37 protein-coding genes, 1 rRNA gene and 2 pseudogenes (1 of these 40 only partly in view) are annotated in these 42,002 nt (G+C 72.0%); 30 read left to right on the top strand and 10 right to left on the bottom strand.

What is annotated here, in order from left to right; translation table 11 throughout:
- Positions 1 to 136: 136 nt before the first annotated feature.
- The 3 genes from rrf to J7E88_RS31525 all read left to right on the top strand — a co-directional run bounded on the left by rrf (position 137) and on the right by J7E88_RS31525 (position 2,513).
- Positions 137 to 253, top strand: a 5S ribosomal RNA gene (gene rrf / locus J7E88_RS31535).
- Between the two features lie 218 nt (positions 254 to 471).
- Positions 472 to 1,314: a hypothetical protein gene (locus tag J7E88_RS31530; protein WP_215186854.1), complete on the top strand. Its 843-nt coding sequence runs from the start codon at positions 472 to 474 to the stop codon at positions 1,312 to 1,314.
- Between the two features lie 386 nt (positions 1,315 to 1,700).
- Positions 1,701 to 2,513: a tetratricopeptide repeat protein gene (locus J7E88_RS31525; protein WP_308307676.1), complete on the top strand. Its 813-nt coding sequence runs from the start codon at positions 1,701 to 1,703 to the stop codon at positions 2,511 to 2,513.
- 96 nt (positions 2,514 to 2,609) lie between these two features.
- Here the strand turns inward: J7E88_RS31525 and J7E88_RS31520 are convergent, their stop codons facing one another.
- Positions 2,610 to 3,893, bottom strand: a complete 1,284-nt coding sequence (locus tag J7E88_RS31520) for a DUF1015 family protein (protein WP_215186853.1) — start codon at positions 3,891 to 3,893, stop codon at positions 2,610 to 2,612.
- Between the two features lie 71 nt (positions 3,894 to 3,964).
- On the opposite strand from J7E88_RS31520, the gene J7E88_RS31515 reads away from it, so the two are divergent.
- The 4 genes from J7E88_RS31515 to J7E88_RS31500 all read left to right on the top strand — a co-directional run bounded on the left by J7E88_RS31515 (position 3,965) and on the right by J7E88_RS31500 (position 8,054).
- Positions 3,965 to 4,993: an HAD hydrolase-like protein gene (locus J7E88_RS31515; RefSeq protein WP_215186852.1), complete on the top strand. Its 1,029-nt coding sequence runs from the start codon at positions 3,965 to 3,967 to the stop codon at positions 4,991 to 4,993.
- A gap of 117 nt (positions 4,994 to 5,110) precedes the next feature.
- Positions 5,111 to 6,160, top strand: a complete 1,050-nt coding sequence (locus J7E88_RS31510) for an iron chelate uptake ABC transporter family permease subunit (protein ID WP_251023503.1) — start codon at positions 5,111 to 5,113, stop codon at positions 6,158 to 6,160.
- The gene (locus J7E88_RS31505) at positions 6,157 to 7,197 is read left to right on the top strand and encodes an iron chelate uptake ABC transporter family permease subunit (protein WP_215186851.1); all 1,041 of its coding nucleotides are present in this window, start codon (positions 6,157 to 6,159) and stop codon (positions 7,195 to 7,197) included. Before J7E88_RS31510 ends, J7E88_RS31505 begins: the two co-directional genes overlap by 4 nt.
- A 56-nt stretch (positions 7,198 to 7,253) precedes the next feature.
- Positions 7,254 to 8,054: an ABC transporter ATP-binding protein gene (locus J7E88_RS31500; protein ID WP_215186850.1), complete on the top strand. Its 801-nt coding sequence runs from the start codon at positions 7,254 to 7,256 to the stop codon at positions 8,052 to 8,054.
- 175 nt (positions 8,055 to 8,229) lie between these two features.
- On the opposite strand, the gene J7E88_RS31495 is transcribed toward J7E88_RS31500, so the two are convergent.
- Complete coding sequence (locus J7E88_RS31495) at positions 8,230 to 8,577, bottom strand: SCP2 sterol-binding domain-containing protein (protein ID WP_215186849.1); 348 nt, start codon at positions 8,575 to 8,577, stop codon at positions 8,230 to 8,232.
- Between the two features lie 42 nt (positions 8,578 to 8,619).
- Between J7E88_RS31495 and J7E88_RS31490 the strand changes: the two genes are divergently transcribed.
- From J7E88_RS31490 to J7E88_RS31470, 5 genes are all read left to right on the top strand, one after another.
- Positions 8,620 to 8,907 carry a hypothetical protein gene (locus J7E88_RS31490; RefSeq protein ID WP_215186848.1) on the top strand — a complete coding sequence of 96 codons (288 nt, stop codon included), beginning with the start codon at positions 8,620 to 8,622 and terminating at the stop codon, positions 8,905 to 8,907.
- A 7-nt stretch (positions 8,908 to 8,914) separates the two neighbouring features.
- Positions 8,915 to 9,730 carry a TlyA family RNA methyltransferase gene (locus J7E88_RS31485; protein ID WP_215186847.1) on the top strand — a complete coding sequence of 272 codons (816 nt, stop codon included), beginning with the start codon at positions 8,915 to 8,917 and terminating at the stop codon, positions 9,728 to 9,730.
- Entirely contained in the window at positions 9,727 to 10,659 is a 933-nt protein-coding gene (locus tag J7E88_RS31480) for an NAD kinase (RefSeq protein WP_215186846.1), read from the top strand. Before J7E88_RS31485 ends, J7E88_RS31480 begins: the two co-directional genes overlap by 4 nt.
- Positions 10,660 to 10,754: 95 nt before the next feature.
- The gene (recN, locus tag J7E88_RS31475; RefSeq protein WP_215186867.1) at positions 10,755 to 12,473 is read left to right on the top strand and encodes a DNA repair protein RecN; all 1,719 of its coding nucleotides are present in this window, start codon (positions 10,755 to 10,757) and stop codon (positions 12,471 to 12,473) included.
- 200 nt (positions 12,474 to 12,673) lie between these two features.
- Positions 12,674 to 13,750 (top strand): glycosyltransferase family 4 protein, encoded by a 1,077-nt coding sequence (locus tag J7E88_RS31470; protein ID WP_215186845.1) that lies wholly within the window; start codon positions 12,674 to 12,676, stop codon positions 13,748 to 13,750.
- An 824-nt stretch (positions 13,751 to 14,574) separates the two neighbouring features.
- Here J7E88_RS31470 and J7E88_RS31465 read toward each other — a convergent pair.
- A complete protein-coding gene (locus tag J7E88_RS31465) occupies positions 14,575 to 16,197 on the bottom strand; it encodes a PucR family transcriptional regulator (RefSeq protein ID WP_215186844.1) in 1,623 nt (540 codons plus the stop codon).
- Positions 16,198 to 16,241: 44 nt separating this feature from the next.
- Positions 16,242 to 18,044, bottom strand: coding sequence for a glycoside hydrolase family 15 protein (locus J7E88_RS31460; RefSeq protein ID WP_215186866.1), 1,803 nt, complete (start codon positions 18,042 to 18,044; stop codon positions 16,242 to 16,244).
- A 482-nt stretch (positions 18,045 to 18,526) separates the two neighbouring features.
- Here J7E88_RS31460 and J7E88_RS31455 point away from each other — a divergent pair, with 482 nt between their 5' ends.
- The 13 genes from J7E88_RS31455 (at position 18,527) to J7E88_RS31395 (ending at position 33,810) form a co-directional block, all read left to right on the top strand.
- Positions 18,527 to 20,188 (top strand): CTP synthase, encoded by a 1,662-nt coding sequence (locus tag J7E88_RS31455; RefSeq protein ID WP_215186843.1) that lies wholly within the window; start codon positions 18,527 to 18,529, stop codon positions 20,186 to 20,188.
- A gap of 87 nt (positions 20,189 to 20,275) precedes the next feature.
- On the top strand, positions 20,276 to 20,902 hold the full coding sequence (locus J7E88_RS31450; protein WP_215186842.1) for an NUDIX hydrolase: 627 nt from the start codon (positions 20,276 to 20,278) through the stop codon (positions 20,900 to 20,902).
- A 264-nt stretch (positions 20,903 to 21,166) separates the two neighbouring features.
- Complete coding sequence (locus J7E88_RS31445) at positions 21,167 to 23,206, top strand: tetratricopeptide repeat protein (protein ID WP_215186841.1); 2,040 nt, start codon at positions 21,167 to 21,169, stop codon at positions 23,204 to 23,206.
- A gap of 143 nt (positions 23,207 to 23,349) precedes the next feature.
- Positions 23,350 to 24,465, top strand: a complete 1,116-nt coding sequence (gene ald, locus J7E88_RS31440) for an alanine dehydrogenase (protein ID WP_215186840.1) — start codon at positions 23,350 to 23,352, stop codon at positions 24,463 to 24,465.
- A 405-nt stretch (positions 24,466 to 24,870) separates the two neighbouring features.
- A complete protein-coding gene (locus J7E88_RS31435) occupies positions 24,871 to 26,016 on the top strand; it encodes a ParA family protein (RefSeq protein WP_374196347.1) in 1,146 nt (381 codons plus the stop codon).
- The gene (locus J7E88_RS31430) at positions 26,001 to 26,549 is read left to right on the top strand and encodes a hypothetical protein (protein WP_308307675.1); all 549 of its coding nucleotides are present in this window, start codon (positions 26,001 to 26,003) and stop codon (positions 26,547 to 26,549) included. The genes J7E88_RS31435 and J7E88_RS31430 overlap by 16 nt, the downstream gene beginning before the upstream one ends.
- 728 nt (positions 26,550 to 27,277) lie before the next feature.
- Positions 27,278 to 28,516, top strand: coding sequence for a segregation/condensation protein A (locus J7E88_RS31425; RefSeq protein ID WP_308307678.1), 1,239 nt, complete (start codon positions 27,278 to 27,280; stop codon positions 28,514 to 28,516).
- Positions 28,517 to 28,548: 32 nt separating this feature from the next.
- The gene (scpB, locus tag J7E88_RS31420) at positions 28,549 to 29,118 is read left to right on the top strand and encodes an SMC-Scp complex subunit ScpB (protein ID WP_251023496.1); all 570 of its coding nucleotides are present in this window, start codon (positions 28,549 to 28,551) and stop codon (positions 29,116 to 29,118) included.
- On the top strand, positions 29,118 to 30,230 hold the full coding sequence (locus J7E88_RS31415) for a pseudouridine synthase (RefSeq protein WP_215186838.1): 1,113 nt from the start codon (positions 29,118 to 29,120) through the stop codon (positions 30,228 to 30,230). Before scpB ends, J7E88_RS31415 begins: the two co-directional genes overlap by 1 nt.
- 124 nt (positions 30,231 to 30,354) lie before the next feature.
- On the top strand, positions 30,355 to 31,017 hold the full coding sequence (pnuC, locus tag J7E88_RS31410; protein ID WP_215186837.1) for a nicotinamide riboside transporter PnuC: 663 nt from the start codon (positions 30,355 to 30,357) through the stop codon (positions 31,015 to 31,017).
- A complete protein-coding gene (locus tag J7E88_RS31405; RefSeq protein ID WP_215186836.1) occupies positions 31,014 to 32,084 on the top strand; it encodes an AAA family ATPase in 1,071 nt (356 codons plus the stop codon). The genes pnuC and J7E88_RS31405 overlap by 4 nt, the downstream gene beginning before the upstream one ends.
- Positions 32,084 to 32,803, top strand: a complete 720-nt coding sequence (locus J7E88_RS31400) for an NUDIX domain-containing protein (protein WP_215186835.1) — start codon at positions 32,084 to 32,086, stop codon at positions 32,801 to 32,803. Before J7E88_RS31405 ends, J7E88_RS31400 begins: the two co-directional genes overlap by 1 nt.
- Entirely contained in the window at positions 32,800 to 33,810 is a 1,011-nt protein-coding gene (locus J7E88_RS31395) for an ADP-ribosylglycohydrolase family protein (protein WP_215186834.1), read from the top strand. The genes J7E88_RS31400 and J7E88_RS31395 overlap by 4 nt, the downstream gene beginning before the upstream one ends.
- A gap of 98 nt (positions 33,811 to 33,908) precedes the next feature.
- Here J7E88_RS31395 and J7E88_RS31390 read toward each other — a convergent pair whose 3' ends face one another.
- The 3 genes from J7E88_RS31390 to J7E88_RS31380 form a co-directional block, all read right to left on the bottom strand.
- Positions 33,909 to 34,589: a DNA polymerase beta superfamily protein gene (locus tag J7E88_RS31390; RefSeq protein WP_215186833.1), complete on the bottom strand. Its 681-nt coding sequence runs from the start codon at positions 34,587 to 34,589 to the stop codon at positions 33,909 to 33,911.
- 30 nt (positions 34,590 to 34,619) lie between these two features.
- Positions 34,620 to 35,045, bottom strand: coding sequence for a Rieske (2Fe-2S) protein (locus J7E88_RS31385; RefSeq protein WP_215186832.1), 426 nt, complete (start codon positions 35,043 to 35,045; stop codon positions 34,620 to 34,622).
- A 136-nt stretch (positions 35,046 to 35,181) separates the two neighbouring features.
- Positions 35,182 to 35,514: a DUF952 domain-containing protein gene (locus J7E88_RS31380; RefSeq protein WP_215186831.1), complete on the bottom strand. Its 333-nt coding sequence runs from the start codon at positions 35,512 to 35,514 to the stop codon at positions 35,182 to 35,184.
- Between the two features lie 145 nt (positions 35,515 to 35,659).
- Between J7E88_RS31380 and J7E88_RS31375 the strand changes: the two genes are divergently transcribed.
- The 4 genes from J7E88_RS31375 (at position 35,660) to der (ending at position 39,797) form a co-directional block, all read left to right on the top strand.
- A complete protein-coding gene (locus J7E88_RS31375) occupies positions 35,660 to 36,745 on the top strand; it encodes a prephenate dehydrogenase (RefSeq protein ID WP_215186830.1) in 1,086 nt (361 codons plus the stop codon).
- 217 nt (positions 36,746 to 36,962) lie between these two features.
- Positions 36,963 to 37,646: a (d)CMP kinase gene (gene cmk, locus J7E88_RS31370; RefSeq protein WP_215186829.1), complete on the top strand. Its 684-nt coding sequence runs from the start codon at positions 36,963 to 36,965 to the stop codon at positions 37,644 to 37,646.
- Positions 37,647 to 37,699: 53 nt separating this feature from the next.
- Positions 37,700 to 38,287 (top strand): 1-acyl-sn-glycerol-3-phosphate acyltransferase, encoded by a 588-nt coding sequence (locus tag J7E88_RS31365; RefSeq protein ID WP_251023493.1) that lies wholly within the window; start codon positions 37,700 to 37,702, stop codon positions 38,285 to 38,287.
- A gap of 61 nt (positions 38,288 to 38,348) precedes the next feature.
- Positions 38,349 to 39,797 carry a ribosome biogenesis GTPase Der gene (gene der, locus J7E88_RS31360; protein ID WP_215186827.1) on the top strand — a complete coding sequence of 483 codons (1,449 nt, stop codon included), beginning with the start codon at positions 38,349 to 38,351 and terminating at the stop codon, positions 39,795 to 39,797.
- Positions 39,798 to 39,862: 65 nt separating this feature from the next.
- Here der and J7E88_RS31355 read toward each other — a convergent pair whose 3' ends face one another.
- From J7E88_RS31355 to J7E88_RS36510, 3 genes and pseudogenes are all read right to left on the bottom strand, one after another.
- Positions 39,863 to 40,171, bottom strand: coding sequence for a hypothetical protein (locus J7E88_RS31355; protein WP_251023472.1), 309 nt, complete (start codon positions 40,169 to 40,171; stop codon positions 39,863 to 39,865).
- 266 nt (positions 40,172 to 40,437) lie between these two features.
- Positions 40,438 to 41,217: a hypothetical protein gene (locus J7E88_RS31350; RefSeq protein ID WP_215186825.1), complete on the bottom strand. Its 780-nt coding sequence runs from the start codon at positions 41,215 to 41,217 to the stop codon at positions 40,438 to 40,440.
- A gap of 220 nt (positions 41,218 to 41,437) precedes the next feature.
- Positions 41,438 to 41,722 (bottom strand): annotated as a pseudogene (locus J7E88_RS36510) (ABC transporter); the annotation flags it as partial.
- Between the two features lie 12 nt (positions 41,723 to 41,734).
- On the opposite strand from J7E88_RS36510, the pseudogene J7E88_RS31345 reads away from it, so the two are divergent.
- Positions 41,735 to 42,002, top strand: a pseudogene (locus tag J7E88_RS31345) (ABC transporter substrate-binding protein) (its annotated part continues 757 nt past the right edge of the window); the annotation flags it as partial.

Genomic DNA, 42,002 nt, shown 5'->3' with positions numbered 1-42,002 from the left:
TACTAATAGGCCGAGGGCTTGACCTCATTTGCTCGCGTCCACTGTGTGGTTCCCGGGTTGCGAACAGTCGCACCGGTTGAACCAAGTTTCACTTATTAATTGAAGAGTGTGCTTGTTCGCTAGAACCCGATAGGGTTTCGGTGGTCATAGCGTTAGGGAAACGCCCGGTTACATTCCGAACCCGGAAGCTAAGCCTTTCAGCGCCGATGGTACTGCAGGGGGGACCCTGTGGGAGAGTAGGACGCCGCCGAACAATCTTTGGAGGACCCTTGGTCCAGCGTTCACGCTGGACCAAGGGTCCTTTTTGTTTTGCTGATATGCCGAAGCGCGGTCGATGGCCGACTGCGCGAGAATGACTGTGGTACCCGAAGACAGGAGTCACGCCGATGTCCACCAACTCTCCCGACGATCGTCCGGAGCGCGAGCCGCGTCGCAGGGACGGTGGTGACAGGGGAGGATTCCGCGGCGGTCGTGACGACCGGGACCGCGGGCCTCGTCGTGACAACGACCGCGGTGAGCGCGGTGGATACCGCGGCTCCCGCGACGACCGCGGCGGTCGCCCCGCCGGCGGCGCAGGCGGCGGCTTCCGCCGTGACGACCGCGACAGGGGACCGCGCCGCGACGACGAACGCGGTGGACACGGCGGCCCGCGTGACGACCGTGGTGGCCGTCCCGCCGGCGGCGGGTTCCGTCGTGACGATCGGCCGCGTGACGATCGCCAGGGTGGCGGCTTCCGCCGTGACGACCGTCGCGATGACAGGCGTGACGACCGCCGGGACGATCGCCGTGACAGTGGTGACCGTGGCGGGTTCCGTCGCGATGACCGGCCGCGTGACGACCGTGGTGGCCGTCCCGCCGGCGGTGGCTTCCGTCGTGATGATCGGCCGCGTGACGACCGCCAGGGTGGCGGCTTCCGCCGCGACGACCGTCCGGGCGGGAGCTTCCGGCGGGATGACGACCGCGGTGGGTACCGCGGACCCCGCGACGACCGTGGTGGACGCCCCGCTGGGGGCGGCGGTTACGGCCGTCGCGACGACCGCCAGGGCGGCGGCTTCCGCCGTGACGACGAGCGTGGCGGCGGCTTCCGTCGCGATGACGAGCGTGGTGGCGGCTTCCGTCGCGATGACAGGCGTGACGACCGCCGGGACGATCGCCGTGACAGTGGTGACCGTGGCGGGTTCCGTCGCGATGACCGGCCGCGTGACGACCGTGGTGGCCGTCCCGCCGGCGGCGGGTTCCGTCGTGACGACCGGCCGCGTGACGATCGCCAGGGTGGTGGCTTCCGTCGTGACGACCGCCGCGACGACCGTCTGACTGGTGGTTTCCGGCGCGACGACAGGCGTGACGACCGCCGGGACGATCGCCGTGACAGTGGTGACCGTGGTGGCTTCCGTCGTGACGATCGGCCGCGTGACGACCGTGGTGGCCGCCCCGCCGGCGGTGGCTACGGGCGCCGTGACGACCGTCCCGGTGGTGGCTTCCGCCGCGACGACCGGCGGGACAGCGGCGACCGGGGCGGCTTCCGCGGTCCACGCCGCGACGACAGGCGTGACGACCGCCGTGACGACCGCGGTGGTTACCGAGGCCGCGACGACCGTGGCGGATTCGGCCGGCGCGACGACCGGGACCGTCCCGACCGTGAGCCCATCAAGCGTCTGCCGATCCCCGATGACGTCACGGGCGACGAGATCGACAAGGACGTGCGTCAGGAGCTGCAGAGCCTTCCGAAGGGTCTCGCCGAGGACGTCGCCAGGAACCTCGTCATGGTCGCGAACCTGATCGACGAAGACCCCGAGCAGGCCTACGCCTACTCCCGCGTGGCGCTGCGCCTCGCCTCCCGTGTGGCCGCCGTGCGCGAGGCCGCCGGCTTCGCGGCGTACGCGACGCAGAAGTACTCCGAGGCGCTGGCCGAGTTCCGGGCGGCGCGGCGGATGACCGGCAGTGTGGAGCTGTGGCCCGTCATGGCCGACTGCGAGCGCGGTCTTGGCCGTCCAGAGCGGGCGCTGGCGATGGCCGGTGAGCCCGAGGTGCAGAAGCTGGACAAGGCCGGCCAGGTCGAGATGCGGCTCGTCGCCGCTGGGGCGCGCAGGGACATGGGGCAGCTGGAGGCCGCCATCGTGACCCTGCAGAGTCCCGAGCTGGCCTCGAACTCCGTCCAGCCGTGGACCGCGCGGCTGCGGTACGCGTACGCCGACGCACTTCTCGCCGCCGGACGCGAGGGTGAGGCGCGTGAGTGGTTCGCCAAGGCGCTGGAGGCCGACAAGGACGGCGCGACCAACGCCTCCGACCGGCTGGCCGAGATCGACGGGGTCGAGTTCGTCGATGCGATCGTCGACCTCGACGAGACCCATGAGGACGAGGCCGAGGCGGACGAGACCCATGAGGACGAGGCCGAGGCGGACGAGCACCTCGACGAGCACAAGGGCGGTTCCCAGGCCTCCGGCCAGGCCGCGGAGCCGGGTGACACCGGTGCCGCGGGGGACGTCGCCGCGCAGGACGAGGCGCCGGAGTAGGTCCGCCGAGTAGGCGGTAGCAGCGGTAGCAGTGATGCGTGAGGGCGGTACCCCGGCCGGGGTACCGCCCTCACGTGAAGGTGCTATATGTGGATCTCAGTCCAGATCGAGGCTCCGCAGCACCAGGCCGGTCGCCGGCTTCGGGCCGAACGAGGTCGACTTGCGCGGCATCGTGACGCCTTCGCGCGCCAGGTCGCGGACGACGTCCTCCCGTACCGGGTGCATCAAGACCGCGGTGCCGCCGTCCCGTTCGGCCTGGGTGACCGCGGCCAGGCTGTCGTGGATGTAGGTGATGTGCTCCGGGGTGTCAGGGATCCGCCAGAGGCGGTCCAGCATCGTGGCGTGGAGCACCGTCGCGTCCAGCGTGCGCCACGCCGCCGGACGTCCGCCGGGCACGGTGTCGGCGAGCAGCTCCGGATCCGGGCGGTCCACGAGATGGAAGCGGCCGTCGCCGGCGAGCAGGAAGGCGTTTCCCTCCGCGGCCGCCTCGGCGAGAGCGTCGAGGGCCTGCTGCAGCGAAACGTCCAGGCCGCGAACGCGGAACGAGCCGTCGAGCGCGGCCAGGGCGTCGGCGACCGGCAGCCGCCGCAGCAGCCGGTGGATCGCCCGCACCTGTAGCGGATAGCGGGCCGTGTCCACGAGCAGGACCAGGCCGTAGTCCCAGGGGCCCGGTGACGTCGTGTGCTCCGCGCGCAGCCGCAGATAGGTCGCCCAGCGATGATGGCCGTCCGCAATGAGAGCCTGATGGCTGCTCAGGTCCAGGCGGATCTCGCCCAGTTCGGCAGGGTCGGTGACCGACCACAGTCGGTGGCTGAAGCCGTCCTCGGTGGTGGTGGCGAGCACCGGCGGGCACAGGCTGGTGCGTTCGATGACGGCGCCCGTCCCGGAGAGCTCGCCGCCGCTGCGGTAGGCGAGGAGCAGCGGTTCGAGGTTGGCCGCGGTGCTGCGCATCAGGGCGGCGCGGTCGGCGACGACCTCCGGCATCACGTCCTCGTGCGGGAGGACGACGCCGTCGGAGGGTTCGGACAGGGCCAGCGCCCCGATGACGCCGCGCTGCAGCAGATCGCCCTTGCGCTGCTCGTACACGTACAGGGCGGGCTCGGGGTCCGCGGCCATGACGCCTTCGGCGAGCCACCGCGACAGGGTCTCGGCGGCCTGCCGGTGGCGGTCCTCCGGCAGGGCGGCCTGGGGCAGGATCAGACGCACGATGTTGTGCGGATCCGCCGATTCCAGGTGGTGCAGGCCGTCGGGCCTGACCACCACGTCGTAGGGCGGTGAGGTCACGGCGGCGAGGCTGCCCACCCGCTCGGGGACGTAGCGCAGTCCGCGGAACGGGATCAGGTGCAGACCGTCATGGGCCGCAGGACCTTCGTTGTTCATCTGGGCATCGTATGTGTCGGTGGCCATGAGCGATGATCGGGGGAGTGGACCCGAGCAAGGAGCGGAAACGGATGAGTCAGCAGGGCACGAACCGGCCGGGTGGCAGCGCGATCGCGCTGAGCGAGGCGTACGACACGGCCCTGCTCGACCTCGACGGGGTGGTGTATGCGGGCGGGGAGGCGATCGCGTACGCCGTCGAGTCGCTGGCGACGGCCCGCGCCGGCGGAATGCATCTCGCGTATGTGACGAACAACGCGCTGCGCACCCCGGACGCCGTGGCCGCGCACCTGACCGAACTCGGCATCCCCACCGCCCCCGGCGATGTGATCACCTCCGCGCAGGCGGTGGCGCGGCTGATCTCCGAGCAGGTTCCGGCCGGTTCACGAGTGCTGGTCGTGGGCGGTGAAGGGCTGCGGGTGGCGCTGCGCGAGCGCGGGCTCGAACCGGTGGAGTCGGCGGACGACGGCCCGGTGGCCGTGGTGCAGGGGTACGGGGGGCCGGATCTGGCGTGGGGCCGCTTCGCCGAGGCGTGCTACGCCATCGCTCGGGGCGTGCCGTGGTTCGCGTCCAACACCGACCTGACGATTCCCGGTGCCCGCGGAATCGCGCCCGGGAACGGTGCGGCGGTCGAGGTCGTGCGGATCGCGACCGGTGCCGAGCCCCGGATCGCGGGCAAGCCGCTGCCGCCGATGCACAGGGAGACGATCCTGCGGACAGGAGCCGAGCGGCCGCTGGTGGTCGGGGACCGTCTGGACACCGACATCGAGGGCGCGTTCAACGGGGGCGTGGACTCGCTCCTCGTCCTGACCGGGGTCACGGATGCGGCCCAGTTGCTGGCGGCCGTGCCGTCGCACCGGCCCACGTACATCGACGCCGATCTGCGCGGCATGCTGACGTCGCAGCGCGAAGTGACCGAGGCGGACGGGGAGTTCCGCTGCGGCGGCTGGAGCGCGGCGGTCCGCGGCGACGAGCTGGTGCTGGACGGGGAGGGAACGCCGCTGGACGGGCTGCGGGCGTTGTGCGGTGCCGCGTGGACGTACGCCGGGGACGGCTCGTGCACGCTCGACGCGGGGAAGGTGCTGGCCCGCCTGGAGTTGTAGCCCCGAGTCGGTGCCGAGCTGGTGCCGAGCCGACGTCGGCCGGCGGAGTCGGCCCACGTGGGACTGCCTTGAGCCGACCCAGGCCGTGATGAGAGGTTAGGCTAACCTAACCGCGTGTTGGTCGAGAGCCCCCCGAGTCACAGCGCGGAGCCGATATCCGCACCCAACAGCCCCAGGCGTCACGCCCTGCGTGCCGTCGGGCTGCTGGTGTCGGTTGTCATCCTGCTGCTTGTCTGCGTCGCGAGCATCGCCGTGGGCGCCAAGTCGATCCCGGTGTCCGACGTGTGGGACGGCCTGTTCCACAACACGGGCTCCGGGAACGACGCCATCATCCGCGACGTACGCGTGCCGCGGACGCTGCTCGGTCTGATCGTCGGGGCCGCGCTCGGCCTGTCCGGAGCGGTCATGCAGGCATTGACCCGCAACCCCCTCGCGGAACCCGGCCTGTTGGGCGTCAACGCGGGAGCGGCGGCCGCGGTCGTCTCGGCCATCAGCTTCCTGGGTGTCACCTCGCTCACCGGATACGTATGGTTCGCGTTCGCCGGGGCCGCGGTCGTCTCCGCCGCGGTGTACGTCCTGGGCGGCAGCCGCAGCGCCACCCCGGTGCGGCTCGCGCTGGCCGGCACCGCCGCGACGGCCGCCCTGTACGGGTACATCAACGCCGTCCAGCTGCTGGATTCGGCGGCGCTCGACCGGCTGCGGTTCTGGACCGTCGGCTCGCTGGCTTCGGCCGAGACGGGCACCGTCACCAAGGTTCTGCCGTTCGTCGCCGTCGGCACGGTGCTGTCGCTGCTGCTGGCCAGGCCGCTGAACGCGATGGAGATGGGCGACGACACCGCCCGCTCCCTGGGCGCCCATCTGAACCGCACCCGCGTCCTCTCGATGGTCGCTGTCACCCTGCTCTGCGGTGCCGCGACGGCCGCATGCGGCCCCATCGTCTTCGTCGGGCTGATGATCCCGCACGCCGTGCGGGCCGTCACGGGCCCCGACATGCGCTGGATCCTGCCGTACGCCGCGGTGCTCGCGCCCGTCCTGCTGCTCGGCGCGGACATTGTCGGCCGGGTCGTCACACGGCCCTCCGAACTGCAGGTCGGGATCGTCACCGCGCTGATCGGCGGCCCCGTCTTCATCCAGCTCGTACGCCGCAAGAGGATGGCCCAGCTGTGAACACCCCGGTGAAAACGATACGCACACCCGGAGGGTTCTCCGTCCGGCTCGACCCGCGGGCAGCGGCCGTCGTCGTGACGCTCGCCGCGGCCGCCGCGACCGCGGCCGTAGTGCTCATCGGCAGCGGTGACTTCCCGATGTCGTTCGGCGACGTCGTCGACACGCTCCTCGGAAGCGGCACCGCCGCACAGGAGTTCATCGTCCAGGAGCTGCGGCTGCCGCGTGTGCTCGTCGCCGTCCTCGTCGGGGCGTCGCTCGCCCTCAGCGGCGCGATCTTCCAGTCCCTGTCCCGCAATCCGCTCGGCAGCCCCGATGTGATCGGGTTCGGACAGGGGGCGACCGTCGGCGCACTCACCGTCATCGTGCTCTTCGAGGGCGGCTCGCTCGCCGTGTCCGGCGGCGCGGTCGCCGGCGGACTGCTCACCGGCGTCCTCGTCCACCTGCTCGCGTGGAAGCGCGGGATGCAGGGCTTCCGGCTCGTCCTCGTCGGCATCGGCGTCGCGGCCGTGCTCACCGCGGTCATCCACTTCCTGGTCACCAAGGCAAACCTGGTCGACGCCACCCGCGCCACGCTCTGGATGACCGGCTCCCTCGACGGACGCGACTGGGCCCAGGTCCTGCCGCTGCTGATCATGTGCGCCGTGCTGATGCCGGTGGTCATCGCGTACGGACGGCCGCTGCGGATGCTGGAGATGGGCGACGACGCGGCGTACGCGCTGGGCGTGCCCGTCGAACGCACCCGGATCGTGCTGATGGCCGCCGGTGTGCTGTTCATCGCCGTCGCCACCGCCGCCGCGGGACCGATCTCCTTCGTGGCCCTCAGCGCTCCGCAGCTCGCCCGCCGTCTGACCCGCTCGCCCGGTCCCAACCTCGCCGCGGCGGCCGTGATGGGCTCGGCGCTGCTGCTCGTCGCGGACTGGGCGGCCACGAACACCTTCACCGACCGCCGGCTGCCCGTGGGCGTGGTCACCGGTGTCCTCGGCGGCTGCTACCTGCTCTGGCTGCTCATCACCGAACGCAAGGCCGGACGGATATGAGCCCTGCCGCCGCACCCTCTCAGAAGTCCCCTCAGAACGCCGGGAGTACGACCACCATGCAGCGTCTCACCGCGGAATCGGTCACCCTCGCCTACGACCAGCGGGTCATCGCCGAGAACCTCTCGGTGGAGATTCCCGACCGTTCCTTCACGGTGATCGTCGGCCCCAACGCCTGCGGCAAGTCCACCCTGCTGCGCGCCCTGTCCCGGATGCTCAAGCCGTCCCAGGGCCGGGTCCTGCTCGACGGGCAGACCATCCACTCGCTGCCCGCCAAGAAGGTCGCCAGGACGCTCGGTCTGCTGCCGCAGTCGTCGATCGCTCCCGACGGCATCACCGTCGCCGATCTCGTCGGCCGCGGGCGCTACCCCCACCAGGGCCTGCTGCGGCAGTGGTCGGCCGACGACGAGCGGATCGTCCAGGAGTCGATGGCGGCCACGGGCGTCGGCGCGCTGGGCGACCGTTACGTGGACGAGCTCTCGGGTGGTCAGCGCCAGCGCGTGTGGATCGCGATGGCGCTTGCGCAGCAGACGCCGCTACTGCTGCTCGACGAGCCGACGACGTACCTGGACATCCAGCACCAGCTGGAGGTGCTCGACCTGTGCGCGGAGCTGCACGAGTCGCAGGGCCGCACGCTGGTCGCCGTGCTCCACGACCTCAACCAGGCGGCGCGCTACGCCACCCACCTGATCGCGCTCCGCGACGGCAAGGTCGTCGCGGAGGGCGCGCCGGGTGACGTGGTCACGGCGGAGCTGGTGGCGGAGGTCTTCCAAGTGAAGAGCCAGGTCATCGAGGACCCGGAGTCGGGGACACCGCTGGTCGTGCCGTTCGCGCGCAGGCGCGCGGCGACGGTGTCCTGAAGCTGTCCCTCAGGCGCTGCCGACCGCGGGTGCCTCGTGTCCTGACCGGCGTCGCTCCCAGGTGCTGCCGACCGCTGGTGCCCGGTGCCTGACCGGCGTCGCTCCAGGTGCTGCCGACTGTGGACTGCGCCTGGGGAACCCGGGAGACGTGGAGCGGGCCGCAGCGCCCGCGGCGTCACAGCAGCGAGCGCAGGCGCAGCAGATCCCGGAAGCCCGCCTCCAGCCTGACCCGGCCCGATGCCCACGCCTTCGCGAAATGCAGCTCGCCGTCGACCATCGCCACCAGATCGTCGCCCGTCATCGCCAGGCGGATCTCCGCCTTCTCCCGCGGCGGGCCCACCAGGGTGTGCGTCACCACGATCCGGCCGTCCTGGAGACGGCCGGCGAACGTGGTGTCCAGGTCAGTGACGTGGCAGCTGAGGGAACGGTCCAGCGCAGCCGCACCGCGTACGTCGCCGTCCGCGTTCGCCAGGTTGTCCGAGAGTTTTTCGAGTGCGCCGAGGCACTCCTGCGTCGTGGCCATCGTGATCGACGGTACCGCAGGGCTTCGCGGTAGCGTCTGGGCATGAGCGACTCGATGCCGGGCCAGGACCAGCCCGTACAGCAGACGGAGTCGGAGCAGGCGCCCGACCCCGCGGCGCCCGCGCCGCTCGGCGTGCAGCGCACACCCACCGGCCACGCCGAGGTGGACGCCCTGCTGGAGAGACTGGCCGATGCCGACCACCTCGCCGCCGACGGACACCTGGAGGTGTACGAGGATGTACACCGGGGCCTGCGGGACGCGCTGACCGCGCTCGACACCCGCCCGGGACCGCAGCCCCCGCACCATCCGCCGCACGACCACAGGAGCTGAACCCACCGTGGCAGGAGTCGCCCGCCGCCGTCTCGACGCCGAGCTGGTACGCCGCAAGCTCGCGCGCTCGCGCGAGCACGCCGCCCAGCTGATCGCCGCCGGGCGGGTCAGCGTCGGTGGCAACACCGCGACCAAGTCCGCCACCCAGGTCGAGACGAGTGCGGCGATCGTCGTCGCCTCGGACGACAGCGACCCGGACTACGTGTCCCGTGGCGGGCACAAGCTGGCGGGCGCGCTGGCCGCCTTCGTACCCCTCGGCCTGAAGGTCGAAGGGCGCCGGGCGCTGGACGCGGGCGCGTCGACCGGCGGTTTCACCGACGTGCTGCTACGCGAGGGCGCCGCGCACGTCGTCGCCGTGGACGTCGGCTACGGGCAGCTCGCCTGGTCCCTGCAGAGCGATGAACGCGTGACCGTCAAGGACCGTACCAACGTGCGAGAAATGACGTTGGAGACGATCGACGGAGTGCCGGTGGACCTGGTGGTGGGCGATCTGTCCTTCATTCCGCTCGGGCTCGTTCTGCCGGCCATGGTGCGCTGCACCGCGCCCGACGCGGACCTCGTCCTGATGGTCAAGCCGCAGTTCGAGGTGGGCAAGGAGCGCCTCGGCAGCGGCGGAGTGGTGCGCAGCCCCGAGCTGCGCGCCGAAGCGGTGAAGGCCGTGGCCGAGCGGGCGCGGGGGCTCGGCCTCGGAGTACTGGGGGTCACCGCGAGCCCGCTTCCGGGCCCCTCAGGGAACGTCGAATACTTTCTGTGGCTCCGGGCCGGGGCGCCCGAACTCGATCCGGCGGACGTTGACCGTGCAGTGGCGGAGGGACCTCGTTGACCACGACAGAAGTGACCACGACAGCGGCCAGAACCCGCGTACGCACCGTTTTCCTGCTTGCTCACACCGGCCGGCCGGCGGCGATCCGCAGCGCCGAACTCGTCGTGCAGGGGCTGCTGCGCAACGGCATCGACGTGCGCGTACTGGAGGCCGAGGCGGCGGATCTGCCGCTGCCCGCCTCCGTCGAGACCGTGCCCGACGCGACGCCCGAGGTGCTCGACGGCTGTGAGCTGCTGATCGTGCTCGGCGGCGACGGGACGCTGCTGCGCGGGGCCGAGTTCGCCCGTGCCTCGGGCGTGCCGATGCTCGGCGTCAACCTGGGACGGGTGGGCTTCCTCGCCGAGGCGGAACGCGACGACCTCGACAGGGTGGTCGACCGGGTCGTCACCCGCGCCTACGAGGTCGAGGAGCGCATGACCCTCGACGTTGTGGTGCACAGCAACGGCGACATCGTGCACCGGGACTGGGCTCTGAACGAGGCCGCCGTCCAGAAGGTCTCGCCCGAGCGCATGCTCGAGGTCGTCCTGGAGATCGACGGGCGTCCCGTGACCGGCTTCGGCTGCGACGGCATCGTCTGCGCGACCCCGACGGGCTCCACCGCGTACGCCTTCTCGGCCGGCGGACCGGTGGTGTGGCCCGAGGTCGAGGCGCTGCTTATGGTGCCGATCAGCGCCCACGCCCTGTTCGCGAAGCCGCTGGTGACCTCGCCGACGTCGACCCTCGCCGTCGAGGTCCAGCCGCACACCCCGCACGGAGTGCTGTGGTGCGACGGCCGCCGGACCGTGGAACTGCCCGCGGGCGCTCGCGTCGTCGTCCGCCGCGGAGCCGTTCCGGTACGCCTCGCCCGGCTGCACCACGCGTCGTTCACGGACCGGCTGGTGGCCAAGTTCGCCCTGCCGGTGTCCGGTTGGCGGGGCGCGCCGCACTGAGCGCGCTCCGCTTTGCCCGGGAGAGTGAATGGGTGGCCGGGGTCCGTCGCGCGGCGGCCCCCGGACCTCGTAAGGTCATGACCGTGTTGGAGGAGATGCGGATACGGTCGCTCGGGGTCATCGACGACGCGGTCGTCGAGCTGTCGCCCGGGTTCACCGCGGTGACCGGCGAGACGGGCGCGGGCAAGACGATGGTCGTCACCAGCCTCGGGCTGCTGCTCGGCGGGCGTGCCGACCCTGCCCTGGTGCGGATCGGCGCGAAATCGGCGGTGGTGGAGGGGCGGATCAGAGTGTCCGCCGACGCGCCCGCCGCGCTGCGCGCGGAGGAGGCCGGGGCCGAGCTCGATGAGGGCACGCTGCTGATCAGCCGGACCGTTTCCGCGGAGGGGCGCTCGCGTGCCCATCTGGGCGGGCGTTCCGTGCCGGTCGGCATGCTGTCCGAGCTCGCCGACGAACTCGTCGCGGTCCACGGTCAGACCGATCAGCAGGGCCTGCTGCGCCCCGCCCGCCAGCGGGAGGCGCTCGACCGCTACGCGGGCGACGCCGTCACCGGCCCGCACGCGAAGTACGCGGCCGCCTACCGTCGGCTGCGCGCCGTCGCGGCGGAGCTGGACGAGCTGACCACGCGCGCCCGTGAACGCGCCCAGGAAGCGGATCTGCTGCGTTTCGGCCTCGACGAGATCGCGGCCGTCGAGCCGCGGTCCGGCGAGGACGTCGAGCTCGCGGCCGAGGCGGAGCGGCTCGGGCACGCCGAGGCCCTCGCCTCCGCTGCGTCCGTCGCGCACGCTGCCCTCGCGGGCAACCCCGAGGACCCCGAAGCCGTGGACGCGACCACCCTGGTCGCCGGTGCGGGGCGGGCCCTGGACGCCGTACGGGCCCACGACCCGGCCCTGGCCGCGCTCGCGGACCGGATGGGGGAGATCTCCATCCTGCTCGGCGACGTGGCGGGCGAACTCGCCGGATATGCCGACAACCTCGATGCCGACCCGCTGCGGCTGGCGGCCGTCGAGGAGCGCCGGGCCGCGCTGACGCAGCTGACGCGCAAGTACGGCGCGGACATCGCGGCCGTGCTGGCGTGGGCGGAACAGGGCGCGGCCCGGCTCACCGAGCTCGATGGCGACGATGGCAGGATCGGCGAGCTGATCACGGAGCGTGATGCACTGCGCGGTGAACTTTCCGAGCTCGCCCAGGCATTGACGGACGCCCGCACGGAGGCCGCCGCGCGCTTCGCCGAGGCCGTCACTGAGGAGCTCGCCTCGCTCGCGATGCCGCACGCGCGTGTCTCGTTCGCGGTCCGGCAGACGGACGACCCGGACGGCGTGGAGATCGGCGGCCGTCCGGTGGCGTACGGCCCGCACGGCGCGGACGAGGTCGAGCTGCTGCTGGCCCCGCATCCGGGCGCACCTCCGCGCCCCATCGCCAAGGGCGCGTCCGGCGGTGAGCTCTCGCGGGTGATGCTCGCCGTCGAGGTAGTCTTCGCGGGCACCGACCCGGTGCCGACGTACCTCTTCGACGAGGTCGACGCGGGCGTCGGTGGCAAGGCGGCGGTGGAGATCGGGCGGCGGCTGGCGAAGCTGGCCAAGTCGGCCCAGGTGGTCGTGGTCACGCACCTGCCGCAGGTGGCCGCGTTCGCGGACCGGCAGCTGCTCGTCGAGAAGACCGACGACGGGTCGGTGACCCGGTCCGGCGTCACGGTCCTGGAGGGCGAGGACCGGGTGCGCGAGCTGTCCCGAATGTTGGCCGGCCAGGAGGACTCGGAGACGGCGAGGGCGCACGCGGAGGAACTGCTGGCGACGGCCCGCGCGGACGTCTGACCTGGGTGTCCGGGGGCTCGGGGCGGAGGGCGGCTTGCCGGACCGGTCGGCGCCCGTGGGTGTTCGCGCCCGGGAAGCCGGCGCCGGCAGGCCGGTTGATTCACCTATGTGGGTGATCCGGTCGCCGAGGACCCCGTTCCGACACAGGCACGACATGCGGACGGTGCCGGAACGTCCGTACGGACTGGCATCCTTGGCGGGTGACACAGCTGCGTACGGTCCAGGTGCTGGGCGGCGGCAGTGCGGGCAGCAGCGCGCACGTCAGGTCGCTGGCCGCCGGGCTGGTGGCGCGGGGCGTGCGGGTGACGGTGTGCGCCCCTGCCGAACTCGACCGGGAATACGACTACTTGGGATGCGGTGCGCATTTTGTGCCCGTGCCGCGCCGGAGCGACCCCCTGTCCGTGGGGATGCTCCGCGCGGCGTGCGCCGGCGCGGACGTGGTGCACGCGCACGGGCTGCACGCCGCCGTGCGCGCCTCGCTCGCGCTGAGCGGACAGGACGTGCCGCTCGTCGTCACCTGGCACACGCGCGGGCAAGGCGAGGGCGCGCGGGGCCACGTGCTGCGGCTCGTCGAACGAAGGGCCGTACGGGCGGCAGCCGTTGTGTTCGCCACCTGCTCGGAGCTCGTGGACAGGGCCCGTGAGCGCGGCGCCCGCGACGCCCGGCTCGCACCACTTGCCACCCCGCGCGGCTGCGCGCCGTTCGGCCTGCCGGACAAGAAGCGCGCCGAACTGGGCGTGGTCGAGCGGCCGTTGCTCATCTCTGTCGGCAGCCTTGACGAGCACCGCGGTTACGGCGTGCTGCTCGACGCGGCCCTCCGGTGGCGTGCCCTGGACCCGGCGCCGCTGCTCATGATCGCGGGTGAGGGGCCCCAGCGGGCGTTGCTGCAACGGCGTATCGACGAGGAGGACCTGCGCGTACGGCTCCTCGGCCGCCGGGACGACGCCGCCGAACTCCTTGCCGCCGCGGACCTCGCCGTCCTGCCCAGCCGCTGGGAGGCGCGCTCGGTGCTGGCGCAGGAAGCACTGCGGATGGGCGTCCCGCTGGTGGCTACGGCCGTCGGCGGCCTGCCGGAACTGGTGGGCGAAGCGGCGGTCCTCGTTCCGTACGGAGACGCGGGAGCGCTGGCGTCGGCGGTGACGGCACTCCTGGCCGACCCGTCACGCCGGGAGGACCTGGCGCGCGCGGGTCGGGCGCAGGCGGACACCTGGCCGTCGGAGGACGACACGATCGCGCAGGCACTGAGCGTGTACGACGAGGTGGCGGGCGGCAGGTGACCGCTGCGTTCTCCCCACCCCGCCCCTTCCCGAACCGGGGCTCCGCCCCGGGCCCCGTACGGCCGGAGTGGGGCACCTCCCACGCCGTCAGGCGTAGCGGGAGCGTCCTCTAACGCCGGACGGGCTGGAATTGCCGCTCCGCGGCACCCTCCTGCTCCGCAGCACTGTCCGGCCGGGCGGGTGCGGGCTTCGGTACGAGCCGCGCAAGTGGGTCGAGTTGAGCAGACTCAGCTCCGGCGGCACCCTCCGGCTCCGCAACACCGTCTGGCTCTCCCGCGGGCTTCGGTGCGTGGCTGCGCAAGCGGGTGGAGTTGAGCGGACTCAGCGTCGCCGGCACCCCGCAGCACCCTCCAGCGCCCGCATCACCGTCCGGCTTGCGCGGCTTCGGTGCGTGGCTGCGCAGGCGTGTCGAGTGCGAGCTCAGCTGGGCCGGTGCCTTGCAGCTCCGCAGTACCGTCCGGCCTGTGCGCGTGTGTCGAGTGAGAGCGCAGATCCGCTGAGAGCGCAGCTCGGCCGGTGCCCTCCAGCCCCGCAGCACCATCCGGCCTGTGCGGGCGTCGGTATGTGGCTGCGCAGCGCGTCAAGGGAACGCGGCTTGGCCGGTAACCTCCGGCCAAGCCGCGGTTTGGGGCGGGGGAGTGGGGCTGTGCCCCGGAATTCAGCCCGGCCGGGTTTGAGGCGCGGGGTTCGGGGCGAGCCCCGACGGGGGCTTGGTGCGGCCGGTTCGGGACGAGCCCCGACGGGGGCGTTGGGCGTGGCGGGTTCGGGCGAGCCCCGACGGCGGCGTGGGGTGCAAGAGCCCCCAGTCGGCCGCGCCCCGCCCCTCAGGGCACGTGCCGCCGTGCCCGCAGGGCGAGGCTCAGGGAGAGCACCGTTTCCGGGTCGTCCAGGTCCGTGCCCAGCAGTTCGCCGATCCGCGCCAGCCTGTTGTACAGCGTCTGCCGGTTGAGATGCAGTTCCCGGGCCGTCTCCGCCTTGCGGCCCGCGTGGGCGAGATACGTCTCCAGCGTCGGGAGCAGCGGCGGGCGCGACGAGGCGTCGTGCGCCCGCAGGGGGCCGATCGCGCGGTCCACGAACGCCGCCAGGTCGGGGTGCTCGCGCAGGCGCCACAGCAGCAGGTCGATGTCCAGGCGGCGGGCGTCGTACCAGGGGCGGTCGCTCAGACCGCGCGCCGCCGTCGCCGTCTCGGCCGCGTGCCGCAGCCCCGCGCCCGCCGTGGCCCAGCCGCCCGCCACGCCTACCACGACGACCGGCGGGTGCGCACCTGCCCGCTCAAGACCCGCCCGTTCGACTCCTGTGCGCAGCGCGTCGGCGACGCGGCCCGCGACCGCCGCCCGCTCGTCTTCCGTCCGGAGGCCGACGAGGAGTGGGACGCGGCCCTCCACGGGGCGTACGCCGAGGAGGACCGGCACACCCAGTGAGGCGAGGGCGTCGGACACGGCCCGCGCGAGCACGGCCCAGTTGCCTGTCGGCGTCAGCTCGGCCGCGAGCCGCATCACCACCGGCAGCAGCGGTCCCGAGCCCGGCTTGAAACCGAGCACCCGGGCCTGTGCCGGGGCGTCGTCGGGGGCGATGCGGCCCTCGGCGAGATCGGTCAGGAAGTCGCCACGGCCACGGGCCGCGAGCTCCTCCTCCTGGCGGGCCTGCATGAGGACGACGGCGAGCGATGCCGCCGCGCGCTCCGCGGCGATGCGGTGCACGGGCAGCAGCGGGGACGACACCGCCAGCAGGACCAGCCGCGCACGCACCGCGCCCGTGCCCCGGCCGCCGCCGGGCACGTCCACCAGGACGGCGTTGGTCGGCGGCCCGTCATGGCGCCCGCCACGCAGCCCTTCCCACATCTGGAGCGGGTCGGCGACGGCCGCCTCGTCACCGGGTCTGTCAGCCGCGTACAGCAGCTGCCCGTCGGGCGTCTCCAGGAAGACCGGGTCGCCCGTGAAGGAGGCGAGGATGCCGAGCACCCGGGGGACCCCGCCGCCGCCCAGCAGCGCCTCGGTGCACCGCCGGTGCACTTCTTCGGCCTGGCGCAGCAGGGCGTAGTGGCCGTTGACGATCTCGGTGTGGATCTCCTCGGTGACCGTCACGAACGGCACCTCGCGGTGCAGCTGCACCAGAGGCATTCCGCAGGCTCGGGCGGTCTCCATGATCGCGGCGGGCAGCCGCGTGAACCTCGACCCCAGTTCGACGACCAGCGCCGCGATCCCGCGCTCGGCGAGCCGGTGCACGAAGGCCCGCTGCTCGGCCGGTCTGGTGCCCAGCCCCAGACCGGTCGTCAGCAGCAGTTCGCCGCCCTTGAGCAGGGAGGCGATGTTGGGAACTTCACCGGCGTGCACCCAGCGGACCGTGCGGTCGAGCCGGTCCGCCCCGGCGAGCACCTCCGGCAGTCCGCTGCGCAGCCCGGGCAGCTCCAGCGCCCGCTGCACGGTGATGCCGCCCTGCGTTTCCATGGCTGCGGACGCTACAGGGGCGGCACATCCACGGACAACACGGATCAGCCCCCGTACGCGCCCGATGCCGTCAGCCGCAGCGCGGTGTCGATCAGCGGAACATGGCTGAACGCCTGCGGGAAGTTGCCCACCTGCCGCTGGAGCCGCGGGTCCCACTCCTCAGCGAGCAGCCCGAGGTCGTTGCGCAGGGCGAGCAGCTTCTCGAACAGCTTGCGCGCCTCGTCGACCCGGCCGATCATCGCCAGGTCATCGGCCATCCAGAACGAGCACGCCAGGAACGCGCCCTCGTCACCGGGCAGGCCGTCGACGCCCTTGTGCGCGCCCTCCGTCGGGTAGCGCAGGATGAAACCGTCCGAGGTCGACAGCTCGCGCTGGATCGCCTCGATCGTGCCGATGACACGCTTGTCGTCCGGCGGCAGGAAGCCCATCTGCGGGATCAGCAGCAGCGAGGCGTCCAGCTCCTGCGAGCCGTAGGACTGGGTGAAGGTGTTGCGTTCCTTGTCGTAGCCCTTCTCGCAGACGTCCCGGTGGATCTCCTCGCGCAGTTCGCGCCAGCGGTCCAGCGGACCGTCGGCGTCGCCGGACTCGATGAGCTTGATCGTGCGGTCGACGGCGACCCAGGCCATCACCTTGGAGTGCACGAAGTGCCGGCGCGGGCCGCGGACCTCCCAGATGCCCTCGTCGGGCTGGTCCCAGTGCTTCTCCAGGTACTGGATCAGCTTCAGCTGGAGCAGCGAGGCGTAGTCGTTGCGCGCGAGGCCGGTCATGTGCGCGAGGTGCAGGGCCTCGGTGACCTCGCCGTAGACGTCGAGCTGCAGCTGGTGTGCGGCACCGTTGCCGACCCGGACAGGGCTCGATCCCTCGTAGCCCGGCAGCCAGTCCAATTCGGCTTCGCCCAGCTCCCGTTCACCGGCGATCCCGTACATGATCTGCAGGTTCTCCGGGTCGCCTGCGACCGCGCGCAGCAGCCACTCGCGCCAGGCGCGGGCCTCCTCGCGGTAGCCGGTGCGCAGCAGCGACGACAGGGTGATGGCCGCGTCGCGCAGCCAGGTGTAGCGGTAGTCCCAGTTCCGCACGCCGCCGATGTCCTCGGGAAGCGAGGTCGTCGGCGCCGCGACGATGCCGCCGGTCGGGGCGTACGTCAGGGCCTTCAGCGTGATCAGCGAACGGACGACGGCCTCGCGGTACGGCCCGTGGTACGTGCAGTGATCGACCCATTCCCGCCAGAAGTCGGTGGTCGCCTCCAGCGAGCCCTCCGGGTCCGGGAGCGCAGGCTGCTCCTTGTGCGAGGGCTGCCAGCTGATCGTGAACGCGATCCGGTCACCGGGCGCGACCGTGAAGTCCGAGTAGGTGGTCAGGTCCTTGCCGTACGTGTCGACCTCGGTGTCCAGCCACACCGAGTCGGGACCGGCGACGGCGACCGTACGGTTGTCGATCTTGTGCACCCACGGCACCACACGCCCGTAGCTGAACCGCATGCGCAGCTGGGAGCGCATCGGCACCCGGCCGCTGACGCCCTCCACGATCCGGATCAGCTGGGGCGCACCGTCACGGGGCGGCATGAAATCGGTCACGCGGACCGTGCCGCGCGGCGTGTCGAACTCCGATTCGAGGATCAGCGAGTCGCCGCGGTACCGGCGCCGGTCGGCGCTCGGCGGTGCGTCGTTCACGCTGTACGCCGGTCCAAGCCGCCAGAAACCGTGCTCCTCGTTGCCGAGGAGCCCGGCGAAGCTGGCATGCGAGTCGAAGCGGGGCAGGCACAGCCAGTCGACCGTGCCGTCCCGGCAGACCAGTGCTGCGGTCTGCATGTCTCCGATGAGTGCGTAATCCTCGATGCGCCCGGCCACGTGCATCTCCAGTCGAACGGCCACGTCCGCCCCGCGGGGCGCTTACTGCGGTCAAGGGTCGTTGACGAGCCGCGGTACCCCAAACACCACAGTGGCACCGTCGCGACCCGCATGGTGTGGGGGGCGCCGGATTTTTCCGGGTGACGGGGCTCGGTGGTACGGGTCGACCGGCCCGGCTCGGCAGCGAGTGTCCGAGCAGGATACGACGCACGCAAGTGATACGCGCAGGTGTCCGGACAACGTGACTGCGCCGAACGAGCGAGCGGCAGGTGAGGTGCGGTGAACGGCCCCTGGCGGGATCGGGCGCGTCGCCGCTTGCGGCCGGAAGCGGCCGTGCCCCGTCGCTGATACCCTGGTACCCCGTGGACCGGTGGCCGTCCCGGATTCGAGAAGGCCCCGAAACCGCAGCGACGGCACCCCCGAATCCGGGTGGGACGCCGGTACGCACACCACCACGCGACCACGGGAGCCCCCTCTTGGCGATGCCGCCCAAAACCATGACGACCAAGCACATCTTCGTCACCGGGGGTGTCGCCTCCTCCCTCGGCAAGGGCCTCACGGCCTCCAGCTTGGGCGCGCTGCTCAAGGCGCGGGGCCTGAGGGTCACCATGCAGAAGCTCGACCCGTACCTGAACGTCGACCCGGGCACCATGAACCCGTTCCAGCACGGTGAGGTGTTCGTCACCAACGACGGGGCCGAGACCGATCTGGACATCGGCCACTACGAGCGCTTCCTCGACGTCGACCTCGACGGCTCGGCGAACGTCACCACCGGCCAGGTGTACTCGCAGGTCATCGCCAAGGAGCGGCGCGGGGAGTACCTCGGCGACACCGTCCAGGTCATCCCGCACATCACCAACGAGATCAAGTCCCGCATCCGCCGCATGGCCACCGACGACGTCGACGTGGTGATCACCGAGGTCGGCGGCACGGTCGGCGACATCGAGTCGCTGCCCTTCCTGGAGACCGTCCGCCAGGTCCGCCACGAGGTCGGCCGGGACAACGTCTTCGTCGTGCACATCTCGCTCCTGCCCTACATCGGCCCGTCCGGTGAGCTGAAGACCAAGCCGACGCAGCACTCGGTCGCCGCGCTGCGCAACATCGGCATCCAGCCCGATGCGATCGTGCTGCGTGCCGACCGCGATGTGCCGACCGCGATCAAGCGCAAGATCTCGCTGATGTGCGACGTCGACGAGGCCGCGGTCGTCGCCGCCATCGACGCCAAGTCGATCTACGACATCCCGAAGGTGCTGCACACCGAGGGCCTGGACGCGTACGTCGTGCGCAAGCTCGACCTGCCGTTCCGCGACGTCGACTGGACGACCTGGGACGACCTGCTGGACCGCGTCCACAACCCCGACCACGAGGTCACCGTCGCGCTGGTCGGCAAGTACATCGACCTGCCCGACGCGTACCTGTCCGTGACCGAGGCGATGCGCGCCGGCGGCTTCGCGAACAAGGCCCGCGTCAAGGTCAAGTGGGTCACCTCCGACGACTGCAAGACGCAGGCGGGCGCGCAGAAGCAGCTCGGCGACGTGGACGCGATCGTGATCCCCGGCGGCTTCGGCGAGCGTGGTGTGGACGGCAAGGTCGGCGCCATCCGCTGGGCGCGGGAGAACAAGGTCCCGCTGCTCGGTCTGTGCCTGGGCCTGCAGTGCATCGTGATCGAGGCCGCCCGCAACCTGGCCGAGATCCCGGACGCCAACTCCACCGAGTTCGACGCCGCGACCGCGCACCCGGTGATCTCCACCATGGAGGAGCAGCTGGCGTACGTGGAGGGTGCGGGCGACCTGGGCGGCACCATGCGGCTCGGCCTGTACCCGGCGAAGCTCGCGGAGGGCTCGATCGTGCGCGAGGTCTACGCGGACCAGCCGTACGTCGAGGAGCGCCACCGCCACCGCTACGAGGTGAACAACGCCTATCGCGCGGAGCTGGAGAAGAAGGCGGGCATCCTCTTCTCCGGCACCTCCCCCGACAACAAGCTCGTCGAGTACGTCGAGTACCCGCGCGAGGTGCACCCCTACCTGGTCGCCACCCAGGCGCACCCGGAGCTGCGCTCGCGCCCGACCCGTCCGCACCCGCTGTTCGCCGGTCTGGTGAAGGCGGCCGTGGAGCGGCAGCAGGCGGGCGAGCAGGGCAGGTAACCCGCAGGCGATACCGTTGACCGGGGTACGGACCACGACGGTTCCGTGCCCCGGTTTCCGTTTGCGCGTGGTGGAAGGACGCTTTCGATGACCATCAAGGACACGCCCGAGGAGTGGCGGGTCACCGCGACCGGGACACCGTTCCGCGGCAACAAGACGAGTGTCCGCACCGACGACGTGGTCATGCCCGACGGGTCGGTCGTCAAGCGCGACTACCAGGTGCACCCGGGGTCGGTCGCCGTCCTCGCCCTCGACGACGAGGGCCGGGTCCTGGTGCTGCGCCAGTACCGACACCCCGTACGCCACAAGCTGTGGGAGATCCCGGCCGGGCTGCTGGACGTCCCCGGCGAGAACCCGCTGCACGCGGCACAGCGGGAGCTGTACGAGGAGGCGCACGTCAAGGCCGAGGACTGGCGGGTGCTGACCGACATCTACACCACCCCCGGCGGCTGCGACGAGGCCGTACGGATCTTCCTGGCGCGTGACCTGTCCGAGGCGGACGGCGAACGCTTCGAGGTCGCCGAGGAAGAGGCCGACATGGAGCTGGCCCGGGTGCCTCTGGAGGACCTGGTCCGCGCGGTGCTCGCCGGGGAGCTGCACAACACCTGCCTGGTCGTCGGCGTCCTGTCGGCGGTGGCGGCGCGCGCGGGCGAGGGCTTCGACGCACTGCGCGGGCCGGAGGCACCCTGGCCCGCCCGTCCGTTCGAGGCGTGACGCAGATACGGCGCCGGGCCCGGCCGGCAGGCAGGCACGAGAGCGAGTCCGCGGACCCGCGCACGTGCGAGCGGCGTGGTGCGCGTGGTGGCTGACGCACAATCAGCACCGACTGTGTGACGATCCGCTGATCCGATCGAGCGATCGCGGTGTCGCGCCCGGCCGCTCCGGGCCGTTCGTCGCAGAGCGTGAACTACGCTCGAACCGCCCGTGCGGAGCCCCCGGCGGGCTCGGCTCGTGCGCGGACGGACTGGAGCGTGGCCCGTGACGGATCAGGCGCTGGACTTGGGCGGCTCCGACCGGGCGGATGCCGTCCGCCCCGGCTCCGGTGACCGGTTCCACGGCCGGCAACGCGAACTCAAGTCACTGCACGCCGACATCGAACGCGCCGGACTCGACACCCTCGCCGGCCGCAAGGCCGCCCGCGCCCGCGTCCTCCTCATCGCCGGACGCCCCGGTTCCGGGCGTACCGCCCTCGCCGAGGAACTGGCCGGGCAGCTCGCCGACCGCTACCCGGACGGCATCCTGCGGGTCCGGCTGGCCGAGCCCGGCGGGCCTCCCGTACCGCTCGACGAAGCCGCCCGGCGTCTCCTCGGCGACCTCGGCATCGCCTCGCCCCCCGGCGCCGGTGACGACGAACTGACCGAGATGGTCCGCGGGGCCCTCGCCGCACGCCGGGTGCTGCTCCTCGTCGACGAGGCCCACGACGCCGAGCACGTCGACCTGCTGCTGCCCGACAACCCCGACTGCCTGGTGGTCGCCGTCTCCGACGGCCCGCTCACCGGCATTCCCGGCGTACGCCCCTGCACCCTCGGCGGCATGGACGCCAAGTCCGCCATCGAGCTGCTCACCGCCTTCACCGGCGAGGTACGCATCACCGTCGACCCGCAGGCCGCCGAGATCGTCGCGGAGGAGTGCGGCGGCCAGCCCGCCGGGCTGATCCTCGTCGGCGGCTGGCTCGCGGCCAGGCCCGGATCCTCGGTCGCCGATGCCGCCAAGCGACTGCGGGCCCTCCCGGACGACGGCGACCAGCCGCGCGGTGCACGGCCGCTGGCCCGGGCGTTCCGGCTGGTGTACGAATCCCTGTCGCCGCCCGCCGCCCGGACACTGCGACTGCTCGCCCTGGCCCCCGCAGGCCTCGCCGACGCCCACACCGCGTCGGCCCTCGCCGGCTGCTCGGTGTCCGCCGCCCGGACCATGCTGGAGGGCTTCGCCGTGCTCGGGCTGCTGCGCCCCGCCGGGGACGGGTTCGAGGTGCCCGGCTGCCTCGCGCCCTTGCTGCGCGCGGTGGTGGAGACGAGCGAACGGCCTGCCGAGGTGCAGCTCGCCAGGGCCAGGATGCTGGAGCGGACCGTGCGCCGCCTGCAGGCGTGCCGCGCGATCACCGAGCCCGAGGGATCCCCGGCCCGCAGGAAACTCGCGGGCCTTCCCCGCGCGCTGCGTTTCCCCTCCGTGGCCGCCGCCGACGAGTGGCTGCGGTCGAACCGGCCCGTGCTGCTGGCCTCCGCGCGGCTCGCGGTGGACGACGGTGAGCTGGACACCCTCGCGCGCCGGCTGGTCGCGGCGCTGGTCAGGGCCCTCGCCGCCCACCAGGGCACGGAGGCGGCAGCGCCCGATCTGTACGGGCTCCACCAGCTGGTGCTGGATGTCGCCGAGCGCCGAGGCCTGCACCGGGAACGGGCGGCGGCGCTGCTGAACCTCGGCGACCTGGACGCCAGGAGCGGCCGCACCCACGACGCCCTCGCCCGCTACCGGGCCGCACTGGACGCCGGCCGGACGGCGAACGACGCCTACGCGACCGGCCGCGCGATGGAGTCCGTCGGCGGCGCCCACCAGGAACTGGGGGACTGGCAGCGGGCCGCCGACTGGTACGGGCGCGCACTCGCGCAGCGCCAGGCGCGCGGCGAGCGGGCCGACGAGGCCCGGCTTTACGGCCGCCTCGGGACGGTGCACACCTACGCGGGCCGCTACGGCGAGGCGCTGCGCAGCTGGCGCGCGGCGGCCGCCGGACACCGCAGGCTCGGAGACGTTTCCGCCCAGGCGCGGGCACTGAGCGAGGTGGCACGTGTACAGGAGTACGCAGGGCGGCCGGAGGAGTCGCTGCACACCTGTCGCGAGGCCGTGGACTGGGCGCGTCAGGCCGGGGACGTACGCCTGCAGGCCGCGTTGGAGCTCAGGCTGGCCGACACGCTCGACCGCCTCGGCGATCCGGCGGCGGCCCGGCTGCACCGGCTCGCTTCGGAAAGACTGCTCGGAACGGAGGCCTCCACCTACGAAATCCGTAGTCCCTCCGAGGGAGATTGATGCTTTGTAAGGCTAGACAGCGAGAAATCCTTCATTAGACTGGCTCCACCACGTCATCTCGTGGTGTGTCCCGGTGCGCCCTGTGTGCCTGGGTATCTATGGCATTGACCGAAACATTCCCTGAGCCAAGGACCGTGATCGACGTGAAGGTCGGTATCCCCCGCGAGGTCAAGAACAACGAGTTCCGGGTGGCCATCACCCCTGCCGGCGTGCACGAGCTGGTGCGCAACGGCCACAAGGTGTTCGTCGAGCAGAACGCCGGTGTCGGCTCCTCGATCACGGACGACGAGTACGTCGCCGCCGGTGCGCAGATCCTGGCCACCGCCGACGAGGTCTGGGCCACCGCCGACCTGCTGCTGAAGGTCAAGGAGCCCATCGCCGAGGAGTACCACCGCCTCCGCAAGGACCAGACCCTCTTCACCTACCTGCACCTCGCCGCCTCCCGCGAGTGCACGGACGCCCTTCTGGAGTCCGGCACCACCGCCATCGCGTACGAGACGGTGGAGACCGCGAACCGCGCGCTGCCGCTGCTCGCCCCGATGTCCGAGGTCGCGGGCCGCCTGGCCCCGCAGGTCGGCGCCTACCACCTGATGCGCTCGGCCGGCGGCCGCGGCGTGCTCCCCGGCGGCGTCCCCGGCACCCAGGCCGGCAAGGCCGTCGTCATCGGCGGCGGCGTCTCCGGCTGGAGCGCCACGCAGATCGCCGTGGGCATGGGCTTCCACGTGACCCTGCTCGACAGGGACATCAACAAGCTGCGCGAGGCCGACAAGATCTTCGGTACCAAGGTGCAGACGATCGTCTCCAACTCCTTCGAGCTGGAGAAGGCGGTCGTCGAGGCCGACCTCGTCATCGGCGCCGTTCTCATCCCGGGCGCCAAGGCCCCCAAGCTGGTCACCAACGAGCTCGTCGCCAAGATGAAGCCCGGAAGTGTCCTTGTCGACATTGCAATCGACCAGGGCGGCTGCTTCGAGGACTCGCGTCCGACCACGCACGCCGAGCCGACGTTCACCATCCACAACTCGGTCTTCTACTGCGTCGCCAACATGCCCGGCGCGGTGCCCCACACCTCCACCTACGCGCTGACCAACGCCACGCTTCCGTACATCGTGTCGCTGGCCAACAACGGCTGGGCCGAAGCGCTCCGCCGCGACGCCGCGCTGGCCAAGGGTCTCAACACCCATGACGGCAAGGTGGTTTACAAGGAGGTCGCGGAAGCGCACGGCCTCGAGAGCATCGAGCTGAGCGCGCTGCTCGGCTGACGAGTCAACCGAATTCGTCAACATCACGCGTCCGGCCGGACCTTGCCCCGCAAGGTCCGGCCGGACGTTTGTCCGCCCGGTTTGCGAGGCTCGCTCAACTCGCCTCGAACATAACCCTTTAACCGTTTCGCCCACACCTCAAACCTGCGCCCGGGAGCAAGCGAAAGAGGCTCTGCGCCCTTGACAGAGTGGTGTTCGATTGCCGACACATCGGGCCGGGTCCGGCGGATTGTGTTGCTGCGGACCGGTGACACGCCATAGAGTCGCCAACCGTCGGCATGGTGCCACGCTGACCTATCGATAAGTTTCCTGGTCACGTCCAAGGAGGTAAGACGACTTGTGAATGAGTCGACATTTACTCCTGGGGGTGGTCAACCAGGAACGGGCCCCCTGAGCCCCGGGGGCGTGGGGGGACCCCAAGCGGCGGGCAGGCACCCGTCGACCGGTTTCGAGGCTGTCGGCTCCGTCGCTGTACGCCCCTTCGCGACGCACCAGCGCACGACGCACAGGACGACACCCCACACGATGAAGATGATGGACGGCCAACACGTGAACGCCATGGCCGGCAACGAGAGTGGCCGAGAGTCCACCCACTTCGCCGCCTACGAGGAAGTCCCCGAAGGGCACTTCTACGACCCCGATGCCGAGTACGAGCCCGATCCCGAATACGCGGCCACCCTCGCGCCCGACGCCGCCCGTCAGCGCCGCGAGCGGATCGGCCCCACCGGGCGCCCCCTGCCGTACTTCCCGATCCCGGGTCCGCTGACCGACCACGGCCCCGCGAAGATCATCGCGATGTGCAACCAGAAGGGCGGCGTTGGCAAGACCACGTCGACCATCAACCTGGGCGCCGCTCTCGCGGAGTACGGACGGCGTGTGCTGCTCGTCGACTTCGACCCCCAGGGCGCGCTGTCCGTGGGCCTCGGAGTCAACCCCATGGAGCTGGACCTGACGGTCTACAACCTCCTCATGGAGCGCGGCATGTCCGCGGACGAGGTACTGCTCAAGACCGCCGTGCCCAACATGGACCTGCTGCCGAGCAACATCGATCTCTCGGCGGCGGAAGTGCAGTTGGTGAGCGAGGTCGCGCGCGAGTCGACATTGCAGCGTGCGCTGAAGCCGCTGATGTCCGACTACGACTACATCGTGATCGACTGTCAGCCCTCGCTGGGCCTGCTCACCGTCAACGCGCTGACGGCGGCTCACAAGGTGATCGTGCCCCTCGAATGCGAGTTCTTCGCCCTGCGCGGTGTCGCGCTGCTGACGGAGACCATCGAGAAGGTCCAGGAGCGGCTCAACCCCGAGCTGGAGCTCGACGGCATCCTCGCCACGATGTACGACTCCCGGACCGTGCACAGTCGCGAGGTGCTGGCGCGTGTCGTCGAGGCCTTCGACGACCACGTCTACCACACGGTGATCGGCCGGACCGTGCGCTTCCCGGAGACCACGGTCGCCGGTGAGCCCATCACCACGTACGCGTCCAATTCCGTCGGCGCCGCCGCCTACCGCCAGCTCGCCAGGGAGGTGCTCGCCCGGTGTCACGCCGAGTGAGTCTGCCCGGGGCCGACGAGCTGTTCCGTACGACCGGGGGCACGGCGCTGCAGGCGTCGACCCCGCGCAGGCAGACGAACGGTGAGCCGCGGGTGCCGGCGCCGGCGGGGGAGAGCGACCCGGCGGCGGACGGCACGCCGTCGTCCCGTTCGCAGGAGCACTCGACGCCTGCCGAGACGGAGGGTCCGCGGGAGGAACGCAGCCGGAGCACGGAGACCGCGGAGACGGCGCCGGACGCGAAGGCCCGCCGGGCGCCTGCGGGCGAGGCGCAGGCCGCGGGCGGCCCGCGCAGACGCGGGCGGGGTGCCAACCGCCGGCCCAGCGGCCGTGAACGGCACGACGAAAAGATCACGGTCTACGTCTCCGCCGAGGAACTGATGGACCTGGAGCACGCGCGGCTGGTGCTGCGCGGCGAGCACGGCCTCGCCGTCGACCGCGGGCGCATCGTCCGCGAGGCGGTGGCGGTGGTGCTGGCGGACCTGGAACAGCGGGGCGACGCGAGCATCCTGGTACGGCGCCTGCGCGGCCGCTGACGCGGTAGCCTGCGGGCCTGCACACCTGCGCCGTTCCCTGGACCACGATGCCCCCGACCGACGAAACGTCCCGCCCGCCCCACCGCCGCGCGCTGGGCCGGGGGCCGGGCGCGGGGGGCGCGCCGCGTCCCGGTTCCGATGCGGAGATTTCCCCTGCCCCGCCCTTTCCCGAAACCGGGGACGAGTCCCCGGACTCCGAGGTGCGTGCGGTGCGCGTCGCGGGCGGGGTTTCGGACCCCGCGGCCCTGCGGCGCGAGGTGGGCGAGGCACCGGAGCCGGAGCCGGGTGCGTTCCACGGCGCGGGCGGGGCCCGTGGCCCCGAGGTGCGTGCGGTGCGTGACGGCGCGGGGGTGGAGGGTTTTCGAACCGGGGACGAGTCCCCGGACTCCGAGGTGCGTGCGGTGCGCGTCGCGGGCGGGGTTTCGGACCCCGCGGCCCTGCGGCGCGAGGTGGGCGAGGCACCGGAGCCGGAGCCGGGTGCGTTCCACGGCGCGGGCGGGGCCCTTGGCCCCGAGGTGCGTGCGGTGCGTGACGGCGCGGGGGTGGAATTTTCCACTGCCCCGCCTTTTCCCGGAGCTGAAGACGAGTCCCCGGACCCCGACGTGCGGGCGCTGCCCGACGGCGGCGGGTGGCGGGAGGCTGGCGGTTTCTCCGGCCCCGTGACGGATGGCGGCACGGTCCCGGAGGGGTTGCGCGACGAGGGAAGGACCCGTGGCCCTGAGGGGTGCGTGGGGCGCGACGGCGCGGGGCCGGAGCCGGCCCCCGCCCCGCCCCTGCCCGGCACCGGGGAGAGGTCCCCGGACCCCGAGGTGCGCGCGCTCCCCGACACGGGCCGGGCCCGTGGCCCGGAGGACGCGCCGATCGGCGGCAGCGGGACTGCGGAGCCGGCAGGCGATGGCCGGGCAACAGAGGAACAAGCGTTGCCCAACCGGGGCGGGTTTGCGGAGGCCGGAGGTGGCTTGGGCCCTGCCCCGGAGACAGCGGGCGTCCCCCAGGGGGCCCCGGGTGACGGGGACGAGCGAGCAGGGCAGGCCGAGGACTCCGCACGGGAGGCACCGGGTCCCGAGGGTGCGTTGCGCGTCGCGGGCGGGGCCGTGGCCCCAGGGGCAGCCGCTCCGGGGGCCGGGTCGGGGGTGGGCACGCAGGGCCCGGAAAGCGACACCCCGGGCGGTGACGCCCGCTTCACCGTGCGGTTGGCGAACTTCGAGGGGCCCTTCGACCTCCTCCTCCAGCTCATCGCCAAGCACAAGCTCGATGTCACCGAGGTCGCCCTCTCCAAGGTCACCGACGAGTTCATGGCGCACATCCGGGCCATGGGCGCCGACTGGGATCTCGATCAGACCACCGAGTTCCTGGTCGTCGCCGCGACGCTGCTCGATCTCAAGGCCGCCCGGCTGCTGCCCGCCGCCGAGGTGGAGGACGAGGCCGACCTCGCGCTGCTCGAAGCGCGCGACCTGCTCTTCGCCCGGCTGCTCCAGTACCGCGCGTACAAGCAGATCGCCGAGATCTTCGACCGGAGACTCGACGACGAGGCCCGGCGCTTCCCGAGGACCGTAGGGCTCGAACAGCACCACGCCGAGCTGTTGCCCGACGTCGTCATCAGCATCGGCGCCGAGGGCTTCGCGAAGCTGGCCGTCAAGGCGATGCAGCCCAGGCCCAAGCCGCAGGTGTACGTCGATCACATCCACGCGCCACTCGTCAGCGTCCGCGAGCAGGCCGAGGTGGTCGTCGCCCTCCTCAGGGAGCGCGGCACGGCCACGTTCCGCGAGCTGACCGAGGGCGTCGACGACACCCTCACCGTCGTCGCGCGCTTCCTCGCCCTGCTGGAGCTGTACCGCGAGAAGGCCCTCGTCCTGGACCAGGAGGTGGCGCTCGGGGAGCTCACCGTCACCTGGGCAGCCGGGGACGGGACCGCGACGGTGACCGTCACAGACGAGTTCGACCATGTTGTGGAGGAGAAGGAGTGAGCGAGCTCAAGCCCGCACTGGAGGCCGTCCTCATGGTCGTCGACGAGCCCGCCACCGAGGAGCATCTCGCCAAGGTGCTGGAGCAGCCCCGCAGGGTCGTGGCGGACGCACTGCGGGAGCTGGCGGACGAGTACACCGTGCAGGGCCGCGGATTCGAGCTGCGGCTCGTCGCGGGCGGCTGGCGCTTCTACAGCCGCCCCGAGCATGCCGCGGCCGTCGAGCGCTTCGTCCTCGACGGCCAGCACGCCCGGCTCACCCAGGCCGCCCTGGAGACCCTCGCGGTCGTCGCGTACCGCCAGCCGGTCAGCCGTTCTCGGGTCTCGGCGGTGCGCGGAGTGAACTGCGACGGCGTCATGCGCACCCTCCTTCAGCGCGGTCTGGTCGAGGAGGCGGGCACGGAACCCGAAACAGGTGCGATCCTGTACAGGACGACGAACTACTTCCTGGAGCGAATGGGCCTGCGCGGCCTGGACGAGCTCCCGGAGCTCGCGCCCTTCCTTCCCGAGGCGGACGCGATCGAGGCCGAGACGCAGGAAGGCGTTCCGTCGTTCGATCCGGATGCACCGGATTTCGAAGACGCAGACGACAAGACGGAAATTTGATGCGAAGCAGCAGCGGCAGGAACAGCAGCGGAAACAACGGCGGGAGCCGTGGTGGCAACAGCGGCGGCCGCGGCAGCAGCGGCGGCCGCGGCAATTACCGGGGTGCCGGTAACAGCCGCGACGACCGTGGCAAGGGCGCGAGCAACCCGCGCCGCCCCCGCCCCGAGGAGCGCACCTACGACGTGGGCGGCACCTCCGAGGGCCCCAAGCGTGGCCGTGGCGCCGCGGCCCGCGGTGGCGCCAAGGGCGGCCCCCGCCAGTCCCCGCAGCGGGGCGGCGGCCGTACGGCCTCGGCGCGTCCGCGTGAACTGGACGCCCGGATCGAGGAGCGCAACCGCGAGCGGTACGCGAACAAGCCGCAGATAAAGACCCCCAAGACGTTCGGGGACCAGGAGGGCGAGCGTCTGCAGAAGGTGCTCGCCCGCGCCGGCATGGGCTCGCGGCGCGCCTGCGAGGAGCTGATCGACGCCGGCCGGGTCGAGGTCAACGGCAAGATCGTCATCGAGCAGGGCACGCGCGTCGACCCGGAGAAGGACGAGATCAAGGTCGACGGTCTGACCGTCGCGACCCAGTCGTACCTCTTCTTCGCACTGAACAAGCCCGCCGGAGTCGTCTCCACCATGGAGGACCCGGACGGCCGCCAGTGCCTCGGCGACTACGTCACCAACCGCGAGACCAGGCTCTTCCACGTCGGCCGCCTCGACACCGAGACCGAGGGCATCATCCTGCTCACCAACCACGGCGAGCTGGCCCACCGTCTCACCCACCCCAAGTACGGCGTGAAGAAGACGTATCTCGCCGCCATCCAGGGCCCGTTGCCGCGCGAGGTCGGCAAGCGCCTCAAGGAGGGCATCCAGCTGGAGGACGGCTACGCCCGCGCGGACCACTTCCGCGTCGTGGAGCAGACCGGCAAGAACTACCTGGTCGAGGTGACCCTCCACGAGGGACGCAAGCACATCGTGCGCCGCATGCTGTCCGAAGCGGGTTTCCCCGTCGAGAAGCTCGTACGGACCGCGTTCGGGCCGATCACGCTCGGCGACCAGAAGTCCGGCTGGCTGCGCCGGCTGACCAACACCGAGGTCGGCATGCTGATGAAGGAAGTCGGTCTGTAGGACCGCTGTAGTACGGCGAACCGCCCAGGAGCCCGCGACCGTTGCCGGTCGCGGGCTCTCTTTTTCTCTTGTGGCGCGCACCGGTCGACCTTTATAGTCAACCTGACTATTAAGGAGGGCGGGCGTGAATCTCGCGGACATCGTCGAACCCCTGCGGCAGCCGCTGTTCACCGCGCTCGGCACCCCGGTGAGCTGGATTGACTCCTTGGAGGTCCTCGGCTTCGGCAGCGGCGCGCTCTGCGTCTGGCTCGTCGCCCGTCAGCACATCGCCAACTGGCCTGTCGGCATCGCCAACAACCTGCTGTTCATCCTGCTTTTCTCCCAGGCGGGCCTGTACGCCGACGCCGGCCTGCAAGTCGTCTTCATCACCCTCGCCGTGTACGGCTGGTGGACCTGGACCCACGGGGGTGGACCAGGTTCCGGCACGCTGCCCGTGCGGCGCACCACTCGCACCGAGTGGAGGTGGCTGCTCACGGCGGGGGTGGTGGGCACCCTCGTGCTCACGCTCCTCCTCGACCGCGCCACCGACTCGACGGTCCCCTTCTGGGACGCGCTGACCGCCGCCCTGTCCCTGACGGCGACCTACGGGCAGTGCCGCAAGCGCCTGGAGTCGTGGTGGCTGTGGATCGCGGCCGATGTCGTCTACATCCCGCTGTACGCGTACAAGGAGCTCTACCTCACCTCCCTGCTGTACATCGGCTTCATGACGCTGTGCGTCATCGGCCTGCGCAACTGGTCGCGCGATGCGGTCGCGGGACGGGGACGGCCCATGGAGGTGGCCGTATGAGCCGCTACGGCCACGGCCTGGTGCTGGGCAAGTTCTATCCGCCGCACACCGGCCACCACCATCTCGTCCGCACCGCGGCCGGCCGCTGCCGACGGCTCACCGTGCTCGTGTGCGCGGCGTCCGTGGAGTCCGTCCCGCTCACGGACCGTGTCGCATGGATGCGCGAGGTGCACCCCGAGGTGCGGGTCGTCGGAACCATGGACGACATCCCGGTGGATGTCACCGATCCCGCCGTCCGGGACGCCCACATGGCCGTCTTCCGCGCCGCCGTGCCCGAGCCCGTGGACGCGGTCTTCACCTCGGAGGCGTACGGCGGCGAACTCGGCCGCCGCTTCGGCGCCGTCTCCGTGTGCGTCGATCCCGACCGCATCCGCCACCCCGTCTCCGGGACGGCCGTGCGCAACGACCCGATCGGCTGCTGGGACTTCCTGGAGTCGCCCGTGCGCGCCGCCCTCGCCCGCCGCGTGGTCGTCGTCGGCGCCGAGTCCACCGGCACCACGACGATGGCGGCGGCGCTCGCCGAGCACTACCGGGGGCGCGGCGGTGTGTGGGCGCGGACGCGGTACGTGCCCGAGTACGGGCGGGAGTTCAGCGAACGCAAACTCGCCGTGCTGCGTGCCGCACGGCCCGGGGCGGAGTGGTCGGACGTCACGTTCGCCTCCGAGGAGTTCCCGCTGATCGCCCGCCGCCAGGCCGAGCTGGAGGAGGAGGCCGCGCGCACCGGCTCCCCAGTGCTCTTCTGCGACACCGACGCCTTCGCGACGACGATCTGGCACGAGCGGTACATGGGCGGCCCCTACCCCGCCGCCCCGGAACCCCGCACCCAGCACCTGTGGCTGCTCACCGACCACGAGGGCGTCGCCTTCGAGGACGACGGCCTGCGCGACGGCGAGCATCTGCGCCCCTGGATGACCGGCCGCTTCCGCGAGGAACTGGCCCGCACCGGCCGCCGTACGGTCGAGCTCACCGGACCGCACGAGCAGCGCCTCGCACGGGCCGTCGCCGCCGTGGACGCGCTGATCGACGAGGGCCCGCACTTCGCCGACCCCCTGCCGGAGCGCCGCTGATGCAGCGCTACGACCCGGGTGCCTTCCCGCCCTTCGCCGTCACCGTCGACCTCGCCGTCTTCACCGTCCGCGAGGGAGCGCTGCACGTCCTGCTCGTCGAACGCGGCCAGGAGCCCTACCGAGGCGCCTGGGCACTGCCGGGGGGCTTCCTCCTGCCCGACGAGTCCGCCGAGACGGCCGCCCGCCGCGAACTGGCCGAGGAGACCGGTCTGTCCGAGCGCACCGCGGCCGGTCTGCACCTGGAACAGCTGCGCACCTACAGCGAACCGGACCGCGACCCCCGCATGCGTGTCGTCTCCGTGGCGTTCACCGCACTCCTACCGGATCTGCCCGAACCGCGCGGCGGAGGCGACGCGGCCCGCGCACGCTGGACGCCCCTGGGCCGGGCCACGCGCCTCGCCTTCGACCACGACCGCATCCTCGCCGACGCCCACGACCGGATCGGCGCCAAGCTCGAGTACACCTGCCTGGCCACCGCCTTCTGCCCTCCTCGCTTCACGCTCGGCGAACTGCGGCAGGTGTACGAGACGGTCTGGGGCGTCGAGCTCGACCGGCCCAACTTCCGGCGCAAGGTCCTCGCCACCCCCGGCTTCGTCGAGGCCGTCGAGGGCGGACCGCGCCGCACCGGCGGCCGGGGCAAGCCGGCCGCCCTCTACCGGGCGGGCAGCGCGTCGGCACTGCACCCACCACTCATGCGACCGGAAGGACGGCAGCCATGACCACCGCGAAGCGGGCCGCCACGGGTTCACTCGTCGGCCTGGCGCTCGGGGACGCGCTGGGCTTCCCCACCGAGTTCAACGACGTGCCCTCGATCCTGTCCAAGTGCGGACCGTGGCGGGAGATGGAACTGCCCGAGCCCGCCTTCGTCACCGACGACACCCAGATGACGCTCGCACTCGGCCGGGCCCTGCGCACCGCCATGGAGCGCGGGCTGCTCGTCGGCTCCCGGCTGCTGCGCCCGCTGCGCGAGGAGTTCGTCGACTGGTACCACTCGCCGGACAACAACCGGGCTCCCGGTCGCACCTGCATGGTCGCCTGCCGGAAGCTGGACGGCGACCGACCGTGGCAGGAGGCGAGCCAGATCGACTCCAAGGGCTGCGGCGCCAACATGCGGGTCGCCCCGGTCGGACTCGCGCCCGGCCTGAGCGCGGAGCAGCGCGCGGGCGCCGCCCAGCTGCAGTCCGCGCTCACCCACGGGCACCCCACGGCGCTCGCGGCGAGCGACCTGACAGCGCACGCGGTCCAGCTGCTGGCCCAGGGCGCGGAGCCCACCGGCCTGGTCGGCCGGCTGCGTTCGTACGCGTACGACAACCGCGGCCGCTACCACGAGCGCTGGCTCGGCAACCTGTGGACGTACAGCCATGACCCGACACCCGAGGCCTTCATCGCCCGCGGCTGGGACGAGTGCCTGCAGATACTCGAACGGGTGGCGGCCGCCCTGCGCTCACCCGAACCGGAGCTGGACCCGTGCCTGGCCACGGGCGACGGCTGGATCGCGGAGGAGGCACTGGCGACGTCCCTGCTGTGCTTCCTGATGTTCCCCGAGAACCCGGTGACCGCTCTGCGCCGCGCCGCCTGCACCAAGGGCGACTCGGACTCGCTCGCCTGCCTGACGGGCGCGTTCGCGGGGGCGCACCTGGGCGCGGACGCATGGCCGGCCCAGTGGGCGGAGCGGATCGAATACCGGGAGGAGTTGGTGGCGCTGGGTGAGCTCTGGGATGCATGACCGTCGCGGCGGCGCAACTGGGCAGCGCCGTGGACGCGTTCGTCACCTACGACAAGCGCCAAGCCGAATGCGCGGCCCGCGCCGGGCTGAATGTCGTCTCACCGCGCTGACGCCCTCCGGACCCGCACCAGGAAGTCCTCCACCCGTGCCCGGTCCGGCTCCGGCGGCAGCGGGGTGGCGTGCGCCGCCGAGTCGGCCTCCTCGGACAGGCGGGTCATCCACGACTCCACCCGCTCCCACGGCACCTCGCCCCGCTTGACCTCCAGGAGCCGGTCCCGGTCCGCGCCCACGTCGATCACCAGCTCGCCTGTGCGCAGCAGGTCGCGGCAGCTGGCGAGCAGCCGGAGAAGGTGCATCGCGTGCTTCCAGCGGGGCGCGCCGTGCTGCCGCACGTCCGCCTCCAGTTTCCTGCGCTGCCCGTCCGCGTACCGCACGAACGTCCCGTGCGCCAGGCGCGACAGGAACGCTCCGCGCAGGGAGAGCAGTTCGCGGCCCGCGTCGTCGACCTGTTCGACGAGCGGCGAGTGCAGGCACTCCAGAATGTTCGGGTTGGCGCGCAGGGCCAGTTCGAGGAACCTCTCCAGCTCCCACGAGAACCGCTCCTCCTCCGGGCCCTCGACGTGCGTCGGCGGCTTGGCAAAACGCCAGTACAGCGCGGTCGGGGCGAGGAAGACCCCGCGGCGGTCGGTGTCGCTCGACTCCGTCGCCAGCCCGAACGCCCGCGACCCCATGACACAGGAGTAGATCGTGTGGTCGCGGACGAGCGTCTCGGGAGTCATGCGCGCGAGGCTATGGCACGGCTCCGACAGTCATGCCAGCAGGATGGAGTCCCCCGAGACCGTGATCCGCTTCGCCGGCAGCGGCCTGGTCGCCGGGCCCGCCGCGACCGAGGCGTCCTCGATGCGGAACTTGCTGCCGTGGCAAGGGCAGTTGATGAGACCGTCGCTGACCGAGCCGACCGTGCACCGCTGGTGCGTGCAGATCGCGGAGAACGCCTTGAACTGTCCCGCCGTCGGCTGGGTCACCACGACCTCCTGCTCCTTGAAGATCGTTCCGCCGCCGACCGGGATGTCCGCCGTCCTCGCGAGCTCCTCGCCGGGCGGCGACGCCGTGTCCCCGTCGGTGGGTGTCTGCGTGGCGGGCGCGTCACCCCCGTCGCCGTCCCCGCAGCCCGTCACCAGCGCGGCCGCTCCCGCTGCTCCCGCCGCCAGGACCGACCTTCGGCGCGTGTCCATGCCATTCTCCCTCGTTCGGGGCGCTCATCGCCCCGACCACCCGGGGCACCAGCATCCTGACGTTCCCCGCACGGCCGGTGAAGCAACCGCGCAGAGGGTGTCCGTCCCCCGGCCCAGCGATCGGCGGGTACGGCGATCAGACCCGGGGCGTCAGCTCCCGTGCGTGACCGTCCGCGTCGCGCCGTACCGCGAGCACCGCGGTCACGGATGCCCGTTCGACCGGTCCGTACACATGTGGGAAGAGCGTGTCCCGCAAACCCTCCCAGCGGACCTCGGCGGTGAGCAGCGACTCGTCGATCACCAGCACCAGCAGGTGCTCCACGGCGCGGTACGGGCCGTTCGCGACGGCGAGCGCGGCGGACTCGTCCGCGGAGCAGTGCACGAAGCCCTCGGAGGCCAGGGAGGCCGGGGCGTAGGGACCGGCGGCGTCGGCGGTCCATTCCTCGGCGGGCACGACATGAAGGAGCATGCGCCAGTTGTAGCGCAGGCCGCTGCCCGAGCCGTCTCGCGGACCGGGCGTCGCGGCCCGGCGCGCGTGGGCTGACTAGGCTGAACGAAGAAGTCGCAGCCCGCTCCGCGTCACCCAGGCAAGGACACCGCAAGGACATGGCCCAGTGAGAACCGCGCTCGTCATCGGAACAGGACTGATCGGTACGTCCGCCGCGCTCGCCCTCGCGGGGCGCGGTGTCCACGTGCATCTCGTCGACCACGACGCGGCGCAGGCCCGTACGGCCGCCGCGCTCGGCGCGGGCACGGACGAGTCGCCCGAGGGGCGGGTGGATCTCGCCGTCGTGGCCGTGCCTCCCGCGCACGTCGCCACGGCTCTCGCCGAGGCGATGCAGGCGGACCTCGCCCGCGGCTACCTCGACGTCGCCAGCGTCAAGGGCGGACCCCGCCGCGAGCTGGAGGCGCTGGGCGTGGACCTGTCGTCGTACATCGGCTCACACCCGATGTCCGGCAAGGAGCGCTCCGGACCGCTGGCGGCCACCGCCGATCTCTTCGAGGGCCGGCCGTGGGTGCTGACGCCCACCCGCGACACCCACACCGAGGTGCTCAACCTCGCGCTCGAACTGGTCGCGCTGTGCCGGGCCGTTCCCGTGGTGATGGACGCCGACGCCCACGACCGCGCCGTCGCCCTCGTCTCGCACACCCCGCAGCTCATCTCCTCGATGGTCGCGGCCCGCCTGGAGGAGGCCGACGACACCGCGGTACGGCTGTGCGGCCAGGGCATCCGCGACGTGACCCGGATCGCGGCGTCCGACCCGCGGATGTGGGTGGACATCCTGTCGGCGAACCCCGGCCCGGTGGCCGACGTGCTGGCCGGCGTCGCCGCGGACCTGGAGGAGACGGTCCAGTCGCTGCGGGCGCTGCAGGCCGCGGACGAGTCCAAACGCCGTACCGGGGTGCAGGGCATCGAGGACGTGCTGCGCCGCGGCAACGCCGGCCGCGCCCGCGTCCCCGGCAAACACGGCGCGGCGCCGGCCGCGTACGAGGTCGTCGCGGTCCTGATCAGCGACCAGCCGGGCGAACTCGCCCGCATCTTCGCGGATGCCGGCCGGGTGGGCGTCAACATCGAGGACGTCCGCATCGAACACGCGACGGGCCAGCAGGCGGGCGTGGTCCAGCTCATGGTGGAACCGGCGGCGGCCCAGGTCCTCAGCGCGTCCCTGCGCGAACGCGGCTGGGCTCTGCGCCAATAGCGCCTTCGCCGCCGGTACGGGGCCCTGCACCGGGCCGCACACGGGTGCAGGGGCGGTCCGGACGGTGCATGGCGCACGGCCTCCGGTCGGTCCGGCCCGCCGACGCCCCGCCCCCCGCCCTCCGCCCCCCACGGGTGGGTAAAGAGGCCGCTCGGCACTCGGTAACCTTGTGGCAGGGCCCCCGGCAGTCCCGCCGCCCTCTCCCGCGAGCTGAAAGGTGTCCGACACCGTGGAATCCGTGATCGTCGCCATCGATGGCCCCTCCGGCACGGGCAAGTCGAGCACCTCCAAGGCCGTCGCCTCCGCGCTGGGGCTCAGCTACCTCGACACCGGCGCCCAGTACCGCGCCATCACCTGGTGGATGATCAACAACGGCATCGACGTCGCCGACCCCGCCGCCATCGCGAGTGCCGCCGGCAAGCCCGTCATCGAGTCCGGCACCGATCCGGCCGCGCCCGCCATCACCGTCGACGGTCTCGACGCCGCCGGCCCCATCCGTACACAGGAGGTCACCTCCAAGGTCAGCGCCGTGAGCGCCGTGCCCGAGGTGCGCACCCGGATCACCGAGCTGCAGCGGTCCATCGCCACGAGCGCCGAGAAGGGCATCGTCGTCGAGGGACGCGACATCGGCACCACCGTCCTCCCCGACGCGGACCTGAAGATCTTCCTGACCGCCTCGCCCGAGGCGCGGGCCGCCCGCCGCAGCGGGGAGATCAAGGGCTCCGACGTCGCGGCCACCCGCGAGGCGCTGATCAAGCGCGACGCCGCCGACTCCAGCCGCAAGACGTCCCCGCTCGCCAAGGCGGACGACGCGGTCGAGGTCGACACCACCGACCTCACCCTCCAGCAGGTCATCGAGTGCGTCGTGACCCTCGTTGAGGAGAAGCGGGCCGCCAAGTGACCGTCCCCTCGAAGAAGGGCGCGGCCGTCGGGCGGGGCATCGGCATCGGCCTGATGTACGGGCTGTGGAAGCCGCGCGTCCTGGGCGCCTGGCGGGTCCCCGCCGCCGGCCCGGTCATCCTCGCGGTGAACCACTCGCACAACATCGACGGGCCGATGCTCATGGGCACCGCCCCGCGGCCCGTGCACTTCCTGATCAAGAAGGAGGCGTTCGTCGGTCCGCTGGACCCGTTCCTGACCGGGATCGGGCAGCTCAAGGTGGACCGTACGACGGCTGACCGGACCGCCATCGCGGGTGCCCTCGGGATCCTGGAGAACGGCGGCGTCCTCGGTATCTTCCCTGAGGGCACCAGGGGCGAGGGCGATTTCGCCTCGCTGCGCGCCGGGCTCGCGTACTTCGCCGTGCGCAGCGGCGCGCCCATCGTGCCCGTCGCTGTCCTGGGAAGCACGGAGCGCCGCGGACGGTTGATAAGGGCACTGCCGCCACTGCGCAGCAGGGTCGACGTCGTCTTCGGCGACCCCTTCCAGGCGGGGGACAGCAGCGGACGGCGTACGCGCAAGGCGCTTGACGACGCCACCGTACGCATCCAGGAGCGGCTGACCGCCCACCTGGAAAACGCAAAGCGCCTGACCGGGCGTTGAGCCAGACTTGAGTAATGGGCCACACAGCACGCGGCCCAGTGACGAACGAGGAACGGACTTCATGAACGACCAGCACGACCACGGAGCGCTCGGCGACGCCGAGTACGCGGAGTTCATGGAGCTCGCCGCGGAAGAGGGCTTCGACGTCGAGGACGTCGAAGGCGCGATCGAGGAGGCCGGCCACGGCCCGCTGCCGGTCCTCGCCGTCGTCGGCCGCCCCAATGTCGGCAAGTCGACCCTGGTGAACCGCGTCATCGGCCGCCGCGAAGCGGTCGTCGAGGACAAGCCCGGCGTCACCCGCGACCGCGTCACCTACGAGGCCGAGTGGGCGGGGCGGCGCTTCAAGGTCGTCGACACCGGCGGCTGGGAGCAGGACGTCCTCGGCATCGACGCCTCCGTCGCCGCCCAGGCCGAGTACGCCATCGAGGCCGCCGACGCGGTCGTCTTCGTCGTCGACGCCACGGTCGGCCCGACCGACACCGACGAGGCCGTCGTCAAGCTGCTGCGCCGGGCCGGCAAGCCCGTCGTGCTGTGCGCCAACAAGGTCGACGGACCGAGCGGCGAGGCCGACGCCACCGCCCTGTGGTCGCTCGGTCTCGGCGAGCCGCACCCTGTCTCCGCGCTGCACGGCCGCGGCACGGGTGACATGCTCGACGCCGTTCTGGAGGCCCTGCCGGACGCCCCGGCGCAGACCTTCGGCAACGCGGTCGGCGGCCCCCGCCGCATCGCCCTGATCGGCCGCCCGAACGTGGGCAAGTCCTCCCTGCTGAACAAGGTCGCGCGCGAGGAGCGCGTGGTCGTCAACGAAATGGCGGGCACCACCCGCGACCCGGTCGACGAGCTGATCGAACTCGGCGGCGTCACCTGGAAGTTCGTCGACACGGCCGGCATCCGCCGCCGCGTCCACCTCCAGGAGGGCGCGGACTACTACGCCTCCCTGCGCACCGCAGCCGCCGTCGAGAAGGCGGAGGTCGCCGTCGTCCTGATCGACGCGAGCGAGTCGATCAGCGTCCAGGACCAGCGCATCATCACCATGGCCGTCGAGGCGGGCCGGGCGATGGTCATCGCGTACAACAAGTGGGACACCCTCGACGAGGAGCGCCGCTACTACCTGGAGCGGGAGATCGAGACCGAGCTCGGCCAGGTCGCCTGGGCGCCGCGGGTCAACGTCTCCGCCGTCACCGGCCGCCATATGGAGAAGCTGGTCCCGGCGATCGAGACCGCGCTCGCCGGCTGGGAGACCCGTGTCCCCACCGGCCGGCTGAACGCCTTCCTCGGTGAGCTCGTCGCTGCCCACCCGCACCCGATCCGCGGCGGCAAGCAGCCCCGCATCCTGTTCGGTACGCAGGCGGGCACCAAGCCGCCCCGCTTCGTCCTCTTCGCCTCCGGCTTCCTGGAGCACGGCTACCGGCGCTTCGTCGAGCGCCGGCTGCGCGAGGAGTTCGGCTTCGAGGGCACGCCGATCCACATCTCGGTGCGGGTGCGGGAGAAGCGCGGCCGCAAGAAGTGACGCCGACATGAGGAAGGGTGCCGACGCCAGATGCGTCGGCACCCTTCTCCATGTCGCGAGCGGGGTCACACACCCTGGCGCGGTCCCGGCGGCAGTGCGGCGGGCTGCGGAGCGCTGTGCCGGCCGACCTGGTGGTACGGCTGCCAATTTCCCTGGTGCACCCCTGTGTTCGGATGACCGGTGTTGCTGCCGTAGCCCCCGTGGCCGCCCCGGCTGCTGTGCAGTCCCGTCGCCCCGAAGGGCCGGAATCCGAGGTCCTCCTCGCCGCTGCGGTCACCCGGCAGCGTCTTGAACGCCCTCAGGTACTCGGAGTACAGCGCGTCGTAGATCGGTGTGGCCGAATGGCCTGCCGATCCGTCACGCGCCGGGCGCATCGCGGGAATGTGGCTCTGGTACGGCTGGCGGGAGGGGTCGTATGAGTGCACGTACCTGCAACGACGGGGAAGTGATGCGGATGCGGGCTGGGGCGAGCTGCATGCTTCCGGGGGACGAAAGCCCTTGTGGCTCCGCGCGGGCACACGGACGCTCGCCAGGGGGCGGCGGGGCGCTCCAGGCGTACGTCCGCGTGCCGCCGCGGCTCCCGGCACGGCAGGGCCCGGGGCCGGGCGGTGTGCCGTCCCGAGGGCCGGCAGGGGAACGGTCAGGTACCCGCCAGTGGCATCGAGGCGGCCACCAGACGCCCGTTCGCAGCAGCCTTCTCCAGGGCGTCGCGCAGCAGGTCCTCGCGCGGCTGCTGACCGATGGAGCCGACCGGCGCGGCGAAGACGAGCACGGTGTGCGTCTTGTTGGCCGCCGTACGCCAGCCCTCGGTGACCTGGAGCGGCTGGTGGGCCTGCCACCAGGCGACCTGGCCGCCGCCGCCCGTACCGGGCTGGAGCACGGCGTGCAGCCGGCCCATGGCCACCAGCACCGACCATCCGGGCAGCTGCCCCGGCACCTGGTTCACGTCGGAGACCGGCCGGAAGCCCTGCTCGACGAGGAGCGGGAGGAACTCGTCTCCGCCGAATCCCGAGGTGCCGGCACGGGCGATGGGCGCGGTCGGCTCGACCACGAGCGCGGGGTGCAGCGCCCCGTTGATCAGGATCAGACCACTGGTGACGCCCAGCACGGCCTGCTCGGGCGCGGCGCCCGCGATCCGCGGCTCCTCACCGGTGATGGACCGGACGGCGCCCTGGAGCTGGTCCTCGGCGACCTGGACGACCTGCGAGGGGATGCAGGTGGCGTGGGCGAAGGCGAGAACGGCGGTCTCCTCGCCGACGAACAGCACCGTGCTGGTGCGTTCCTGCTCGGAGTCGCCCGGGGTACGGCAGGAGGTGCAGTCGTAGCTGCCCGGTGCGTTGTGGCCGGCGAGCAGCCGGTCGGCTTCTTCGTCGCCGATCTCGGCGCGTACGTCCTCGCTGACGTCGAGCATGCGCGGCACGGGTGGCTCCTCGGACTTGATCAGGTGCGCCGGGCGGGTCCCGGCTCATAACGGGTCAACGGGTGATATGCGGCAGGGGTCACGCGTGAAGGGGCACCGAATCGGTGGCGCGGTGGTCCTGTGGCGGCGTGGCGGGGTACTGGATCGCTGCGGACCGGCCGTGCCGGTGCGTCATCGGTCGTGCGTCGGCCGTGTTCGCCGGTCGTGTCCATCGGTTGTGTCAGGGACGCGAGCCGGGGCCGGCGGGCCGGGGGAAATCGCCGGGCTCCCCGCTGAACACGACCTCCCCACGGCGCAGTTCATGCACCACCACCGGACCGGCGGCCGGGTCCAGGCCGGGCGGCAGCCGTTGCTCGGCGACGACGACCGCGGCGTCCGAGGCGCGCAGCAGCTCGTATGCGCGGGCCGCCAGGGCCGGGGACATACCGCGTACCGGTTCGTCGACGAGGACCACCTCGGCGCGGGCCGGCAGGGCGCGGGCCACGGCGAGCATGCGCTGCTCGCCGCGGTCGTCGGCTGCGACGACGGCGGCAGCGGCGCCGGGAACAGAGAGTGCGTCCACGAGCTGATCGACGAGCGCAAGGTCTTCGCCCTCGTCGCCACCACCGTCCTCGACTACGCCGGCGCGCGCCGGGTCGCCGACGCGGGCGTGCCCGACATCAGGGGCCAGCCCATCGGCCCCGCGTACGACACCTATCCGCATCTGTACGGGATCTACGGCAGCGGCACGCCGCGAACCGGCGAAGCGCGCGGCTGGGACGGCACGCTCTACGGCGGCACCGAGG

The organism is Streptomyces sp. ISL-10 (assembly GCF_018614575.1).
Taxonomy (GTDB): Bacteria; Actinomycetota; Actinomycetes; order Streptomycetales; family Streptomycetaceae; genus Streptomyces.
Note: the sequence above shows the minus strand (reverse complement) of the source record. Positions and strands in the feature narration are given on the sequence as shown.

Excerpts from the sequence above, each read along its gene's own strand:
- J7E88_RS31520 (WP_215186853.1), bottom strand. The coding sequence starts at position 3,893 with ATGAACAACGAAGGTCCTGCGGCCCATGACGGTCTGCACCTGATCCCG.
- J7E88_RS31515 (WP_215186852.1), top strand. The coding sequence starts at position 3,965 with ATGAGTCAGCAGGGCACGAACCGGCCGGGTGGCAGCGCGATCGCGCTG.
- J7E88_RS31500 (WP_215186850.1), top strand. The coding sequence starts at position 7,254 with ATGCAGCGTCTCACCGCGGAATCGGTCACCCTCGCCTACGACCAGCGG.
- J7E88_RS31495 (WP_215186849.1), bottom strand. The coding sequence starts at position 8,577 with ATGGCCACGACGCAGGAGTGCCTCGGCGCACTCGAAAAACTCTCGGAC.
- J7E88_RS31490 (WP_215186848.1), top strand. The coding sequence starts at position 8,620 with ATGAGCGACTCGATGCCGGGCCAGGACCAGCCCGTACAGCAGACGGAG.
- recN (WP_215186867.1), top strand. The coding sequence starts at position 10,755 with ATGCGGATACGGTCGCTCGGGGTCATCGACGACGCGGTCGTCGAGCTG.
- J7E88_RS31465 (WP_215186844.1), bottom strand. The coding sequence starts at position 16,197 with ATGGAAACGCAGGGCGGCATCACCGTGCAGCGGGCGCTGGAGCTGCCC.
- J7E88_RS31455 (WP_215186843.1), top strand. The coding sequence starts at position 18,527 with ATGCCGCCCAAAACCATGACGACCAAGCACATCTTCGTCACCGGGGGT.
- J7E88_RS31450 (WP_215186842.1), top strand. The coding sequence starts at position 20,276 with ATGACCATCAAGGACACGCCCGAGGAGTGGCGGGTCACCGCGACCGGG.
- scpB (WP_251023496.1), top strand. The coding sequence starts at position 28,549 with ATGGTCGTCGACGAGCCCGCCACCGAGGAGCATCTCGCCAAGGTGCTG.
- J7E88_RS31415 (WP_215186838.1), top strand. The coding sequence starts at position 29,118 with ATGCGAAGCAGCAGCGGCAGGAACAGCAGCGGAAACAACGGCGGGAGC.
- J7E88_RS31405 (WP_215186836.1), top strand. The coding sequence starts at position 31,014 with ATGAGCCGCTACGGCCACGGCCTGGTGCTGGGCAAGTTCTATCCGCCG.
- J7E88_RS31400 (WP_215186835.1), top strand. The coding sequence starts at position 32,084 with ATGCAGCGCTACGACCCGGGTGCCTTCCCGCCCTTCGCCGTCACCGTC.
- J7E88_RS31395 (WP_215186834.1), top strand. The coding sequence starts at position 32,800 with ATGACCACCGCGAAGCGGGCCGCCACGGGTTCACTCGTCGGCCTGGCG.
- J7E88_RS31390 (WP_215186833.1), bottom strand. The coding sequence starts at position 34,589 with ATGACTCCCGAGACGCTCGTCCGCGACCACACGATCTACTCCTGTGTC.
- J7E88_RS31385 (WP_215186832.1), bottom strand. The coding sequence starts at position 35,045 with ATGGACACGCGCCGAAGGTCGGTCCTGGCGGCGGGAGCAGCGGGAGCG.
- J7E88_RS31380 (WP_215186831.1), bottom strand. The coding sequence starts at position 35,514 with ATGCTCCTTCATGTCGTGCCCGCCGAGGAATGGACCGCCGACGCCGCC.
- J7E88_RS31365 (WP_251023493.1), top strand. The coding sequence starts at position 37,700 with ATGTACGGGCTGTGGAAGCCGCGCGTCCTGGGCGCCTGGCGGGTCCCC.
- der (WP_215186827.1), top strand. The coding sequence starts at position 38,349 with ATGAACGACCAGCACGACCACGGAGCGCTCGGCGACGCCGAGTACGCG.
- J7E88_RS31355 (WP_251023472.1), bottom strand. The coding sequence starts at position 40,171 with ATGCGCCCGGCGCGTGACGGATCGGCAGGCCATTCGGCCACACCGATC.